Here is a 55,844-nt window from a genome sequence, read left to right on the forward strand (position 1 = left end):
GCGCGTTTGAATATACGCCTTGCCTCTCACTTTAATCGCCGACGTGTGCTCTGTAAACTGGGCGATCAACACTTCGCCTTTATCGAGCTTTTCCGAGTGATGGAACCGTGTATCCGCCCCGCGCGTCAATCCAATGACGTTCACTCCGTCTTCAAGCGCTTTAATGACAACAAAGTCGCTGTTCGTATACATCCTTTCCCCCTCCTTATGCTTTAATGAGCGAAAGCACTTCCGAACGGGCGGCAACATCCGTTTCAAACACGCCGCGCACTGCCGTTGTCACCGTTTTCGCCCCCGGCTTTTTCACGCCGCGCATCGTCATGCACATATGTTCCGCCTCGACGACGACCATCACCCCGTGCGGTTCGAGCGCTTCGACGATCGAATCGGCGACTGTCGCCGTAATGCGCTCCTGTAGCTGCGGGCGGCGCGCCACCGCTTCGACCGCCCGGGCGAGCTTGCTTAGCCCGGTTACTTTTCCTTCCCGTGGGATGTAGGCGACGTGGGCAACGCCGAAAAACGGCACTAAATGGTGCTCGCACATCGAGTAAAACGGAATATCTTTAACGAGCACAAGCTCCTCATGTTCCTCGCTGAATACGGTTTGAAAATGCTCCTTGGGGTCTTCGTGCAGTCCGGCGAACACCTCGGCGTACATTTTCGCCACTCGTTTCGGCGTGTCGACAAGCCCCTCACGGTTTGGGTCTTCCCCAATCGCTTCCAAAATCAAGCGGACTGCATATTCAATTTGCGCAAAATTGATCTCCGGCATGCAAACAACATCCTCCTGCATTAGAAAAACTGCATGTAATCCGATTCTAACATAGAGAGCAAAAAAAAACAAAAAAGAAGGGCGGTGCAACACCAGCCCTTTCCTCCTAGCTCCTGCCTCAGCTATGTAGGCTTATTTTACGGCATCTTTTAACGCTTTACCCGGTTTGAATGCAGGAACTTTGCTCGCCGGAATTTCCATTTCTTCGCCCGTTTGCGGGTTGCGTCCTTTCCGGGCAGCGCGCTCGCGCACTTCAAAGTTCCCAAAGCCGATTAATTGCACTTTATCGCCTTTTCGCAACGCTTCTGTAATCGAGTCAAATACCGCATCAACGGCTTTTGTTGCATCTTTTTTGGAAAGACCGCTTGTTTCGGCTACCGCGTTGATCAATTCCGTCTTGTTCATGTCATTCACCTCCTCCCAAGGAGCTGTTCTTGTTTACTACCATTTGTGCACACTTTTCTGCTTTTCTATACATAGACGTTGACGGCTTCGGCGGCGAAAAGGCCGGCGCATGAAAGGCGTCGCACCGGTGCAGCCAATGATTCTGCCTTCGTTCAGAAAGACTGACAGAACATGCGCCCGTGCCGCCGATGGAAGCGTCCCCTTGACCGTTCAGCGCCGCCCGCCGCTTTTAGGCGGAACTGCCTTGATTCCGCCAAGATGCAGTGACATGCCTAATCTTAACCAATTTATCGCGATAATTCAACATTTTTTTCGCCAAAGCGGCCAATTTTAGGCATATTTCACCAAAACAACGATTTCAGATAAAAGATTACCATAACGCCATGCGCATAATCAAGTGCCAATCCTTATTTCTCAAGGGTTTCAACGATTTTTCCCCCGTGAAAGATCCATGATTCAAAAAAAACAAAAAAAAGCCCCCGACCGGGGGAGCAAATCTCGACGCCTCCGCTTTTCTTATTGTCTAGCTCCGGCTCGCCGCCGCTTTTCTATAAAATAATCGCGATGAGGCCGCCGGAGCCTTCGTTGATGATGCGTTCAAGCGTTTCTTTCAGCTTGTAGCGGGCGTTTTCCGGCATGAGCGCGAGTTTCGCCTGAATGCCTTCGCGGACGATCGAGCTGAGCGAACGGCCGAAAATGTCGGAGTTCCAAATCGACAGCGGATCGTCTTCAAAATCTTGCATCAAATAGCGGACAAGCTCTTCGCTCTGTTTTTCCGTTCCAATAATGGGAGAAAATTCGGATTCGACGTCGACTTTGATCATATGGATTGATGGAGCCACCGCCTTGAGGCGGACGCCAAAGCGCGACCCTTGGCGGATGATTTCCGGTTCGTCAAGACTCATGTCAGACAAAGCGGGCGCAGCGATGCCGTAGCCGGTTTGTTTGACCATTTTCAGCGCGTCGGCGATTTGGTCATATTCCGCTTTCGCATGGGCGAAGTCTTGCATGAGCTGAAGCAGATGGTCTTTGCCGCGAATCTCGACGCCGACGATTTCTTTTAAAATTTGATCGTACAACTCATCCGGTGCATACAAGTCAATTTCGGCGATCCCTTGCCCCATTTCGATGCCGGCAAGCGCCGCTTTTTCGATGAAATCGTACTCGGCAAACTGCTGCACAACCTGGTCGACGTCGCGCAGCCGTTTGATGTCTTTGACGGTGTCGCGCACCGCTTCTTGATAGCTTTCGCGCAGCCAATGATCTTCGCGCAGCACCATCACCCAGCTCGGCAAGTTGACGTTCACTTCAAGCACCGGGAATTCATATAATGCTTCACGAAGCACGTTATACACGTCGGCTTCGCGCATGCTTTCCACACTCATGGCGAGCACCGGAATGTCGTACTTTTCGGCGAGTTCGCGGCGAAGCGCCTCGGTTTCCGGATGGTGCGGCCGAACGGTGTTGACGATCATAATGAACGGCTTGCCGACTTCTTTGAGCTCGCTAATGACCCGTTCTTCCGCTTCTACATAGGCTTGGCGCGGAATTTCCCCGATCGTGCCGTCCGTTGTGATGACGACCCCGATCGTCGAATGTTCTTGGATGACTTTTCTTGTCCCGATTTCCGCCGCCTCTTGGAACGGGATCGGCTCTTCATACCAAGGCGTGTGGATCATCCGCGGCCCGTTTTCGTCTTCGTACCCTTTCGCGCCGGAAACAGCATAGCCGACGCAGTCGACAAGACGGATGTTGACTTCAAGCCCCTCGTCGACTTTCACCGTCACCGCCTGGTTGGGCACGAACTTTGGCTCCGTCGTCATGATCGTTTTGCCCGCGGCGCTTTGCGGCAGTTCGTCCTGGGCGCGCGCCTTGTCGGCTTCGTTTTGAATGTTCGGAATGACGACAAGCTCCATAAACCGCTTAATAAACGTCGATTTCCCGGTGCGGACAGCACCGACGACCCCTAAGTAAATGTCGCCGCCGGTCCGCTCGGCGATATCTTTAAAAATATCGACCTTTTCCAAATGACTCCCCTCCAGTCTTTCGGTCGTTATAAGAAACATTGGAATGAGCTAGCATAGTCGGACACTATATGCATATGATGTTGTCCGATTCGGTTATGACTAAAAGCCATAAATAAAAATCCCTTCTCTAGAATGTATTTTTCCAGAGAAGGGATGATGACTCATTTCGTGAAAAAAATCGGCTCGTTCGTCTTGGCGTCGATCGTGTACGGAAGGGAGTACGCCGGCACGAACAGCGAATGGTCGGTCAAAATCGGGCGAATATCGTCACCCGGCTTGTAGTGGTGCGGATATTTTTTCAACGCCGCATACAAATCAGAACGGTAGTCAATGTAAATTTCTCCATTCCCGTCGATGACAAACGGCAAGTTGTTGCCGGAAAACGGGCTGACGACATAAGGCGGCTCTTTATAGCCGAGCTTTTTGTAATCGAGCGTAAATACGCCCGGTGCGACGACATCTTGAAATGGCGGATAACCGTGCCGATCCGTATACATCGAAAGCCGCAGCTTCAAATCGCGGATGCGCTCAGCGAGACGCAGGTCAAGAAGCTTGACCGTCGGGTTCGTTTCCGCATCGATGATCATATACTGGAAAACACCCCCGCTTTCATAGGCGTTTCCCGGCGGTTCCTGCATGTAGCGGGGAACGAGCTTTTGAAAGTCAACCGGATATTTTAAATACATCGGTGTTTTCATGTCGCGCGTCTTGATCGGCAGCAATCCGCCGGTCGCCTTCCGGTATTCGTCAACCGCCGATTGGACGGCCGCCACTTGGTCTTTGTATGGAATTTGGTTTTGCTTAAGCCGCTCTTGCGGATACAAGCAGCCGGAAAGCGGCACGAGAAACAAACAGGCTAAAAGAAAGCGAGCAATCCATTTCATAGTTCCTCCATCCTTTGCCTATTGCTGCGTCGGTCCGCTGAACACGACAAAAATAATGATGATGCCAGCGAGAATCAACAGGACGTAAGCGATAACCGCCAGCAAAAAGCGAAGCCAGCGAATCTTGAGCTTGTAGCGGCTCAAATAAATGAAACCGACGGAAATAAACATGAACACCATTGAGGCGATGGCGATCCACATTTTCGCTAAAGCCGGTGACATACGTGTTCCTCCTTTTTTCGACAACTATTATATCATCGCCATAAAAAAAGCTGAAGTAAAGCGGGGCTTTCTTTACTTCAGCATCACCTTATACCCTTCCGGAAGCTCAAGCCGATGATGGTTCGTCATATTGTATGCAAAACAGGGACGACTTGTACCGCCATCCGCCTATTTTCAGCGTTACGGCTCGGCAAAAATGTTTATGACATCGTCCATTTCCTGCTTTTTTCCGCGCGCCATGAGCGAATCGACTGCTTCTTTCGGCTCTTTCCCTTCGAACAAGACTTCATAGAGCGCCTCGGTAATCGGCATTTTGACGCCGAGTTCTCCCGCCAGCTCGTACGCCGCTTTTGTCGTCCGCACCCCTTCGACAACCATCCCCATGCTTTCGAGCACCTCGTCAAGTTTTTTTCCTTGGCCAAGCATATAACCGGCCCGCCAGTTGCGGGAATGGGTGCTTGTGCACGTGACAATCAAGTCGCCGACTCCGGCCAGCCCGGAAAAGGTGAGCGGGTTGGCGCCAAGCGCACAGCCGAGCCGGGCAATCTCGGCCAACCCTCTTGCGATGAGGGCTGCTTTCGCATTATCCCCGTAGCCGAGCCCGTCGCTGATGCCGGCGGCCAAGGCGATGATGTTTTTCAGCGCCCCGCCGACTTCGACACCGACTAAATCCGGGTTCGTATACACGCGGAAATAGTGATGGTTCATAAATAGATCTTGAATGCGCTGCGCCGCTTCCATATTCGGCGATGACACCGCCACCGTCGTCGGATGGCGGAGCACCACTTCTTCCGCATGGCTCGGCCCCGAAAGAACGACAACGTCTTCCAGCCATTCGCCCATTTCCTCAGCGACAATTTCCGATACGCGCTTGTGCGTCCCCGGCTCGATGCCTTTGCTGACGGCGACCACGGTGACCGGCGCCGCCAGGCACGCGCGCGCTTTTTGCAGCACGCCGCGGATCGCCTTTGTCGGCACAGCGAGCACCGTTACGGACACGCCGTCGAGCGCAGCGCAAAGATCATGATAACCGATGATCGCTTCCGTCAGGCGGACGCCCGGCAAATATTTTTCATTCGTCCGCCGTTGGTTGATTTCCTCGATCTGTTCAGCCCGCTGCCCCCAAAGCCGAACGCGGTGCCCGTTGTCAGCCAGAACGAGCGCCAGCGCCGTCCCCCAGCTTCCTGCGCCCAATACAGCAATGTTCTCCATCGTTTCCCACTTCCTTTATCCGATTGTCGCAGCCTTCCGCTTTTCTTATTTCCGCGGGCGGGCGATGATTTTGATCGGTGTACCCTCGAAGCCAAACGCATCGCGGATGCGGTTTTCCAAAAATCGTTCGTACGAAAAGTGCATCAATTCCGGATCGTTGACAAAGGCGACGAACGTCGGCGGCTTGACGGCGACTTGCGTCATATAATAAATTTTCAAGCGCTTGCCGTTATGCGTCGGCGTCGGGTTCATCGCCACCGCATCCATAATGACTTCATTGAGCACGTTCGTCTGAACGCGCATCGCATGGTTGTCGCTGACAAGCTGCACGAGCGGCAGCAACTTATGGAGCCGCTGTTTCGTCTTCGCCGACACAAATAAAATCGGGGCATAGTCCAAAAATGGGAAGTGGTCGCGAATCTTCCGCTCAAATTCAGCCATCGTTTTGTCATCCTTTTCGATGGCGTCCCATTTGTTGACGACGAGAATCACCCCGCGCCCGGCTTCATGCGCATAGCCAGCGATTTTTTTATCTTGCTCGAGAATGCCTTCTTCGGCGTTTAGCACGACAAGAACGACATCCGACCGTTCAATGGCCCGCAACGCGCGCAGCACGCTGTATTTTTCCGTGCTTTCGTAAATTTTTCCGCGTTTGCGCATTCCTGCCGTATCAATAATAACATATTCCTGCCCTTCACGCACAAACGACGTGTCCACCGCATCCCTTGTCGTCCCGGCAATGTCGCTGACAATGACCCGCTCTTCCCCTAAGATGGCGTTGACAAGCGACGATTTGCCGACATTCGGACGGCCGATGAGGCAAAACTTAATCACGTCCTCTTCATACTCTTCGGCGGCCCCTTTTGGAAAATGGCGGACGACGGCGTCAAGCAAATCGCCAAGCCCCGTCCCGTGCGCCCCGGAAATCGGATACGGCTCCCCGAATCCAAGCGCGTAAAAGTCGTAAATCAAATCACGCATTTCCGGATTGTCGATTTTGTTCACGGCTAGCACGACCGGCTTGTTCGACCGGCGGAGCAGCTTGGCCACCTCTTCATCAGCCGCAGTCACACCGTCGCGGCCGTTCGTCATAAAGATGATGACATCCGCCTCATCGATGGCGATTTCCGCCTGTTGGCGAATTTGCACAAGCAGCGGCTCATCGCCGATGTCGATGCCGCCGGTGTCGATTAAGTAAAATGTATGGTTCAGCCATTCGGCTCTGCTGTAAATGCGGTCGCGCGTCACCCCAGGCACGTCTTCCACAATGGAAATGCGCTCTCCGACAATGCGGTTGAAAATCGTTGATTTCCCCACATTCGGACGGCCGACAATCGCTACAACTGGATTTGCCATGCTACCACCCTTTTGATCCTCATTTTTATTTCGTTTGCTCTTGAAGAGGCGCCTTTTTCCAGACCAGACATCCATCCCTGCCAAGCACGCTTGGGCGATCCGCGCCTTTGCCGCCCACCCGGCTTGAAAAGCGGGGAAGGCGCTGGGCGATGAACCAAAACGTGCTGCAACTGCTTTATTTTATCAAAAAGTGAAACACCCAACAACCGCCTAATGCTTGACGATCACAAGCAGCCCGTCGCTGAGCTCATGGGCGATGCCGTCCAAAATCGCCTCCAAATTGGCGGCGATTCGCTCCATCTCCTCCTTCGTGCGGCAAACAAAGATCGGCGCACCCCCAGCGACGGCTTCACCGTTGATCGTAATGACCGCCAAAATCATTTTTTCATGCGTCATCACCGCTGCCCCCTCTCCGTTTCCAACGCCGCTCGCCCGGCATGCGGATCGCGCTCTCCAACACCGGAACATTCTCAATGACCGCTTTCGCCTTCTCGATATCCTCCACTTGCGGCAAAATGAAAATGCCGACGCGCCCGTCGTTTAAATCACGTTTGGCGAGCGGCACGAGCGCCGGCGTCCCGGAGTCGCGGTAAATGCCGAGCGCCGTCGACACATCGTGCAAAATTGCCTGCCGCTGCCCAAGGTTGGCGATCGTTGTTCGGGCGTTGAAGTTTTTCGGCGTCAAAATAAACCCCATCCCGTAGCGCAAAATTTCTTCCCTCCGCGCCGGCAAGCCGATATTCATAATGTAAATGTTGTCCACATACAGCCCTGCCCCCTCAAAATGGGGTTTGACATATTTCACATCGGCGATATCTTTCAACCGGCTCCCGCTCATAAATCGCCGCGCCACCATCATGCCGATGGCGCTGGCCGCGAGCGCCGCCCAAACGTTCCACACTAAATAAAAAAGAGTCGATAAAAACGAAACGAAAATGACCAAATAGTTCCGCCCTTCAAACACAATCGCAATGCCTTCAATGTATGTTTTTCCGCGCGGCACTAATTCATACTGGTCAAGCTCGTTCAACGTGTTGCGCTCCATGTTGCGCACATCGCGAAACTGTGAGGCGGCCAACGCCAAAAACGTGATGGCGGCAAACTCCTTTTCCATGATCGCCGGCACGGCGACCGTCCCTAGACCGGCAGCGATCACCCCCAATGCGATATGGATCGTCCGCCCGTGCAAGTATGTCGGATACTGCCGGTAATCGGTGCGCAACAAATAAAGGCGGGTCAGCACTCCGACAGCGACACCGTATAAAATGGGAAACGTATATTCGTTCACGACTGTCTCGCCCTCCTTACAGGCCGTTTTTCCTCGAGCTGAAGCGACAGGAAGCGGATCATTTCCCAAATAAGCAAACACGACGCGCTGATCGCCGCCGCGTCGAAAAACGAGAACGAACCGAGCACATAGTCGGGCGCCATGCGGTGAATGGCCATGGCGTATACCGCTTCCCCTTGGCAGCCGCCAAACGCCAGACAAAGAAGGCGGGCGGCAAAGCGGCGATGAAACAAACTGCTGACGATAACGAGCCACCAAGCGAGCATCCACTGGCCGTCAAGCCAAATCCAAACCGGATCAAACAAGGCAAGCAGGCGGAAGGCGGCATAGGCAAACGCCAAGCCGGACGCCGACAGCGCCAGAAACGGAAGGCGGCATGGCCGCCGCTCGATGGCCGCATAACATGAACATAAAAAAAGAACGAAAAACGCCAACGTGGCGCGGACAACACCGATTTCCACCGTCAACGACGCGGAACTGATCATCACAAGAGCGAACGCCGCCAGCCTCGTCCGTTCGCCCGTCTTTTTCATCAAAAAGGTGGCGACAATCCATATGAACCAAAAAAAGAGATAAAAATAAGTCCCTTCCATCTTTTCCACCCCTTATTATGTCCATTATGTCATCTTTTATGGCCGTTCATTCATGCATAGAAAAAAGAACGCCCGGTCATAGTAAAAATGATATTCATCAAGAAAGGAGCGGGGTGTATGGGAAAAGACCGTCAGGAGAAAAAGCTGAAACAATCGCGGCGCGTCGAGTCCGACCGCGACCAGTCATTCGCCTACAAAGGCGCAGCCCGGCTTGATACGCCGGAAGAAGCGCGCGAACGGAACGGGCAGTAACAACGCGCCGCCTGTGGAAAACCTCGCTATACGCGATCATAATAAGAAAAGGGTGTTCCGGCCTTTCTCGGACACCCTTTTTTTACACTTAGGTTATTTCAATTTTTTCAACTGCTCGCCGATCACTTCGCCGAGCTGGAAGCCGCGCGATTCCGCCGTTTTCGTATACTGGCTGTAATCTTCCGCCGGAGCGGCCGTTTCTTCCTCAAGCAGCGCGCGGATGCTTAAGGAAATGCGGTGCTCGGCCTCGTTGACATCGAGCACTTTCGCTTTCACTTCATCGCCTTCTTTCAGCACTTCATGCGGCGAACCGATGCGGCGGTTGGCAATTTGCGATACGTGGACCAATCCTTCGACGCCCGGGAAAATCTCCACAAACGCGCCAAATGAAGCAAGCCGCTTCACAGTCCCGGTGACGACATCGCCCGGCTTCACTTTTTCGCTGATGCCTTCCCACGGACCCGGAAGCGCCTCTTTGATGGACAATGACAGACGCCCGTTCTCCGGGTCGACGGCCAGCACTTTCACTTTCACCGCATCGCCTTCTTTCACCACCTCGGACGGATGGGCGACACGCGTATGGGAAAGCTGGGAAATATGTACGAGCCCATCAAACCCGCCGACATCGACAAAGACGCCGAAATCGGCAATGCGGCGGACGACGCCCTCGAGCACTTGGCCCGGCTCAATGCGGGAAAGCAGCTCTTTCTGCTGCCGCTCTTGCTCTTCCTCAACAACAGCGCGGTGTGACAAAATGACGCGGTTTTTCTCGCGGTCAAGCTCCACCACTTTGACGGCGAGCGTTTTTCCTTTGTAATCGGAAAAATCTTCAACATAGTGCGGTTCAACAAGCGACGCCGGAATGAAGCCGCGCACGCCGACATCGGCGACAAGCCCGCCTTTGACGATGTCTTTGATGACCGTTTCGAACGCCTCGCCGTTTGCGAACTTGCGCTCAAGCTCTTCCCACGCCCGCTCGGCATCGACTGCCTTTTTCGATAAAATGAGCAGCCCTTCTTCCCCGTCTTTGCCTTCTTCCACTTTTTTGACTTTCGCCGTCACTTCATCCCCAACAGCAACGGCATCGCTCGGCTTCTCGATATGCAAATTCGACAGCTCGCTGATTGGGATGATGCCATTTTGCTTGCTGTTTTCGACTTCGACAAGCACTTGCTTGTCCTCAAGCTTCACCACTTTGCCGCGGACGATATCGCCCACTCCATACACATTCACTTGCACATTCATTTCTTCTGTCATCGTAAAAACCCCTCCTTCATCGACTGGCGATCCTGCCAAAAGCGCGACTCGCGCCGAGGCCGCGGCCGGCTGTCGGCAAAATAAGGACGCTTTTCTAATTAGTATACCATATTTTCTCAATCAAAATGTACTATAATGCTTACTGATGTTGTTCAAGCAGTTGGCGGATATGATCCATAATGTAGTCGGCCGCCTCCTCCGGGCTCGCCTTCCGCGCGCGCAGCGGCGCCATATCAATCGGCGCCCCGTACACGACTTTGAGCGGCACAAACGGCCGGTACGGGCCAATGATCGCACATGGAACGACAGCCGCATCGGTGCGCAAAGCGAAAAAGCCGACGCCGGGCAGCGCCTTTTTCAGCCGGCCATCTTTGCTGCGCGTCCCCTCGGGAAAAATGCCGAGCACTTCGCCTTGTTTCAGCACCTCAAGCCCTATGCGCAACGCCTGGCGGTCGTTCATGCCGCGCTTTACGGGAAACGCGTGCAAGTTTTTGACGAGCGTTTTCACCACCGGAACGCGAAACAATTCTTCTTTCGCCATAAACCGAATCGGCCGCGGCGCCGTAATGCCGACGACCGGCGGATCTAGGTTGCTGATATGGTTGGCGCAAAGAAGCACCGCGCCTTCTTTTGGAAAGCGGTCAACCCCGATCGTTTGAATGCGGTACAAAGGGGTGAGCACTCCTTTGACGATTCCTTTGGCGAAGGAATAAAAATCCACCGTCATCCAATCCTTTCATTGACAACTTCCATAATGCGCGCCGCCACTTCTTCGACCGACAACGACGTCGTGTCGATTTCCACGGCATCCGGCGCCTTGCGCAGCGGCGCCGTTTCCCGCTCCGAGTCAAGGCGGTCGCGGCGGGCGATCTCTTCTTTCAACGTTTCAAAGTCGGACGGAAAGCCGCGGGCGATGTTTTCCTCATGCCGGCGCCGCGCCCGCTCCTCAACCGAAGCTTTTAAGAAAATTTTTACCTCGGCATTCGGCAGCACGTTCGTTCCGATGTCGCGCCCATCCATGACGACGCCGCCGCCTTTGGCCATGGCGCGCTGGCGGGCGACCATCTCCTCGCGCACCAGCGGATGCTGGGCGACGAACGACACCGCATTCGTCACCGCCTCGCCGCGAATGATGTCCGTGACGTCTTCGCCGTTGACAAACACGAGCTGCCCTTGCGGCGAAGGCTGCAGTTCAATATGCGTATGGCGAAGGAGCGACAAGAGTGCTTGCTCATCATGGACATCGACGCCGCATTGGAGCGCCCGGTACGTCAGCGCGCGGTACATCGCGCCCGTATCAATATACACGTAGGAGAGGCGTCGGGCGATCAGTTTGGCAACCGTGCTTTTTCCGGCTGCCGCAGGTCCGTCAATGGCGATGTTAATCCGTTGTTTCATAGTTCCTCCTGCTTTGTCTAAATCATTTGATCAGGGCACAAAGAAAAATGCAGGAAACTCCTGCATATTCTCATGTTCATTGTACCATATCCGCCGTCAGCGGTCGACGGCCGTTTCGATCGTTTCTGTTTTTGTCGGCTTGGCGACTCCCTCATACTCATATACTTTGCCGATATAAAGCGCCGCCGGCGTGTACAGAACAAGCCATTGGGCGATGAGCAGACAAATCGCCTGAATCGCGACAAGCTTCCATAACAGCTCTTCGATCCGCTTCATGGCGAACAACCCCGCCTTCCGTTTTTTCTAGCAGTATTCCACGCCGTCTCCTTATTTATTCCCTTCTCTTCAAGCTGCCGTTCGAAGTTGTGGCGGATGAGCCGGACGCGATCTTGCGAGGCGAGGCCGGCAAACTCGACCGCCATTCTCGCCCCGCTGTGCTCGTCGACAGCCATGCGGACGACCGTCGCCTTCGTGCGCACATAATGACAGTCGCCGGAGCGCATCGTCAGCACGAGCCAAAGCTCGACTGACATGCCGGGGCGCAGAAGCGGCGCGTGCGTCATCGGAATGTAAAGAACGGCCCCGCCTGCGCTAATATCGGCTGTCATCGTCACAAACGGGGCAAACTCGCCTCCACCAAGCGGGTGGACGGCAGCGTCAACATTCGCTCTCACCCGCACATAGCGGCGGCGCTGAATGCGGATGACATATTCGTCGCCTCGGTAATCCAAGACCACCATTGGCAACGGATCATGCACTTTCCCTTTTACCTCGGTGTCAAACATGTATAACGTTCCTTCTTGGCTGACAAAACTTGCCTTAAACTGCATCCCGTTTAACAAATACACTGTTTTTCCCGTCTGCTCGTCAACGGGGTAGCCAATATGGATCGCCCCGCCGTCGACGGCAAGCACTTTGCTTCGGTATTGGCGTGCCGAGCCATCAAGCGGCTCAAGCCGAATCGGATCCCCAATTTTGATCATCATGTTTCCGCTTCCCCTTTTCAGCTGGATGCCGTTTTTGTACGATCATTATACCACAGAGTGGGCGCTTGAGGCGGACGGAAACAAAAAGGAAGCCATGTTTCAGGCCTCCCTCTGTTTTCATTCGTAATTCGGTTCGACGCTTTCAAGCTTTTCCACTTTTTCCTCTATGCCGGTTGACGCGTTCATAAACAGCTGATACGTATCATCACCGAGCGTCCCTAAAAACTCGTAGCAAAGCACTGGCTTTTGCAAGTCGTTCATAATGACCGCCTGGCGCTGTTCCATTACCTTTAGATGCGGATTCAACTTTTTCTTCACTTCTTCGGCAGTGATCGCCGGTTTCGGCAGCGGGCGCGGGATGGACGACGACAAATAGTCGCGCGCCGTAAAGCCGACGACATGGCCGTTGTCAAGCGCCACTTTCATTTGGATCGCTTCCGGGTAGATGCGGACGCCGTTTTCGCTTTTCACAAACGTGAGCACGGCGACGTTATCGTACTGTGTGCTGTCATACAGCTCAAACCCGGTGAATTTGTGCCGCTTCAAAAACGCCATTCCGCGGTTGGTCGCCTCATGCAGGCTGATCGTCGGTTTGCCAACCGGCCGGCTGTTTAACACCCAAATCGGATAGCCGCCGTTTTTCGTTATATCCATGTAAATATCGCCTTTTGTTTTCGGATCGTGAATCGTCAAACTGTAAAAGCGTTCGTCGGCCCCTTTGCCGCTTTCCGTCACCTTGATCTTCTCCGTTCCTTTCAAGCCGAGAAAATCGCGTGCGATCCGCTTTGCTTCATCTTTGGAAACCGGGCGGCCCTTCGCGCGGACGAACCCTTTTTCCTCGTTGGCCAGGCCGATGAATGACGGACCAAACTCGGACGAACTTGAGAACGTATCAACATTTTTTTCGACCGCTTTGAAGCCGTCAATGATGATGTTGTCTTCTTTTTGATCGTTCGTTGCCAGCGCCAGTTCGACGTCCATCCAGCGCAAATTGTTTTCCAAGACTAAATGCTGCACATTGCGCAGCTCTTGGCGGATCGCCCCGGCACTTTTATACAGCCCTTGCAGCGTCTTATACTCTTCTTTTGTCAACGGCTCCTCTTGCAAATCACGCACTGCGGTCCGGTAGGTGAATTCACCGATTTGCGACAAAAATTCTTGCGTTTTGTTAAACGGCAAAAGCGACAGCGGCAGCTGTCCGACATCGGAATGGGCTTCCGAGGCAATTTTCCATATTTCAGCGAGCGCCGGCGACAATGACGCATGCGAGTTCATCGCCAGCGTGGCGCCCAGTTTATCGTGAAGCAAGTCAATTTGATAGGCCAGATCGTGAAAGGCGCGCTGATAGTTGTTCTCCGCATGAATCAAGATCGCATTTTTCTCTTGATGCTCGCGATAGCCCCAGTAACCAGTGCCGACGACAGCGACGACAAGCGCTGCAATCAGTAAGTTTCGCACCATCTCGTCTCCCTCCTTTTATTTGCAAAAAATATGGTTTCCAATCCGCTTGATTTGCGGCCGGCTCCAAATCCAAGCGCTTGTCGCCGTCGCCGGATTAAAGTAGTAAATGGCCCCGCCGGTCGGGTCCCAGCCGTTGATGGCATCGAGCACCGCTTTTTTCGCCGTTTCGTTCGGCGTCAGCCAAATTTGTCCGTCGGCCACTGCGGTGAACGCCCCAGGCTGAAAGATCACCCCGGCAACCGTGTCCGGAAACGACGGGTGTTCGATCCGATTCAAAATGACGGCCGCGACGGCTACTTGCCCGATGTACGGCTCACCACGCGCCTCGCCGTAGACAGCATTCGCCATGAGTCGAATGTCATTTTGCGAAAACCCTTTCGGCACATTGGATGCTGTCGTTTTCACCGTTCGCCCGCCGCCTCCGCCGCGTTTTTTCACCTGCTGGCTGAGCGGAATGCCGCCGTAATGGGTGAACTCATTTCCTTGACGGATTTGCTCTTTCACAAACGACTCGTAATATTTCGATGCGTTCACGAGCTTTCGTTTCGTCTCGGCGCCGGCCAGACCATCGACCGGCAGCCCGTATTCGTATTGAAAGTTGCGCAGCGCCCAATACGTGCGCCAGCCGAACACGCCGTCAATCTTTCCGTTGTAAAAGCCGAGATACTGCAGCCGCGCCTGCAATTCAATGACATCGTCGCCAACCGCGCCACGCTGAATCACCTGCGGGGAAAAAGCAGCCGCATGGCCGGCCGGATGCATCCATGTCATCAGGCCGATCAACATGAGCATGACCAATTTCCTTGCCATATGCAAACCTCCCGTCAACCATCGTCATTTTTACCCCTATTTTTCTTCAACTTCTCCTTTTTATGCAAAAAAACAAAAAAAGCCAAGCATGTTACGCTTGGCTTTTCACGGATGGCATCTTCTCAACGCGGACGGATTCTTTCACTTGTTTCACTTTGCGCAACGCCACCCACCATAAGATGAGCATGAACGGCCCCATGTAATACCCCCACTGCTTTTGGGCGAGCAGAATCCAGTCGTAAACGCCGTGAAGGAAAAACGGCAGCAAAAACGACGCCCATAAATAATAGCGGCGCTTTCGGCCGGCAAATTTGGCTTTGCCAAAATAAAACCCCATAATGACGGCAAACAGGGCATGGCTTGAGACCGGCAAGAGCGCCCGGGCGATTGCCGTGTCCACTCCGTTGGCGAGCAAATACAAAATGTTTTCGAGCGTCGCAAATCCGAGCGAAACGCTGGCGCTGTACACAATGCCGTCATACGGCTCATCAAATTCGTCATGGTCGTAGACAAAAAAATAGACGACAAACCATTTGACGAACTCCTCAAGCAACGCCGCCGAGAAAAACGCCTCGGCAGCCGGCGAGGAGACGATCCCTTCGGCAGCGAGCACATACTCAATAAACATAATCGGAAAAACGAGCAAGGCGCCGAAAAAAAACATGCGCAGCACAAAGGAGAGCGGCTCGGCCTCATACTCGTCCTTTAAATAAAAATAGCTAAGCAGCGCCACCCCGGGGGCGACGCCGGCAGAAATCAACGAAAACATGCCGATCCCCGTTTCTTTGTCGGTTTATCTCTATCGTACCACGAAACAGAGCGATGAAAAAGACGAAATTGCCAAGCGGCCCGCCGACCTAATAGGCGAACAAGCCGTCAACGGCGGCGCCGGCGGCGAGAGCGACGGCGAGCTTGATGCGCGCTTTTTTCGCGTCATAGTCGCTACCGAGAATGACCCCTTTTTTATGCAAATCATAGGCGCTTCCCACGTAATCGTACGTTGTATACACCGCCCCCTCCTCAGCGCTCGTCGTCACCACGACCTTAATCCCGTCGTTGACGGCCTTGACGATTTCATCCACCATGTTCGGCGCCACTTGCCCGCGGCCGACTCCTTCAAGCACGATTCCGGCGACGCCGCTTTCCCGGGCCGCTTTAATAAACTTGCCGTCCGCCTCCACGTAACATTTCACAATGTCGACAGGCGGAAGCGGATGCACGAGCCGGAAATGCTCGCGCCGGATCGGCTTTTGGTACACGTACACTTCATCGTTGTCGATAATGCCCAAATAGCCGAACCCGAATGCGTTGAACCCTTGAATGTTGGAAGCATGCTCCTTTTTCACATATTTCGCAGCAAAAATGCGCTCGTTGAATACGACAACCGTCCCCGCCCCGCGCAGCGTTTCAGCGCACGCGGCATAAATGGCATGGCGGATGTTGATATACACATCGCTCCCTAAATCAAACGGAGCTCGCTGCGAGCCGGTGACGACGATCGTCCGCGGATCGTCAATGGTCAAATCAAGAAAATACGCTGTTTCCTCGAGCGCGTCCGTCCCGTGGGTGACGACGATGCCATCCACAGACGAATCGGCGAAATGCGCCTCAATCCGCCTTTTCAATTCAAGCCAATGCGAAAACGTCAAATGCATGCTCGGGAGCTGAAACACGCTCTCAACCACCACTTCAATTTCCTTTGGCAAATGGCAGAGCGAAGCGAGCTCTTCGCCGCTCAATGCCCCGGCCTTTAGGCGGCCGGAGCGCTCATTTCGTTTGCTGGCAATCGTGCCGCCAGTCGTCAGCAGCACAACTTTCCGTTCAGCCACATTCGTCCCCCTCACTTTCCCGTTTTCCATCACAGCGCCCGTTTCCGCCGTGCGGATGCAAGTATAGCGGCTTTCGGGCCGCCGCTTCCCGCTCGCGCCGGGCGATGCAGGCGGCGATAGCGTCCCCATGGAAACGGCCGTTTTCAATAAAAATTTCGTTCGCATTATTGCCGGCCGCAATCACCCCGGCGATAAACACCCCTGGGACGTTCGTTTCCATCGTTTCCGGGTCGTAGTGCGGCCGGCCGCTGCCCGGATCGACGCCGACGCCGATGTTCATTAAAAAGCGATGGTCCGGATGGTAGCCGGTCATAGCGAACACGAAATCATTTTTGATCGTTTTCGTCTCCCCGTTCACTTCGTAAATGACCGCATCTTCCGTGATCTCTTTCACATGGGCATGAAATTCCATGCGAATGACGCCTTTTTTCACAAGGGCGTCAAATTCCGGCAAAATCCACGGCTTAATGCTTTTGGAATATTCCCCGCCCCGGTAGAGAACCGTCACGCGCGCCCCGGCTTTGACGAGCTCCATCGCCGCATCGACGCTCGAGTTTTTGCCGCCGATGACAACACAGTCCGTGTTGAAGTACGGATGCGCTTCTTTAAAGTAATGCATCACTTTCGGCAGCTCTTCCCCCGGCACGTTCATATAGTTCGGATGGTCGTAATAGCCGGTGGCGATGACGACGTACTGCGCGCGGTACGTCCTTTTTGTCGTTTCAATCAGAAATGCTCCGTCTTCCTGCGGCTTGACGGTTTTCACTTCTTCAAAAGCATTGACGCGCACTTGCTTGCGAACCACGACTTCCCGGTAATAAGCGAGCGCTTGATTTCGCGTCGGCTTCCGGTTTTCTGTAATAAACGGCACCCCGCCGATCTCGAGCCGGTCGCTCGTACTGAAAAACGTCTGATGCGTCGGAAAACGGTAAATCGAATGGACGATGTTCCCTTTTTCGATTACAAGCGGCGAAAACCCGGCGTCTTGCAAGGCAATCGCCGCCGCCAGCCCGCACGGTCCGCCGCCGACGATGATGATTGTTTCTTTCCTCATGTTTTTGTCACCTCGCACGAAGCAAAAAATCCCCTATCTTATGATAGGGGATTTCGCGAAAGCTTGCAAACATCACTTGCTTGCTCGCCTCACACCCAGCCGCGGAATCGGCACGCTTCCGCCATTTTGCGAACGCCGACCATGTAAGCGGCAAGGCGCATGTCGACGCGGCGCGTCTGCGCCATTTCATACACGTTATTGAACGCTTTGACCATCACTTTTTCAAGCCGCTGTTCCACTTCTTCTTCCGTCCAATAGTACCCTTGGTTGTTTTGCACCCATTCGAAATACGACACCGTCACGCCGCCGGCGCTCGCCAGCACGTCCGGGACGAGCAAAATGCCACGTTGCGTCAAAATTTCCGTCGCCTCGAGCGTCGTCGGCCCGTTCGCCGCCTCGACGACGATGCTCGCCTTAATGCGCGGGGCGTTTTCAGCCGTAATTTGGTTTTCGATGGCCGCCGGCACTAAAATATCGCAATCGAGCTCAAGAAGCTCTTTGTTCGAAATCGTATTTTTAAACAGCTTCGTCACCGTGCCAAAGCTGTCGCGCCGTTCGAGCAGATAGTCGATGTCAAGGCCGTTCGGATCGTACAGCGCGCCGTACACATCAGAAATGCCGACGACTTTCGCTCCGGCGTCGTGCAAAAATTTGGCCAAATAGCTGCCGGCGTTGCCGAACCCTTGGACGACGACACGCGCGCCTTCGAGCGACAGGCCGCGTTTTTTCGCCGCTTCACGAATGCAAATCGTCACTCCTTTGGCCGTCGCCGTTTCCCGGCCATGCGAACCGCCGAGGACAAGCGGTTTCCCGGTGATGAAGCCCGGCGAATCGAACTCGCGGATGCGGCTGTACTCATCCATCATCCACGCCATAATTTGCGAGTTTGTAAACACATCCGGCGCCGGAATGTCTTTTGTCGGCCCTACGATTTGGCTGATAGCGCGCACGTAGCCGCGGCTTAAACGCTCCAGTTCGCGGAACGACATCGTGCGCGGGTCGCAGACGATCCCGCCTTTGCCGCCGCCATACGGCAAGTCGACGATGCCGCACTTTAAGCTCATCCAAATCGACAGCGCTTTCACTTCGCGCTCGGTGACGTCTGGATGGAAGCGCACCCCGCCTTTCGTCGGGCCGACGGCATCGTTATGCTGCGCCCGGTAGCCGGTAAAAATTTTCACCGATCCGTCATCCATGCGCACCGGAATGCGAACGGTCAGCACGCGGATCGGCTCTTTCAAGAGCTCATACACCTCTTCCGGATAGCCGAGCTTTTCCAACGCTCTATGTATAACAATTTGTGTCGACGCCAGCACGTCGTCTTGTTGCCCCTTCTCCTCCGTATGCTTATCGGCTGCCATACGTAAACCTCCTACAAGCTCGCTATAATAGTTTGTCGCCTTCCATGTCATAGTATACACCTTCTGTCGGCGTCTGCAAAGGAAAAATGATGAAACGCGCAAACCGCTTTATGGAAGCCTTTCGCGCGAAAAAATAGACTCCTTGTCCATATAAAGGAGTCTTGGCTACGCCCTAGTTGGCCCGAAAATAGTGAACGAGCTGCGCAATGGCGCGCCGTTCGATCAACTGCTTTCCATATTCTTGCACACGGTGTATCGTTATCGTGGCTGGGTTGCCAAACTCGGCCAGCAAGGCGACAAAGTTGTCGAGCGGAATCGGCGGTTCCTCGGCAACGTGCAAGTAAAAGCGGCCTTGATACGAATAAAGCGTGCCGTCGAGGCAGCCGACCGCATGCAGGCGATGAGCGAGCTGGATGACATCTTCGAACGCTTGGAATTCGTAAAATATGTCATCGCTCTCATCGAGCGTTACCTGCATCTCAATGTAATCGTCGGCGAATTCTTCTTCCATGTCGTCGTAGTCGCCTTCATTCGTGACGATAACGACCATGCCCTGTGCCGGTAAAGAGTAGACTTCGACCGCGATCGATCCGTTCACCTCAAAGCCGAGCTCTTCGCTCGCTTCCTCGATCATATCGCGGAACAGCTGATGGACTTTAAACGTGTCCTTCCACAAATCGTCTTTCGTCAACCCGCGGTCCAGCAAATCGTCAAACGTCAAGAAAATTTTAATTTTGTTGTGGGTCAAGCGCTCAAGACGCATCGACACCCCTCCTTACCTACAGAGCCATCTCTTACCGTTATTGTATGACGCAATCGGCAATTGGTTCGTTTATTGTGTTTATTGTTATTAATGAGTTTACATCGTTTTCCCGGTTTTAGACAAGCATTTTTTCTCAGGTGTCGGTTTTCCGGGCACAATCGTGATGAGATGAGTCTCTGCCGGCGCTCCGAGGCGAAGCGGCACCCCGGTCGTCCCGTAGCCGTTACTCGTTAACACCGCCGTGCTGCCCTGCCATTTGAGCCCTCCTTTTTCATACAACCCAATGGAAAAGAAGCGAATTTGTCCTCCATGCGTATGGCCGCTCAGCACGAGTGAAATGTGCTGCTCCTCTCTTAGGCGAGCGACGATCGCTGGGTTATGGCAGGCTAATATACGAAATGATTGAGGCGGAACGTGTTCGAGCGCCCGATCGATATCCGCCTCCTTTCGGCTTACATCGCCGACGCCGATGAGCGCGACCGGCACACCGCCGTGCTCCCATACTTTCGCTTTGTTTTTGAGCACGTGGACGCGCTCTTCCTCAAACACTGATTGAAGATCGTAGTCGACTTCGTCATCATTGTTTCCCCAAACAAAATAAACAGGAGCGACCTCGCGCAACCGACGCACATTTTCACGGACGCGCGCTTCGGGCACCCCTCTTTCGGCCAAATCCCCGCCAATCACGACAAGATCCGCTTTTCCCCTTACTTCCTCAAGCATGCGTGACGAAACGATCCGCCGATGAATATCAGAAATAAAAAAAATCGTAAGCGGCGGCCAATGATCGGGAAAATGAGGAAACGACAGGATCACGTGACGAACCCAGTTGCTGTGCGCTTCTTTCCATATATAACCAAGCAAAACAAGAAAACTCGTGATCATTCCCCCGATGATCATACTTCCTCCTGCTAAAGCCGATCATCTTTGGTCAACCGGCGGTCTCTCATCGTCATCATACCATAAAAAAAGGAAAAAACAAAAAAAAGCGCCGCCAGCGGCCAATGAAACCGAAACGCCCAATAAAAATGGCCGAGCGCCGCCAAACTAGCCACCCATTCCCCGACACGAAACCGCCGGCCGGACAACAGACGCACCATCCCGCCGACTGCCGCGCGGATGAGCGCCCCGTTGGCAGCCGTCCCGAACCAAAAGCAAACGAGCGCAAGCCATGTCCGCAGCGGGGCAAACAGCAAATCGGTCAAAAACCGCTCCAGCGAGAACGGCTCGAGCGGCGGCAGCCAGCGAAAAAACAAATACGTGCACAAAACAGCGGCCATGGCGGTCATCGATAGACGGCCCATGGTTTCCTCCTTAGCCCGATCCTCATTATTCGTCATGGCAAACAGGCATGAACGACATGGCTCCATCATACATATAGACTGAACTTTGCCAAAAAAGGGGGGGTTTTATGTTTACGACGCGCAAACAATATGAGCCGTACATCAGCCCGTTTGACCCGTGCCCGCCGATCCGCGTCAAAACGTACGTCACCGCGCCCAACTTGTATGTCGGCTTCCAACCGCCGAATTTGCCGCAGTTTCCGCTGCGCGAGGCGTTGATGAAAGGAACGCTCTGGCAAGTGTTTTACGATCCTTACTACAGTCCTTACGAAGGGAAAAGAGGTGATGGTTCATGAAACAAATGCCCAAGGAGTATTACGAGCAGCTTGAGGAGCTGCAAGCCGTCGATTTTGCCCTCGTCGAGCTGACGCTTTATTTGGACACCCACCCGAACGATTATCAAGCCATTCAACAGTTTAACCAGCTCGCGCAAAAACGGAAGCAGCTGAAAAAACAGTTTGAAGCCGCCTATGGCCCGATTGAGCAGTTCGGCCATAGCTATTCGAACTACCCGTGGAACTGGGACGACGCGCCTTGGCCTTGGCAAGTGTAGCTGATTCATCACGAACGCAAGGAGGAACGGATCATGTGGATTTATGAAAAAAAACTGCAATACCCGGTTCGCGTCAGCACGTGCAACCCGCGATTGGCGAAGTATTTAATCGAACAGTACGGCGGGGCGGACGGAGAGCTGGCGGCGGCGCTCCGTTACCTAAACCAGCGTTATACGCTGCCCCCGAAAGTGATCGGGCTGCTTAACGACATCGGCACCGAAGAACTTGCTCATTTGGAAATGATCGCGACAATGGTGTACAAACTGACGAAAGACGCGACGCCGGAGCAGCTGAAAGAAGCCGGCCTTGAGCCTCATTACGTCGATCATGAGCGCGCCCTCTTTTACCATAACGCCGCCGGCAACCCGTTTACGGCGACGTATATTCAAGCAAAAGGCGACCCCATCACCGACTTGTACGAAGACATCGCCGCTGAAGAGAAAGCGCGCGCCACCTACCAATGGATCATCAACATGAGCGACGATCCGGATTTAAACGATGGGCTCCGCTTTTTGCGCGAGCGGGAAATCATTCATGCGCAGCGATTCCGCGAAGCAGTGGAAATTTTGAAAGAAGAGCGCAACCAGAAAAAAATATTCTAAACAAAGCACAGATGGATGGGCTCCCATTCAGCCGTTTTCATAATATAGGTTGATGTCGTACTCCCGCTTCAGCCATTCAAACAGCCGGTGACGCCCATTCCATTGTTCTTCATTTTTCCATAAATCGATGCTTTTCTGGATAATTTCGCAACGGAGGGCATGAAAGTCGTTTTCCGCCTTTTCACATTTTCCTTTATAATAATAAACAGCCAGCCAATACACCGTACATAACAGGAGCAAGATGAAAAGGTGGGCCGGGGCGGCAAAAAACCAGGCGAATCGTTCACTCCACGCCGTGATCGCTGCAGCGTTGGCAATGATATAAAGAAGGAACGCGGCCAAGCCGGCCAACGCGGCCGCCTGCAAAAGCGTCGACCGCTTTTCAAGCCGCTCCCATTTTTTCTTTTTTTCAATGACGGCAAGCAACATTTCTTTTGTCACTTCATCGAGGGAAAATTCATCCGGAAACCGGGTCATGGCGCTCTCCCCTTGTCCGTATTCTATTGTCCATCATATGCGGGCAACAGACAGATTAGAACAAAGGGGAACGCGCGCGGCCATTTTTTCGGCCGGCGGGCGCAACCGCTTATTCCGTCTGAGCGGGGAACGGAATGCGCAGCGTTTGCCCCGGCTCGAGCCGGCTCGTTGACAAGCCGTTTTCTTTTTTGATGATCTCCATGGCGGCAGGCGTGCCGTAATATTTCATCGCAATGCTATAGAGCGTTTCATTCGCCGCCACCACATGGGTGATGGTCTGCGCGTCGGATTCGCTTTTTGCCCCGTCACCCGCGGCGCGCTTCGGCTCTGATGTTTGTTCCGCCTTCGCGCCATCTTCTTGAATAATGCGCACCGTCTCCCGGCTGCCGCTTTCTTCATGGCGGACGACTGTGATCGTTCCAGGCTTTGACTGGGCATAGTAAACAGCCGTCACCGCAGCCGGCAGCGTTAAAAACAAAAACGCGAGCAAACGGATGGGAATGTATTTTCGTTTTTGCTCCTCTTTTTGCCGCCGCCGTTTTAGGCGCGATGGCGGCGCCCCCGCGCTTGACGCCGGGCGTTTTTTCCGCGCCAGGCGCCCCGATGCCTCTTCCATCGCTTCACTCCCTTTCTTCCTCTGCCCCCCGTTTGAACCGAACATGTAAGGCAAGCACAAAATCGATCAAAAAGTGAGCGGTGATGGCGGCCCATAAGCTGTCAGTCTGCTCGTAAAGGACGCCGAGAAAGAGACTGAGCAGCACGACGACCATAAACAAAAACCATTTTTCCAAATACCGGACGTGCAGCACGGCAAAAATGGCGCTTGCCGCCCATAGCCCCCAATGCGTCTGCACAATGCCGCGAAACAGCCATTCTTCCGTCACCGCAATGAGCGCACATAAAAAAAAGAGATGCGGAATCGAGCGGCCGCGGAATATTTTTTCATTGACGCCGCCGTCATCATGCCAATCGTCCGGCAAATAGCGCATCGCCAAAAACTCAGCAGCGAGCACGAACGCCGCCCCGCCGGCTCCGTACACGAGCACATCGCGCAGCTCAAACTGCCAAAGCCGACGCCACTCCTCCCGAGCAAATAAAAACAGCGAGCTGCCGCCGGCCAAAAGCAGCAGCAACCCTTGCGTGATATAAAGATGGATGAGCACTTCGCGGTCTGTCATCTGTTTGATTTGTTCACTTTGCCGCCTCATCGCGCCGCCTCCCGCCAAAAAACATATGCCATAGCTCCTCGCGCCAAGGCCGGACGGGCGCCGGCTCGGGACGGCGGCCGTCCGCCATGAAACGGTCCGTCTCCAGGCCGCAGTTGTCGCAGCAAGCATCCGGTTTGTCCGATAGCTCCTCCCCGAACGCGCGGACAATCGCCGCGCGCCGGCATGAAGAGGCGTGCACCCATTCCTCCATTTCGCGCAATTTTTTTCGCTTCCAACGCCGCCGCGCCTCGATGGCAGCGGCCATCCGTTCATACAGCCGCTCCTTCGCCGCGGCCGTCAGCTGTTCGGGCGCCGCTGTTTGTCCCCATTCTAAAAAGTACGCCAACAGCCGTTTTTGTATGTCCGTAAATCCGCCGGCATCAACCATAGCGCGCCATCCACCGCCGACGGCGTCTTCCGGCAGCCGCCGGCACCACTCGCGGAGCGCAGTCGAGTCGGGAAGCTCCGCTTCGGCGACCGCCTGGGCGATCGCCCGGTCGCCGTCCGCGTAAAACAATACCGCAAGGCTTGGCGCCCCATCACGCCCGGCGCGCCCGATTTCCTGCACATACGCCTCAAGCTGGGCCGGCATATGAAAGTGAAGCACAAAACGGACGTTTCCTTTGTCCACCCCCATGCCGAACGCGCTTGTGCAACAAACGATGTCGAGCTCGTCATATAAAAACTGCTGCTGCACAAGCAGCCGTTGTTCCCCATCCATGCCGGCGTGGTAATAGGCGACCCGACCCGCCCCGTTTTGCGCTAGCCGGCGCGCCATTTCTTCAGCCCACTGCCGGCTTGAAAAGTACACGATCCCCGGTCCTCGGAGCCGTTTCGCGCATTCGGCCAAGCGCGCAGCTTTGTCCTCAACCGATAAGCAATGTTCCACCGCCAAGGCGATGTTCGGGCGGTCGACGGAATAAATATGGCGGCGCGTCCGCTCCATCCCGAGCGTGCGGATGATGTCCTCCTGCACTTCCGGCGTAGCCGTCGCCGTCAGCGCCAGACACGGCGGCGAACCGAGCGCATGGCGGACCGCTCCGAGCTTCAAAAAGTCCGGGCGAAAATCATAACCCCACTGTGAAATGCAATGCGCCTCATCGACGACAAACAACGAAACACGAGCGCGCCGGAGCGCCGCCAAAAACGTTTCAGATTGCAGCATTTCCGGTGAGGCATAAATAAAGAGAAAATCTGGAAGCGAGGCGAGGGCTTGCCATTTTTCTTCCGCATCGAGCAAACTATGGAACGCGACAACGCGCTTTTCACCGCGCCGGCGCAGCTGCTCGACTTGATCTTCCATTAAGGAGACGAGCGGCGAGACAATGAGCACGCTCCCCGGGAGGAAATACGCCGGCAGCTGATAGCAAAGCGATTTGCCGCTTCCAGTCGGCAGCATCGCCAGCACATCGCGCCCGCTGAGCACGTCTTCGATCACATCGCGCTGTCCGGGCCGAAACGACGCGTGCCCGAACCGCTCATGCAATGTTTTCGTTAATTCATCCAACGTCCCACTTCCTTTGCCAACACGAGCCGAATTTCAAAATAACTCGCTATTCCGCCAAGCGCCTCGCGAATACGCTTCAGCTTGCGCGTCCCGAGCGCCCGCGCCGCGGCCTGGATCGCCGCCGCCCTTTCAGCGGCGACAAACGGGTCGATCGAAAAATCAGGCACATTGGCGGCCAACTCGACGACATGATCCTCGATTGTACTTTTTTTCAAGCGCCGAAGGGCGGCGATTTCGTCGATCGTCTTTCCTTTTTGCAGCCATTCGTACGTTTTTTGCGCCGATTGTGTCAGCTGCACCGGCGCCAGCCCGGCCATCAGCTCGGCCATCACCGGGGCGCGCCCGGCTTCGGCTTCAGCCATCATATAATGAAGCGCGTTGCGAAACTGAAACTGCACATACAGCACATCCTTTTGCAGCCAAGCGGCAATTTGCTCCGCCGTCCAGCCGATGCGGCGGGCGCTTGTCAGCCGGAGCGCAAACACCGTCGCCGCTTCTTCAGAAACAGCCGCAAGCAGCCGGATGAGCTCGTCATAAAGCGCCCGCGCCAACGTTTGGCGCGATCCCTTGCCCAGCAAATACTGCTTCACCCATAACAGCGTCCGCTCGTCGCGGCAAATGGGGATAAAACGCTGTCCATGGGAGAGGTTGGACAGCGTCTGCCCAATGAGCGACAGCCGCTGCCAAAAAAGCGGCTCGACCTCATGGTAGCGCCAGCCGTTCACATAGCGGGGGAACGATGCCGCCTGTTCATCGAGCCAATGCCGCCCTTTTTCCGTCAATATATATGTCCGATCATGGACGGGCGCGGCCCGCTGCTTCCGAACGAGCACGAGGGCCGCCTCCTCCAATCGGTCCATCGTCACGTCTTTCCATGTACCGAAAAACGGCGCAAGTTGAAACCATTTGCAGTCTTGCAGCGTCTGGGCTGATTTTTTTCCAGACAACAAATGGTACACCGCTGCCAGCGTCCGTTCACCGTTTAGGCGGCGCAAGCAGTGGGCAAGCAAAAACGAGGCGTAACCGTGCCGCATCTTTGATTCCTCCCCGCCTCTATTGTAACAAAAATCGCACAAGCCGTTTGCAATGAAAAAACGATTTTGGAACAAAAATAAACAAGGGACATATGTGTAAAAATACAGGAGAGCGATTTTTTAGTTGAAAAGCGGGGCGAACGGTCTTATTATAAAAAAGTGAAAAGTTCATTTCCGAGCAGGTAACACGGAGATGACCCGTCCGTTTCCAAAAAATTGGGGAGGTTCGATTTTTATGCCAAAGTATACGATTGTCGATAAAGAAACATGTATTGCCTGCGGAGCATGCGGCGCGGCAGCTCCGGATATTTACGATTATGACGAGGACGGCATTGCCTACGTCACGCTTGACGACAACCAAGGGATTGTCGAAGTTCCGGACATTTTAATCGACGATATGATGGATGCGTTTGAAGGCTGCCCGACCGAGTCGATCAAAGTCGCTGACGAGCCGTTTGACGGCGATCCAAATAAATTCGACTGAAATCTCCCCTCTTGCCGAATCAGCAAGAGGGTTTTTTGACGAAAGCGTGAAAAAATGCCATTTGACAAGTGGCGCGCCGCAAGGGAACATGCTACAATAAGATTGTCTTGCCCGCCCTGGGCGCCGGCGGGCGAGTTTTCATGCGTACATAACAACCAAAAAAGGAGGAACGGGTTGTGGCATTCGAAAATAAAATTGTCGAAGCGTTTATCGAAATTCCAACCGGCAGCCAAAACAAATACGAGTTCGACAAAGAGCGGGGCGTTTTCAAACTCGACCGCGTCTTGTACTCCCCGATGTTTTACCCGGCTGAGTACGGCTACTTGCAAAATACGCTGGCGCTCGATGGCGACCCGCTCGACATTTTGGTCATCACAACGAATCCGACATTCCCGGGCTGCGTCATCGATACGCGTGTCATCGGCTTTTTGAACATGGTCGACAGCGGTGAGGAGGACGCGAAGCTCATCGGCGTGCCAGTCGAAGACCCGCGCTTTGATGAAGTCCGCTCGATTGAAGACCTGCCGCAGCACAAGCTGAAAGAAATCGCCCACTTCTTTGAACGGTACAAAGACTTGCAAGGCAAGCGGACGGAAATCGGCACATGGGAAGGGCCGGAAGCTGCGGCAAAACTGATCGATGAGTGCATCGCCCGCTACAACGAACAAAACAAAAAATAATCGCCTAAAACGTTGTACTTCCAATGCGAACCTCAGCTATTTCCGAACAATCCCGCCTATATCTTTGGATATGGGCGGTTTTCTTTTGGAAACACGAACATTCCCCAAAACAGAAAGCGTTGTCATTGGTATGACTTCTTCGCTTTCCATTGACAGAAAGCGCTTTGCTATGTTAAATTATCAGAAATTTAACATCTTCGAAACAGAAAGGGGCACCTGCTGTGGTTCGCGTACTCGTTTCCGACGCCATTAGCGAAGAAGGCTTGGCGCCGCTCCGCACATCGGCGCACATCGACATCGTTCAAAAAAACGTGAGCGAAGCGGAGGACGAATTGCACACGTTTGACGCCTTGCTTGTGCGCAGCGCAACGAAAGTGACGGAAGAATTGTTGGCGAAAATGCCGAAGCTGAAAATTGTCGGCCGCGCCGGGGTCGGCGTCGACAACATTGACGTCGACGCCGCGACGAAACGCGGCATTGTCGTCATTAACGCGCCGAACGGCAATACGATTTCCGCCGCAGAGCATACGTTTGCCATGATGGCTGCGCTCGTCCGCCGCATCCCGCAAGCGCACATTTCTGTCAAATCGCGGGAATGGAACCGCTCGGCGTTTGTCGGCAACGAGCTGTTCGGCAAGAAATTGGGCATCATCGGCTTCGGCCGCATCGGATCAGAAGTAGCAAAGCGGGCACGGGCGTTCGGCATGACCGTGCACGTCTTCGACCCGTTTTTGACGAAAGAGCGGGCGGAGAAGCTCGGCGTCTCCATCCATTCACTTGATGAGGTGCTGGCAGTCGCCGACATCATCACCGTTCATACACCGCTGACGAAAGAAACAAGAGGCTTGCTTGGCACGGAAAATTTGGCGAAGACGAAAAAAGGGGTATACTTAATCAACTGTGCTCGCGGCGGCATTATTGATGAGCAGACGCTCATTCCGTTTTTGGAAAGCGGCCATGTCGCCGGTGTCGCTCTCGACGTCTTTGAACAGGAGCCCCCGGGCGACCACCCGCTGCTGGCGTTTGATAATGTCATCGTTACGCCGCATTTAGGGGCGTCGACGGTTGAAGCGCAACTGAACGTCGCCACCCAAGTCGCTGAAGAGCTGCTCCACTTTTTTGAAGGGCAGCCGGTCACATCATCGATCAACCTGCCGGCGCTGTCGAAAGACGTCTATGAGAAAATTCAAGCATTCTATCATTTAGGCCGAAAGCTCGGTTTAATTGCTTCGCAGTTTATGAACATTCCGGTTCAAGAGCTGTCGGTCACCTACGCCGGCACGGTCGCCGATTTGGAAACGACGTACATCACTCGCAGCTTGCTTGCCGGCTTCCTGCGGCCGCGCGTCGCTTCCACCGTCAATGAGGTAAACGCCGCCATGGTCGCCAAAGAGCGCGGCATCACATACGGCGAAAAATTCTCTGATGAGACGCACGGCTATGCAAACTGCATTTCGCTCACTGTCCATGGCGAGAACAAAACGTTTACGATCAAAGGAACGCATGTGCCGAACTACGGCGACCGCATCGTCCATTTTGACGGCGTCACGATCGATTTCGCGCCGGAAGGCCATCTCCTTTACATTCAGCACCACGACCGCCCGGGGATGATCGGGAAAGTCGGGAACGTGCTCGGGGCGCATAACGTCAACATCGCCACAATGCAAGTCGGCCGCCAAGAAGCGGGCGGAAAAGCCATGATGATCCTATCGCTCGACAAACCAGTCGATGACGCGGTATTAAAAGCGCTGGCGCAAATTGACGATATTGAAACCGTCAAACGGCTCGAAGCGTAACGAAAACAAAAAAAGCAGGGTTCCCAAACGGGAAGCCTGCTTTTTTTCATCGTTGGCGGCGCAGCGCCTTGCAACAGGCGCCCATGGCTGCCTTCTGTGCATGGCGGCCTGTTTCCGCCGTCCATTCTGCTTCTCATATTTCGCAACCTTTGCATAATATACAAAAAAACACCCCGGATATTCGCATCAAAATAATTTTTATACAAAAATTGCAAAAAAACTAATTTTTATTCGGTCAAATCGGGCTTATTTCGAATTTTTATTCAAGGTGCGAAATGTGAGCTGCTTAACCGAGCGGCACCGCTTTCCGCTCGCCTTTCGAGAACGTCATGAGTTCGGTATAGCCGACGCTGCGGGCGAGTTCAACCGCCTTGTCAAAGTCGGCGCCGACATCGCCCGGCACGTGCGCGTCCGAGGACAACACGATCGGAATGCCTTTGTCATAGCACATTTGCAGCAGCCGCGGATCGGGATACAGCTCGCCGACCGGCTTGCGCAGCCCGGCCGTGCTGATCTCGACGCACGTCTTCGAATTGGCGAGCGCTGTCGTTGCCCGGTCGTATTGCTCAAGCAAAAACTCTTCATCTTCCGGAACGTATTTAAAAATTTTCACCAAATCCAAATGGCCGATAATATCAAATAAGTTCGACTCGGCGAGCGTTACGACTTGGTCAAAGTATTTGCGATATGTATCATACAAATCGCGCCGTTCCCATTCACGGCGGAACTCGACTAAGTCGATGCCGAAATCGTCGACCCAATGGATCGAACCGATGACATAGTCAAACTCGTACGAGCGGATAAACTCAGCCATTTCCTCATGTTTGCCGGGAGTGTAATCCATTTCAATCGACATTTTCACGTCGATTCCGGCATCCCACGCTTCGTGGAACAAGCGGACATAGTCGGCCATATCGTAGCACCGGCGCGCCTCCACCCACGGGTTGGACAAAATGTTTTTCGTTTGGTAAAAATGATACGCATGCTCGGAAATGCCAAAATGCTGAATGCCTTTTTTCGCGGCTTCATCGGTGAACTGGCGCAAATAATCGAGCGTCAGCGTCCCCCGCTCCAAATGGTTGTGATAATCAGTCAGCACAGTGTTTCTCCCCTCCTGCTGTTTTTTTCATTATAACGCATCACCGCAAGAAAGGAAAACCGTTTGGCGAATCATCACCCAATCATCCGTTCGCGCCGACGAGAAACAACAGCCCGACACATACCGCGACGCCGGCGACCGCCAAGAGCCGTGTCATGAGATCATCCATCTGCCACCCCTCCTTGCCTTCTTTGCGCCATATATGTCTTATGCCAATATCATCTCCGATAGAACAACAAAGTGAAGATCGTAACAAAACGACGCAAACGGCGGCGGCTACCAGCCGGCCGCCATCAACAGAGTGTTCGGCTCGGCCGGCACGCGGATTCGCATTCCAACCAGATACGGGCCCAAGTTCGACAACCCGTCAGCCGCAAACGTCACCTCACGGAAGCCAAACTCTTTCGCTGTCAGCAGCACAGCCTCCGCCATGCGCGCCGCGTCCTCTTCATGTGGCTGAGCGGTCAGCTGAATCCGGACCGTCGCATGCCGCGCATCCATATTAGCCAGCTCCACGTTTACTCCTGGCGGAATGGCCGGCTCGAGCCCGCGGATCGTCGATGTTTTCATCTGCTTCAGCGCCTTCGAAAACGTGCGAGCGCTGCCCGGAGCCGGAACGAGCACTGTATAGCCGAATGAAGCGCTGTTTTTATCATACATTCGTTGCCGCTCCTTGATTTTTGTCGCTTTTACCATTCCGAGCGCCGGCAACTCAAGCCCTTCCTTCTCTCCGGTGAAAAAGCGGAGGCGCCGCTCCCCCATTTGTCGCGCTGTTTCGACGAGGGCGTCGACAAACAGCTTCTGCTCTTTGCGGCTGGCCGAAAACACGCGGTGCTGAGCCGGGACGTGCACCATCCATTCCCCCTTCCCCCCGGCGGCCGGCTGAATGACCACTCCATCAAACCAAGCGGACGCCGCCCGCAGCGGAGAGCGCCCAAGCACGCGCAGCGCTGCCGTGAACCGCTCTTCGGGGGCCAATCGGCCGCTGAGCGGAACCGCCACTGGCACCACCCGGCCGTTTGCCGCATCAGGCAAGCCGACCACCATGACGCCGGCATCTTCCTGCGCCGGCGCCGCATCAGCGGCCATTATCGTCTCAACTTGGGGGGGAGAGCTCTCGGCTCCTAGCGTTTTGACGGTAGAGGATCGCTGCTGCTGTTCCGCGCGCTCCGGAGCGGCCGCATTCATTCCGACAGCAACAACCGCAAGAAAGAGGGCCATCGATGCCGCCGAAAGCCAACGCCGTCTCCAGCGCATCTTGCGCTGGGTGCGCTGAAGCCGTTCGTAAACATCTTCTTTTGTGCGCCGGTCTTTCACCATGGGCAGCTGCTCAAGGCTATGTTCGATGCATCGCTCATTCCAGGGAAATTTTTTTCATGCCGCCACTCCTCCCATTCGGCCTCTTCCTCCATATGTTGTTTCAGCGCCTTCAACGCGCGATGCTGCGTTGTTTTCACTTTGCTTTCCGTCCAGCCGAGCGCAGCCGCCGTTTCAGCAATCGACAGCGACTGGATGAATCGGAGGACGAGCACAAGCTGTTGGTCGACCGTGCAGCGCGCCAAGCAGCGGTACATGAGTTGAATTTCCTCGTTTTGAATCGCGATTTCCTCCGGCATCGGCTCGTCAGCGCCGAGCTGCTCCTCGCTCCACTCCGATGCCTTCACCCACTGGCGTCGTTTTTGCTTGCGAAAAAAATCGACCGCCACATGGCGCGCAATGGACAGCAGCCACGTCTTTTCACTACATTGCCCTTTAAACCGTTTGTACGAACGCAGCACTTTCACATACACTTCTTGCACTAAATCTTCGGCATGCTCTCGATTTCGCACCATGTAATATAAAAAATTAAACAAATCATCGTGATATTGTTCGTACAACTGTTCAAAAACGGGGTCCATCTTGTCTCTCCCCCTATTCGTTTCCATGGACCAAAGCCGAACCATTCCATTATCTTCATGATAACGGGTCTCATGCAAAAAGGGAACCATTTTTTTGGACGAAAAAGGAAGAAGGCCGAGCGAACCGGCTATCGCTCGGCAAAGAGCGAAAAAAAGAGGTGGCCGGCTCGCTTCCGCAATGCGCCCTCTGCCGCCCGGTCATAGCTGATCAAAAACGACGTCGCCGGACCACCAGAGGCAAAGAGCGGCAACGGGCAGGCGCAGGCCCGCCCTTGGCGGCCGTTGGCGGCCGACAGTTGCATCCATTCGTAGTAAATGCCTTTGGAACCGATCGGGACGAGCTCATAAACAGACGGAGAGGCGAGAAGCTCAACAAACAGCGAAAGCGGCGCGACCCATTGAGGATGCGCCAGCACGGCCGGGCCGACGAGCGGGCGGCCGATGACGGCAAACTTCGCTCCCTCCGGCGTGACGCCGATCCGCTTCCGTTCGGCCGCCACCGTTCCGACCGCCATCCAAGCCAGGCGACGGCTCATTGCTTCTCCTCCTTGTCGCGGAACACAATGGCGCTCCGCTCATATTCGACATCCTTCACCCCTAAGCGGGCGTTCACAACCCGGGCGGCAGCGAACAAATAGTCGGACAGGCGGTTCATATATTTCAGAACAACGTCGTTGATCGGCTCCGCTTTTTGCAACGAAACGATGCAGCGCTCCGCCCTTCTTATCACCGTGCGCGCCAGATGAAGCGCGGCAGCCGCCTTCGACCCTCCCGGCAAAATAAACTTTTCAAGCGGCGGCGCCTCTTGGACATAGGCGTCAATGCGCTGCTCCAAAAAGGCGACCATCTCCTCGGTCGCTTTATACGGCAGCTTGCCGTTGACGATGGCCAAGTCGCCGCCGCAGTCAAACAGTTCATGCTGAATTTTTTGCAATTCGGCGCAAAGATCGTCAAACCGTTCATCGTCAGCGAGCAGAGCCAGCGCCCAGCCGATGAACGAGTTCGCCTCATCGATCGTCCCATACGCCTCGACGCGCAAATGATCTTTATCGACGCGCCCGCCGATTAAGCTTGTTTTTCCTTTGTCTCCAGTCCGTGTATACAATTTCATAATTCTTCTCCCCTTTATTTTAATCGTTCCGCCAACCCGCACCAAAGCCGGTCGACGCGATGGCATACGGCGGCAAGCCGTTGATAGCACAGGCCGACGGCGTCGCGCCAGCGCCGTTCTTGCCGGTCAGTCGGAACGACGCCTTGCGTTACGTCTGTCCCGATCCAGACGACCGTGCGGCCGGCCGCTCCTTCCTCCCACTGCTTCCAAGCGCAGAAAAACCGCTCCCATTCCTCTGGGTCCGGAAGGCGGCGGATGGCGGCTTCGAGCCCATCCAAGACAACTGTTTTCGCCGTCTTGGCACCATCCGGCCACCCGTATGGCTCCTGATAGCCGTCATGCCATACGATATGAACACCGTCGCTTATTCCGTACCGTTCCCGCACCCATTTTCGCTTTCCTTGGAACGCACCGCCGACAACGAAATGCATCGTTCTCCCCCTTTCCAACGCTCGATCGTTGATTCGAGCGTATACCCGCCGGAAAACGGCACCTTCCATTCCCAAAACGGGCGAACGTCCGGCGCATATTGTTCAAGCACGAAACGGATCGGACCGCTGTGGGTGACGATCGCCACATGGCGGGCGCCCATCCGCTCAGCCAACGCAACCGTCTCAGCGAGCGCCCGTTTGATGCGCGCTTGAAACGAAACATAGCTTTCTCCGGCGGGCGGCGCCGTCGAAAATGGCGACTCGAGCCATCGGTTGTACGCGAGATCCGTTTTGAGTTCGGCGAACGTTTTCCCTTCCCAGACGCCAAAAAAAAGCTCGCGCCATCCGCTCGTACACCAGTCCGGCTCGCGGCTGCCAAACAGCAGCGCCGCCGTCTCCCAGCAACGGCGAAGATCGCTTGTCACGATGCAGTCGACCGGATATGGCCACTCGACCCGCAAACGGCGCAGCCTGCTATGTTCCGCGGCCGAAAGCGGCGCGTCCGTCCAGCCGATATATGCATTGCGCCGATTCAGTTCCGTCATCCCATGACGGATAAGCGTAACAGCCAAAGGACGCCCCATAGCACGGTCTCTCCCCCTTCGATGAGCGCGCCGAGCACATCGCCGCTCACGCCGCCAAACTGCTTTTCCGCCCACGGCTTTGCCGCGAGGGAACAAAGCGCCATCGCCGCAGCCAACACCACAACCGCCGCCGGCGGAACGCCCGCCGCCGGAAGAAGCAAAAGCACAAGGCATGCCAATCCCAGCGCCCATGCTGCATCGCGCCATGAACTATATTCGCGAAGCGAGGCCGCCATTCCTGTCGATTTGGCCAGCTTACCGGCGGAAAGAAGCCAGACAGCCCCGGCTCTCGACAGCAGTGGAATGGCAATAAACAGGGCAGGGGAAATGCCCGCTTTGATCGCTTCATGCAAAAACAGCCAGCGGAACGATAACAAACAAATGAGCGACAACACAGCGAACGCGCCGACGCGCGAATCGGCCATGATCTCTTGCCGCCGCTTGGCGTCCCGGTACGAAAAAAAGGCATCACTCACGTCCATAAAACCGTCGGCGTGCAGCCCGCCGGCAAGCCAAATGCCAAGCCAAAGAAGAAGGAGAGCCAAAAAAGAAGGCGGACCGAACGAAAGCGCCGCACAGGCGCCGTACACCAAGGCAGCCAGCGTCCCGAGCAGCGCTCCAGCCAGCGGCATTGTGCGCACAAGCCAGCGGACATGCGGGGCATTCCATTCAATCGAACGCTGAATGGGAATGATCGTAAACAGCTGCAGCGCCAGCAGCCAGCCATTCCATGCCCGCTTCATTGCGGCCACCGTCCTTTCTTCACGCGAAGAATACCGCATTCCACCACGGCGGCGGCTTCTGCTTCCGCGACCAACTGTTGATGAAGCCAACCGAGCATTTTCATGTAGCGAAATGTGCCGAGGTCATTCGGCACGCCGCCAGAAAACAACTCATTGGACACAATGACAACAGCGCGGCATGCCGCCGCCCACGCCCGCACTTGGTCGAGCAGGCAACGGGCAGCGGCGAACGCTCCTTCCTCTGTTTTCCATTCATCTCCGGCAAATAACACATTCGCCCACCACATAGTCAAGCAGTCGAGAAGGACAACATCAGGCGGACGAAGTGCAGCCAACAACTGATCAGGCCCTTCCGGCGCTTCCCACACCACCCAAGGCGCCGTCATCCCCATGCGCCGCTCTTGATGGCGGCGAATGCGCTCTTCCATTTCCACATCGGCAGCCCGGGCGGTGGCAACATAATGAAGCGTCTCGCCAGCGGCCAGCCGGATGGCGCACACCTCTGCCGCTTCACTTTTGCCGCTGCGCACCGCGCCGCTCACAAACACGATCATCCATCCCACCTCTCAAGCGCCTCAAGCAGCCGGTCATTCTCCACCTGCGTTTTGACGGCGAGCCGGATGTAGCGGCCGTCAAGCCCCGGGAAATTCATCGTATGGCGCGGCACAACCCCTTCCTTCAACAAATGAAAAAACAGCTCCTCTGTCCGTCCTGAACACGGACGCAACAAATAAAAGTTCACGACCGATGGCGAGACGTCATACCGCCCGGCAGGCAGCGACCGAAACACCCGCTCCCGCTCGGCGGCGATCTGTTCTTTCGTCCACTTGACAAACGATTCCATCGCCATGAAACGAAGCGCCAATTGTTGGGCGATGCCGTTTGTGCTCCATGGCGGCTGATGCGTTTTCAGCGAAGCGATCACCGCCTCGTCAGCAGCGACATAACCAAGGCGCGCGCCGGCCAGGTGATGGATTTTCGTCAACGATCGAAGCACAATGAGGCGCGGATAGCGTCCCAACCAGCGCATCGCCGTAAACCCGCCGCGCCAAAACGGATAAAATGCTTCATCGATGATTACATAGGTGCCAGCCGTGTGCGCCGCGTCCACCAGTGATCTCAATTCACCTTCCTCCATCACTGTCCCCGTCGGATTGTTCGGATGGCATAAAAAGATAATGTCTTGCTTGCCTGCCCAGGCAGTCGCTTCATCCAAGTCATAAGAAAAGCCCCGCGCTTCATCGGCCGCGAATCCCTCCACATCGCATCCATAAGCGAGACAGGCGCGCCGATACTCGGAAAACGTCGGCTCCAAGATGCCGACGCGCCGACCGGCAAATAGCGCGGCCAACAAATAAATCGCCTCCGCCGCCCCGTTCGTCATCAGCACTTGTCCGGGTCGAATCTGCTCCTGCTTGGCAACGAGCTCCCTGAGCGCCTTCGCTTCCGAATCCGGATACTCCCCGGCCCAGCGAATCCACTCCTCACCGCTCGGCCAAGCTGACGGCGGCAGCCGGTACGGATTCGTATTGACGCTGAAATCAATGTATTCGTCTGGAGGGGCCAATCCGCATTGCTCATACAACGCGCGCGGATTCGCCCCATGCGCCGGCCAACGCAACGATTATCCCCCCAATCCATAGCAATAATGTAAACACTAGCACCGTTCCAATCATGATGCGGACCGCTTGGCGAATGTGGGCGGCGCGAAGCGGGGCGGCCGGGTCACCGAGCGTCGGCCTCCTCGAGACCACACCGCCGTATGTATTCGTTCCGCCGAGCTGCACCCCAAGCAGCCCGGCCATCGCCGCCTCAAGCCAGCCGCTGTTCGGGCTTGGGTGGCGGCGGGCATCGCGAAATAAGATCGACAGCGCCAAACGAAAGCGGCGGCCGCCAAAGACCAACACCATCACAAGCGCCGTCAGCCGCGCTGGAATGTAGTTGAGCGCATCGTCCAGCCGCGCGGCCGCCCAGCCAAATTCGCGATACTTCTCATTTTTGTATCCAATCATGGAATCACACGTGTTCACCGCCCGGTACAATAACGCGAGCGGCGCACCGCCCAAGGCCGCATAAAAGAGCGGAGCGGTGATGCCGTCGCTCGTGTTTTCCGCCACCGTCTCCACGCAGGCGCGGGTGATGCCGGCTTCATCGAGCCGCTCGGTGTCGCGGCCGACGATCATGGACAGCGCGCGGCGCGCCGCAGGAAGATCGCCTGCTTCCAGCGGCCGGCGCACGTCCTCAGCCGCCTCAGCGAGGCTTTTCGTCGCAATGGCGGTGAAAATGAGGGCCGCCTCGATCGCCACCCCTACGTATACGGACAGCGCGTAGCCCACATAAACGATGAACGCCGATATCCCGTAAACAGCGGCCAACACGACCGCCACGGCCGCCGCCCCTTTCGTCCGCCGCTTTGTTCCTTGATTCCAGCGGCGATCAAGCCACGCAATCATCATTCCCATCCCGCGCACCGGATGCGGCAGCCAGCGCGGATCGCCCACGAGGGCATCGAGAAACAGCGCCAACGTCAATGCGGCCAAATGGGTCATCGCCGTTTCCTCCGCTTCTCCCAGCGGCCAAGCGCCTCAACTGTTGCCTCATACACAAGCCGGCCGAGCGCCCGGCCAAGCTCCGTCGCCGTTCCGGCATAGGCAAAGACCTGCCCGGTTTGCGTCGCCGCCACAGCGAGCGAATCGGTCGACGTACCGGTGGCAAGCGTCCCGGTTTCCGGGTCGCAAACCGAACGGTCGGCGAGCGCTTTTGCCTTCGCTTCTGTCGCTGTCATCACCGCCTGGACAAACGCTGCTTCCGTCAGCACTCCGTCAATGACCACCACCATGTTGATCGTCCCCGGTCTTGCCGCTAGCGGCTGATGCTGGCACGCCCGAGCGGCATCGACGGCATTGCCGACGCCAGCGGTCGCCATGACCGCAACCGAAAACGCTTCCCCTTCTTTCTGAAGCCAAACAGCATCCCGGACATCAACCGCTGTCATCATGCCGACCGTTCGTTCCGGCGGAAACCCGTGCTGCTCCAAATAGCGGCGCATGTCTCCTTCCGCATCACTGCAATCGTAATCCAACCCGACTTGGCGGTTGACAAAATGGGTCGCCCATTGAAATCCGGCGCCGATCAATGCCGAGGACAGGACGCGAAGCGGCGCGGCCGCAGTAAGCACAGCGGCGTCATCAAGAAAGGAAAGCCGCAGCCCGCCGACCGGCGATTCCCCTTGCTTCTTGTTCGGCATGAACGAAAACATCGGCGTTGCCGACGCCGGATGGGCCAGACGCACAATCGGCGCGGCAAACACTTCCTCAAGCAACGCCGGCGTCATGACATCCGCAGGGGCGCCGAGCGCAGCTATTTTCCCTTTGTTCAGCACGAGCACCCGATCGCAATACAAGCTCGCCGCATTCATATCGTGGAAAACGGCGACGACCGTCAAGCCGCGGGCGTGCGCCGCTTCGGCGAGCCGGTCCAAAAGCCGGACTTGGCCGCTCACATCCATATGGTTCGTCGGCTCATCGAGCAAGAGCAGCTTGGGCTCTTGGGCGAGTGCGCGGGCCAAATAGGCGCGCTGCCGCTCGCCGCCGCTCAATCGTTCGAGCGGTTCATCGATTTTCCCCGTCAGGCCGACGGCCGCAAGCGCGTCTCGGAGGGCGGCTTCATCGTCCTCCGTCCACGTCGGAAAGAAGCCGCGCTGATGAGGATAGCGGCCGAGCGCCACCGTTTCCCTCACCGTATAGCCGGGCGCCGCCTCCGCTGTCTGCGGCAAGACGGCGGCCATCCGCGCCCATTGCTTCGCAGACAGCGCCGAGAGCTTTCGGCCATCGATGACGATCTCCCCGCTTGCCAGCGGCAGCTCTTTGCTGATGAGTTTGATCAAAGTCGTTTTCCCGCTTCCATTCGGCCCTAAGATGCCGAATATTTCGCCTTTTTCCACGGCAAACGTCACACCATCAAGCACTTGTTGCTGCCCGTATCGATGCGATACGGCCCGCACCTCGAGCATCGTCATCCCATCTTTCGTTTCGTTTTTCGGAAAAACAAGACGGCAAATAGCGGAGCGCCGATCAGCGACGTAATGACGCCGATCGGCAGTTCGCGCGGTTCAATGATCGTCCGCGCCGCCACATCGGCAAGCACAAGAAACGCACCGCCGTACAAGAGCGACAGCGGCAACAGCACCCGGTAGTTCGGCCCGCACACAAGCCGAACCATATGCGGAACGACAAGCCCGACAAAGCCGATCGTCCCTGACACCGACACCGCCGCGCCGGTGAGCAGCGCCGCTGCCGTCAAAATGATGACTTTTCGGCGCGTAACATCAACGCCGACATGAAGCGCCGCCTCCTCGCCAAAGGCAAACGCGTTCAACTCGCGGCTGTTGGCGATGAGCACTGCGGCCCCAACGAGAAAAAACGGCAGCAACAGCCCGCTGTATTTCCAGCCGCGCATCGCCACGCTCCCCATCAGCCATGAGATGATTTGCCGCAATTCTTCCCCGGTCAACGCGATCATGAGCGAAATGAACGCGCTGAAAAACGCGCCGAAGATAATGCCGGCTAAAATGATCGTCTCAACCGACATGCGCCGCTCCACAGTGCGAGTGAACGCCAAAACGGCGGCAAGCGTCGCCATGCCAAACAAGATGCTCACGACCGGCAGCGTGAACGTGCCAAAGAACGGCCATTGCCAGCCGAGAAAGATGACGAGCACCGCCCCGACCGACGCGCCGGACGAGACACCGAGCGTGTACGGATCGGCGAGCGCATTTTTTAACAGCCCTTGAAACGCGGACCCGGCCAGCGCCAATGACGCCCCGACCAAAAACGCAAGCACGACGCGCGGCAAGCGGATCGCCATCACGATCGGCACCCAATCAGCCGGAATGTGGCGAGGCAGCGCCGCTCCGAACCATTCAGCCGCCAAAATGCGGACAATAGAAGAAAAGGGAATCGACAGCGATCCTGTCGATACCCCTACGAGAAGCGATAACACGGCCGCGGTGACGGCCAATATATACATCCACATTTTACTTGAACACATCCGGGTAAATGGCTTTGGCAAGTTCCTCGACCCCTTCGACAAGGCGCGGACCCGGTCGGCTTACTAAGTCGGTGTTGACGTCATACACCCGCTTGTTTTTCACCGCCGGCACGTCTTTCCAAGCGGCGCGCGCCAACACTTGCTTCGCTCCGCCGTATGTCGTGATGATGACATCCGGCTTATAGGCCACGGCTTTTTCTTCCGTCACCATCGGCCAGCCTTCCAAGCTGCCGGCGACGTTTTTCGCCGAAATCACTTGAAGCATCTCATCCATAAACGTCCCTTTGCCGGCCGTATAAATTTGCGGCGGCGGCGACACTTCAATCCAGACATTGGCCTGTTTGTCCGCCGGGATTTGTTTCGCTTTTTCTTTGATTTTCGCAAGCTTCTCTTTCATCTCATCAATCACTTGCTTCGCTTTGTCTGTCGTCCCGGTCGCTTTGCCGATCAAGTCGATGGACGCATATACATCGTCGAACGACTTCGCGTCATTGACGACAAGCACGGTAATGCCGGCGTCTTTCAATTGCTTGAGGCCATCGCGCGAGTTATGGGCGCTTGACGCGTGGGCCAAGACGAGATCCGGTTTGAGCGAAATGATTTTCTCGACGTTGAATTCCATGCCGCCGATTTTCGTTTTCGTTTTGACGTCTTCCGGATAATTGTCAAAATCGCTGACGCCGACGATCTTATCGCCCAACCCCAACGCATAGGCGATTTCCGTATTGCTCGGGATGAGCGAGACGATTTTTTTCGGTTCCGCTTTGATCGTGACATCCTCGCCAAGCCCGTCTTTCACCGTCACCGGAAACGCCGCTTGTTCCGTTTTCGGTTCTTCTTTTTTCGCAGGCTGGACGTTGCTATTGGCTCCACTGCTGCAGCCGACCAGCACGGCGGCCAAAAGGAAGAACACCGCCACCACCGCCGGCCATGTCCAACGTTTCATCCGTCATTCCCCCTTCGATGATGTATGTACAACAAAAAAGCCCATTCCGTCCGAACGGGGAATGAGCACGAAACAGACCGCCAATGGGCACAACAATGCCCTGTACGACTGTTTCCACGTCTCACCCCCCGAAGATTCGGAAACTGCGGCAAGCAAGGCAGGTCTACTGGCTCATGCTTCATCCTACTCTGAAGCCTTCCCGTACGGAAAACAGCGCAAGCCATCTGTCCGTACAGTGGCGATTTCATTTCGTCCGCATTGACAGTTGCGGGGACAGCTCCGGATTCCCACCGGATTCCCTATTAAGCCTTTTCGGCGCCTTGCTGCGAGTTGATGAATTTGTCGGATATGGACATTTTTATATTAAAGCAAGGCCTGGCATTTGACAACTGTGAATTTTACAGTGGGCTGGCGGCAGGCGGTCATCGATCACTTTTGCGGTCAGGCAGCTCGGCTCCAGTGTCCGTGTTTTGTACGGAACTCCGCATGCGCCGTTGCATCGAGCTCCGCGATGTCAAATGCCGCCATGTTGCCTATTCATCGATTCCCACAAACCTCATCTTTTGAGTTTCTTCCGGCTGCGGAGAAACGTTCCTTTTCCATATGTCGCTAAAAAAATTAGGAAAGACGCCCCACCTCTGGCACGGCGTCTTTCCCCGATACAACCTTCATCTCGTCACTGTTGAATATATTTGTCAAACACAAAGCCGAAATCCTTCACCGTATAGTTCTTTTTCGCTTCCGTCAGCCAGCGAAAAGCGTATTCATTCACGACTTGAAAATCCGCCGACACATTGGCGCCGTCACCGCGCATGTTGGCCAACACCTTGGCCGCCAGTTCCAAACTCCGCTCCGCATAGTGGAACTTCGTTTCGTTTTCATGGCAAATCTCCGCGATCGCCAGCAGCGATTTATACAAATCTTTCAGTTCCTCAATATGCTTTTTATGCACATCAATGGAGTAGGAATGCGGTCCAATTTTAAATTTAATTTCCGCATCCAAATCGACCGTCCCGGACGTTTCGAGCGATACGTCGGAAATCGGATGCTTGTAGTAATCGTAGCGGCGCAGCGTCCGTTTTTTGCTCGCGGCGCTCGTGCCGTCCAAATGAATGAGCGCGCGGTTGGTGAAGCAATACTCATCCGATTTTGATTTGATAAGAAAATAGATTTTCTCCCCATCCTCGTGCATCACATAATCATCGGCATCGACTTTGTCATAGTCTTTCGGCTGAATGACCGAACCGATGTCGCTTAACCCAAGCACATCGGCGGCGACTTTTCCAAACATGCTCATGTTCCTCCGGCTCCTTCCACGTTTTATCGGCGCCCGCCTATTGGCGGATGAACGGCGTTTTGCCTTAACAAGGCGCCGTAATCTCATACCTCTCATCTATGTAATACGTCGAGATCGGAAAAACGTTTCATCGCCTCTAAAAATCAAAGACCCAACGCCTTTTATGACGGCGTCAGGCCTTACAAGCGACTACAGTTCCCCGCTTAGACGGGAGTCTTTGTTCGTGAGCCGCAAAAAGATCAGGTAAACGAGTCCAATCGCGATCCAAATCAATCCGAGCTTTTTGCTGAGCGGGTCAAGATTGACCCACACATAACCGATGATGATAAAGCCGATAAGCGGGAACAAGAAATGATTGATGTAATCGTTGCTCTTTTGTTTGTGCAAAAAATAATTTATCACTAACGAGAATAGAGAAGAGCCGGAACGAAAATGTAATCAAGCAAAATGCCCCACCCTGCCATAAAACCGACATATTCATTCCCCGCTGGGCGTAGGAATACACGGAACCAGCGATTGGAAACGCTTCGGCCATTCTAGCGTAGCTCAGGGCAGTGAAAATCATCCCCACCATTCCGATTAAGTATGCTAAGGCGACCATCCCTTTTGACCCTTGCGCTACATACCCGTAAATGCCAAAAGGGGCGATCGGCACCATAAACACCATCCCGTAAATCAACAAATCAACAAATGTGAGCGACCGTTTTAATTCCTGTTTATAACCGAGCGACTCAACCGATGTGTTCGTTTCAAGTTGCGCCATCGCCGTTCCCTCCTCAATCCTCAAACAGGCGGATGCCATACGCTTCAAGCACAAATCGCGGTACAAAGAAACGCGCCGTGACGAGCGGGTCAACGACTTGGCTGATTTGTGTCTGACCGGCAGCGCTGAGCACCATCGTCAAATGGTTCAGCGTCAACGGAGTATGCGGCAACAGCAAATCAACCATTTCCGCAACCGACTGTTTGACCGCTTCATCCAATGTTTTGGCCGAGACGATCGTCGCAATGCCATCATCGTTTTGCAACAGTGGATGGTTGAGCGAATATCCTTTCATCACCCGGACGGTAACCGTCACTTCCCCTGGAATTTCAATTCCAGACACACCGATTTCGCCGTCCCCCATCGCCGCATGCAAGTCACCCAATGCAAACAATGCACCTTTTACAAATACAGGAAAATAAACGGTTGCTCCTGTTGTAATGAGCTTTGTATCCATATTGCCTCCATGCGGCCCGGGCGTCCCGCACGACACATCCTCACCGCTCGGCGCTACCCCGATGACGCCAATCATTGGATTTAATGGAATAGAAAGATGCTCGTCAAATATAGCCCGGTTTTCTTCTACTGGAATCATTTTTGCTTCAAACTGCGGAATCCGGTCTCCAAGCACCCCGAGCCCTGGTCCGACAGTCATGACCCCCTGTCCTTTGAGGCGAATCTGTTCAATTTTTACCGCTAAAATGTCACCGGGTTCCGCCCCTTCAATATAGATCGGTCCGGTCGCCGGATTGATATGATTCCAATCGATCGAGTCAAACGGCGTTTCACTTGAAGTAATTTGATTTTGGAAACAGTCGTACGTTTCGATGACAAACGTTTCCCCTGACTGGACTGTTCGAACCGGTTGGTGGTTTTTGCTAAATGCATAAATGGCAGTCGTGCATGGAACAAATGACATGTCCGCTTTCCTCCCTTTCATTTTTGTCTCATTACTGTAGATGAGCAATTTTCATAACAATAATTACCATGTAAAAAGAAACAAACAGGGTACCCCTTATGCCACATGGAGCTGTTTTTTCACGGTATCAATGGGAATATTTTGTTTCGCTGCACAGTAAATGAACTCCACGAAGCTATGTCCTTTTCTCTTGCGCAAGAGATCGAGCCCATCAGAAAAATCGCTGTTCGACTCGAATAGGCTGTACACGTAAGCAAGCTGCACCAAGATCCAGCAGCGTTTCACCGCCCGAACCTGACGAACACGGTACCCATCGAGCTTCAGCTAGTCTTTCGCTTGTCGAAAAAAGCATTCGATCGACCAGCGTTGGGCATAGTGGCGCAAGATGTCTTCATCGCTTAGCTCCCGGTCGGTGCTCAAGACGCAGTGAAGATGTTCCGATGTCATCGGCTGATTGGCTTTCCAAGCGAGCAGCACCACCGCATGGTCGAGACCGTTGAGCGCTCCTTCGTAACGATAGACGCGATAATGCTCTCTCCCACCGTGACGAGGTGAGTGTCATTCGGTTCGATGGAGCGGGCCAACTGCTTCGCTTGGACGGCAACGCCGTTCGGATAGAGAATCCGGTTCGTCTTGATGATGTGCTAATCTATTCATGAGACATGAACCTCCTTGTGAATGGTTTGGTAGCACATCTATTCTAACCAAGGAATCGGGTTCATGTCTCCTTTTTTGTTTCGATGTAAATTTATGTTAGTGATTTTGCTCATCTACAGTCATTATAACAGGGAGCAAACAAACGGTTTTGCATTTTTTTGATTCATTTTTGTTACTTCTTTATTTTTTTTGAATTAATCGATAAATCTGAGTAAACAAGAAACCGCCAATCCCATTCCATGCTATGGCCTCCAGCACATTTATCACAAATTTGTTCTTTCATTTGATCACAAAATAAATAGAGGCGGCGGTACAAGGCAAATGTTTCCCACATCTGCAAACGTATTTTCCATCATCTTGGTTCCCATTCTACCTGCTGCCGACAAAAAACGGGGCTAACCCAAACACGAGTGTGTTTCGGGTCAGCCCCTGACTGATCATATTCCACTTTATCTCAACGGCGATCTTACCATACGAATATACGTATGGCGTCTGCCGCGAATGGCGATCGAATGCGCCATAATATTCTCCGGAACAGCAATGCCATGATAGCCAGCGTCGCCGATATGGTGCATGTCCGCTCCTGCCATTTTGCTTGCAAGCGCGATTTGACGAATCGTACTCTCGTCAGCTCCTTCTTGGCTTGTGCCGATCGTCAGCATCACGAGCGCCCCATGTTCATGCGCCACCTGAACAATTTTCTCTGTCTTGTCTAATGTCACCCCTGGCACCGTTCCAGGAGCCGGCATCAAAACGACATCCGCACCAGCGTGAATGAAACGCACCACCACTTCTCCCGATACGATCCCGCTTCCCGCTTCATCAGCAACGCCTGCTGCATGCATTTTCCCAGCCATCACGAGAGCGTCCTCGCCTAAAATGGACCGCGCCGTTTCGATGGCTTTCACAATCCCATCATTCGTCACGCCTGTTTTCGGGTTTCCGGTTAGGCAAACAAAATCAAATCCTAGCTGTTTTGCTTGTTGCAGCGACTCGGCCGTTGCCATTCTCCCTTTTGGCAGCGCCGCAAGCTCCTCAAGCTGCTTTGCATTTGGGTCAACCGGCTCCAAATTGACGCCAACCGGACGCCCTGTCAACTGCTTTAACCGTTCCACCATTTGATTCGGTTCGTTCGTGTCCAACCCGTTCACAACCGTCCGGAACACATCGAACCAATTCAACAGCAACAAATCCGCCCCAAACGCCGCGGCCAGTTCGGCGTTGGTGACCGCCGGATACAGCGGCGCAAATTCCCCGATGACTTCCGCGACGATCACCCTGCCTTCTGACGCTTGAATCGATTGTTTTAACACATGGTGCAATCCGACTGGAATGAGCAGCCGGTTGAGGAACCCGAAAATGCCGACGCCAACCGCCCCGGCGCCGACGATCCAATGGCCGACCGCCGCGTTGATGCCGTCTTGAATCGGCGGCCATACATAGCCAAAAATCAAGGCAAGCACGAGCATGACAAGCGATGTCACGATCGGCACAAACCGCCGTCCGCCGAAGAAGCCTAGCCAGTCGGGCAACTTGATATCATGGTAACGGTTGTATAAAAGCCCGGCGATCACTCCGGAGATGATGCCACCTAATACGGACATATTGATGTCCTTATCAATCGCGGCGGCCCCTTTTGTCAAGACAAAGCAGCCGATCGCCCCAGCAAGCGCCGCCGCGCCGTTGCCGTCTTTCGAAAAACCGATGGCCACGCCGATGGCGAAAATGAGCGCTAAATTGGAAAACACTGCATCGCCTGCGGCGGCGATAAACGGAATATTCAATAAATCAGGCTGGCCAAGCCAAAGCAGCAATCCTGCCGCCGGCAATACGGCAATCGGCAGCATTAACGCTTTTCCTAGCCGCTGCAAAAAACCCTAACATCATGATCCTCCCCTTTTCATCTCAATCATAAATTTGTACCGGTCGCCGCGGTACACCGATTTGACGACTTCAAGCGGCCGGCCGTCGACAAGGTGCGTGCGCCGCTCAAGCAGCAGCACCGGCGCTCCTTCTTTCATCTTCAGATGCTCCGCCTCCACCTGGCGGGCGACCGAGGCTTCCAATGTTTGAACTGCAGAGCCGATGACTAGACCTTTTTCTTTTTCGATAAATTCATAGACAGAACCGCTTACAACATCACGCGTCAGTCCGGGGACGAGATTGACCGGAATGTACAGCGTCTCCAACGCCATCGGCAAGCCATCGGCCAACCGAAGGCGGCGGACTTTGTAAAGATCATCGCCTTCCGAGACGCCAAGTCCTTCAGCGAGCTTCTCGGAAGCCGGAACCGTCTCAAAGCTGAGGACGATCGTGCCCGGCTCCATGCCACGCGCCCGCATATCTTCGGAAAAGCTCGTCAGCCCTTTCAGCGGCTGCTCGATTTTTTGGGCGGCGACAAACGTCCCCTTCCCGCGCCGGCGGATGAGATAGCCATCGTTCACTAAATTGTTGACCGCCTGCCGAACGGTCATTCGGCTGATGTCATACATTTCCGCCAACTCGCGCTCAGACGGGATTATCTCGCCCGGCTGCCATTCTCCTTTTTCAATCTTTTCTTTTATATATTGCTCGAGCTGATAGTAAATCGGAATCGGCGATTGTTTATTGATCATGGCGCATCCACCCGCCGCTTTTCCTTCGGAATGAGCGAGAGCGCCTGCCGGTCGGCAATGATCGTCACGTCCGGATGAAGGTGAAGCGCGGAAGCCGGCAAGTCCGGGGTGACAACGCCTTCTAAAAGCCGAGCCATGGCCTCTGCTTTTTCTCGTCCCGACGCCAACAGCACGAGGCGGCGGCTGCGCAAAATGGTCGCAATCCCCATCGTAATGGCACGGCGCGGCACGTCATCCAACGACCCAAAAAAGCGGGCGTTTGCCTTGCGCGTAGATTCGGCAAGCTCGACGACATGGGTCGGCGATGAAAACGGCGTCCCTGGTTCGTTAAAGCCGATATGGCCGTTGCGTCCGATGCCCAAAAGCTGCAAATCGATGCCGCCCACTTCATCGATGAGCCGTTCGTAGCGGCGGCATTCTTCGTCAAGATCAGCAGCCAAGCCGTTCGGCACATGCGTCTCGTGAAGCGGAATGTCAAGCTTTGAAAACAAATGCTCATTCATATAATGGCGATAGCTGTTCGGATGATCCGGACCAAGGCCGATGTATTCATCCAAATTGACCGTGCGCACAAGCCGATACGATGTCCCATGCTGCCGATGATCGGCGGCCAATTCGCGGTACACGCCGAGCATCGTCGAGCCGGTCGCCAAGCCGAGAACGGCGGTCGGCTTTTCCTTGACTTGTTTGATGATGATGTCCGCCGCCTGACGGCTCATCTCTGCGTAGTCAGCAACTTCCAAAAGCGTTATGGCCATCGCTCTTCCTCCTTTCATCCGGTTTGCGATAGGCAAGGGCGCCGCGGCAAAACGTCATCATGACTTCATATCGTTCATTCAACACGACGACATCGGCGTCTTTGCCGGGCCGCAAGCTGCCTTTCCGATCAAGCAAGCCAAGCTGTTTCGCCGGATTCCAGCTCGCCATGCGGATCACCTCTTCCAACGTGCAACCCGTATAGTCGAGCACACGGCGGATGGCCTCGCCAAGCTTGAGCACGCTTCCCGCTAGCGTTCCGTCGGCAAGCCGCGCCTCCCCGCCGCAGACTTCCACCTCTTGGCCGCCGAGATCATACTCCCCATCGCCGAGACATTTCGCCCGCATGGCGTCGGTGATTAAGATAAGCCCCTCGCTTCCTTTATTCCGGTAAGCGAAGCGGACCATCGGCGGCGCAACGTGCAACCCGTCGGCGATCAGCTCGCACATCACTTCTTCAAACATAAGCACCGCACCGGCGACACCCGGTTCACGGTGATGGATGCCGCGCATCCCATTGAACAGGTGGGTCGCATGCGTCACCCCTGCATGGACCGCCGCTTTTACTTCGTCGTAAACGGCATCGGAATGGCCGATCGAAGCGATCACACCCGTCTGTTTCAAGTAGGAGGCAAGTTCCAGCCCCCCGTTCCGCTCTGGGGCAAGCGTGACAAGGCGGATATGGCCGCCCGCCTCCTTTTGCCAGTGTTGGAACAGTGAGATGTCCGGATCGGCGAGATGGCGCGGGTGCTGCGCCCCGGCGCGCTTCGGCGACAAAAACGGTCCTTCCAGATGAACACCGAGCACCTCCGACACCCCTGGGCGATTCTCCTCGGTCATATAACGGGCGACATTTCGAAGCGCCGCTTCGATTTGTTCGCTTGGCGCCGTCATCGTCGTCGCCAGGAAACTGGTCGTCCCTTCCGCCGGCAAGGCGTTGGCCATCTTGTCAAGCGCCTCCGGGGTCGCATCCATAACATCCGCTCCAGCCGCCCCGTGGATATGAACGTCAATGAAACCAGGCACGACAGCAAACCGTGGAGAAAGCTCGATCACTTCCGCCCCCGCTTCTGCCGGGCACGACGACATCGGGCCAATGGACGCCACTTTTTCCCCTTCGATCAGCACATACCCTTGTTGAATGTTGTCTGCTTCTGCATACACCGCAGCATTTTTCAATATCCATCGTTTCATCGCGATTTCCCACCTTCTGTTTTTATAATAATATTATATATTCTAGTTGTCTATACCACTATAAAAAAACTTCAACGTGAAAGAAGCAGGGAAGCTGTGGCTTCCCCGTTCTTCCAAACGGCGCTACGCTCCTTTCGGCCCGCGGGCCGGCAAATAAAACGAAAACGTCGTTCCTTCGTTCAGTTTACTGTGGACAGTGATGAGCCCTTTATGCGCTTCGACGATGTTTTTGGCGATGGCAAGGCCCAATCCCGTTCCGGAACGGCCGCGCGTGCGCGCTTTATCCGCTTTGTAAAACCGCTCGAACACAAACGGCAAGTCTTCTTCCGGGATGCCGGAGCCCGAATCTTGGACATGGATCGTCACGCCGTCACCGCTTCGTTCAGCGATCAAGCGGACCGCGCCGCCTGATTCTGTATGACGGATGGCGTTATCGATCAAGTTGGTCAGCACTTGCTCAATCCGATCGGGATCAAACGCGATGTCCATGTCGCCATCGCGGAATTCGGCCTCCAGCTCGATCCCTTTTTCTCTCGCCAGCCCGTGAAACTTGCGGATCACCCGCTCAATATACGGAGCGAGCTTCACCTGTTCATAGTGCAGCTCGATATGCCCGGCTTCCATGCGCGCTAAATCAAGCAAATCATTCACTAGGCGGCCCATGCGCAGCGACTCGTCATAAATGACTTTCGCCATCTCTTTTTTCTCGTCTTCGCTTGCCGCGATATCGTCGATGATCGCCTCGCTGTAGCCTTGAAGCATGGCAATCGGCGTGCGCAATTCGTGCGAAACGTTGGCGATAAAGTCTTTACGCAACTTGTCAAGCCGCCGCTCTTCGGTCATATCGCGCAAAACAGCCACCGCGCCGCGCACCATCGTTTTGCCGTACAGCGGCGTCATTAAAATGACCCACGTCCGCCCCTGCAGCGTCACTTCGGTCGATTGCTCCTTCTCCTCGCGAACGACGCGGGCGAACAGCTCTTTCACTTGCGGCGGCAACGGCGCCATCGCTTCCGCGTCGTTTCCTTGCTCAAAATACCACGCCTGCAAAAACCGCTCAGCCGGCGGGTTCGTAATCAAAATTTCCCCGTCGCGGTTAAACGTCAAGACGCCATCGGCCATGCTGCTTAAAATGCTGGCGAGCTGTTCTTTTTCCTGGTTTAAGGCGTTGATGTTAAACTGCAGACGCCGTCCCATTTGGTTGAACGCCATCGCCAGCCCACCGATCTCATCGTTCGTTAAAATCGGCACTTTCATATCGAAATGGCCCCGCGCCATTTCGAACGCGGCTTGCCGCATTTTCCGGAGCGGAGCGGTGATACGCGTCGACAAGAAAAAGGCAAAAAACGTCGTCATGACAATGGCGATAAACGCGGCAAGAAAAATGAGCTCTTTCGTATGCTCCGTTGCATCGGCGATCGCCTCAAGCGACTGGTAAATGAAAACAGCGCCGCGGCTGCCGCCCGGCATCGATAGCGGCACGCCGACGATAATCATGTCGTAAGGCAGCTCTTCATTGTGCTGCCACTCCGGCGCATACAGACGTTTTTTCACCGTCGTCCGATCGGTGAAGACGCGGCGCAAATCGGCATCTTGGCGGATGAACGACAGCGGCACGTCATGCAAGTCAGCGCCATCGGGTGAATACCAATAGTGCGACTCATCGGCGACGATGACGGCTTTCGTTCGATTGTCCACAAGCGTCCAAGCGATCGAGCGGGCAAGCTGCTCATCGCGGTAATCGTGCATCACCTCGGCCACTTTTGCCGCCAGGCGGGTCAAGTCGTTTTCCGCTTCCTGCACATAATAATCTTCCAAAAATTTAATAAGCAAAATGCTTAAAATAAACAGCACGCACGAAACGAGCAACAAAATCGTAAACCATAGCTTGCCGACGACGCTGCGAAACAGCCACATCAGTCGTTCACTGCCTCAAACTTGTAGCCGACGCCCCAGACGGTGACGATCATTTTTCCCGCCTGCGGCGACGCTTTATTCAACTTTTCGCGCAACCGTTTAATGTGGGTGTCGACCGTGCGCAAGTCGCCGAAAAATTCGTAATGCCATACTTCCTTCAACAGCTGTTCGCGGTCGAACACTTTGTCGGGCGAGCGGGCCAAAAAGAGAAGCAGCTCATATTCTTTCGGCGTTAAGCTGACTTTCTTGCCGTCGACCGTCACCCGGTGGGCGTCGTTGTCAATCGTCAAATGCGGAAACACAAGCACGTCTTTCGCCGTCGTCTCCACCGGCGCGTAAGCGGCATTCGCCGCGCGGCGCAACAGCGCTTTTACGCGCAGCACGACTTCGCGCGGGCTGAACGGCTTGACAATATAGTCGTCCGTGCCGACTTCAAATCCTTGAACGCGGTTCGACTCCTCGCCTTTGGCCGTCAGCATAATGATCGGCGTCGTTTTTTGCTCGCGAATTTCTTTGCAGACGTCAATGCCGTCTTTGCCCGGCAGCATCAAATCCAGCAATATAACATCGTAGTCGTTGGTCAACGCCTTCTCCAACGCTTCATTGCCGTCGCCGGCCTCGTCGATCACATAGTTTTCCCGCTCCAAATACATTCTCAACAGCCGGCGGATGCGCTCCTCATCATCCACCACCAAAATACGAACCGGCTTTTCTTGCTTTTCCATGCCAAAGCACCCTCCTTCATCAGCTATATAGATGCAACGAAATCGTTTAACATATCCTTGACGGAAAAGTGGCTCATCCATTTTTGACTGTCGAAGGCAAGCCGTAGGCTTGCCTCCGTCACGCTAAGGCGTGACGGAAGACCGAACAACGACTCGCTTAAAGACCCATTCATGGGTCTTTAAGCGGTGTTGTTCGGTCACTCGACAGTTGGATGAAATGACCGGTCAAAACGAAAAATGTTAAAGCTTTAAATTGCATCTATCCTGAAAATACCCGAACTCCAAAATGTGTAAAGTTGTAAAATTCAACATAGAGGTCTTTTCATCCTTCCGATGGTGACGAAATTTTTTTGTCATGGGAGTCTATATAGAAACAGTCCCCCATTTTCTAGTTTACTGAAAAAACGGATGCCCGCCAATAGGGCATCCGGTTGTTTTCCATTATGTTCCAGCGTACGAGTGCAGCCCCGCGATGACGAGGTTGACCGCTACTAAGTTGAACATGATGATGGCAAAGCCGATGACAGCAAGCCATGCCGACTTTTCCCCATGCCAGCCTTTTGACAGCCGGAGGTGCAAAAAAGCGGCGTAAAACAGCCACGTAATGAGCGCCCACACTTCCTTCGGGTCCCAGCCCCAAAAGCGGGTCCAGGCGATTTGCGCCCAAATCATCGCGAAAATGAGCGCCCCGAGCGTAAACACCGGAAAGCCGATCGCCACCGCCCGGTAGCCGATTTCATCGGTCAAATCCAAGTTGACGTTTTTCACAAGCGGCTTGAGCGCGGCGGCGATGCGCTTGCGCAGCACAAGACGAAAAGCGGCATACAGCACCGCACCGGCCATGAGCGACCAAATGACCGTGTTCAGCTTTTTCGCGTTGATGATCGCCGGCATTTCAACAAGCGGCTCCATGCGGCCGGCGCTTTCTTTCACCAGCTCTCCTTTATGCGGCCCGACAAGCGCCGGCATATGGTACTCGACTTCAGCCGCCTGGCCGTTTTTATCAACCCACGTGAACTTCGCTTCGTACCCGGAAAGCCCAAACGCTGTTGAGACGATGACAAAGCCGAGCGTCGCCACAAGGCAAAACATGACGACTTCCAGCCAAAACGTGCGCTTGGACGGCTTCGACTGATCGACGACGCGAATCAAATAAATCAAACCCGCGACAAAACTGATCGCCAAAATCGCTTCCCCGGCGGCCGCCGTCGTCACATGGATGTGCAGCCAATCGCTTTGCAAGGCGGGAATGAGCGGCGAAATTTCCCGCGGAAACATGCTCGCATAGGCGATGATCAGCAACGCGACCGGAAGCGCAAACAGGCCGAGCACGCTCAACCGGTAAATGAAATAAACAATGATAAAAGCAGCGACAAGCATCATGCCGAAAAACGTTGTAAACTCGAACAAATTGCTCACCGGAGCATGCCCGGCAGCGATCCAACGCGTGATGAAATACCCGACCTGGGTGAGAAAACCGATGATCGTCACGGCAATGCCAAGCTGCGACCAACGATCCTTTCCTTGCCGCTCCTTCCGTTTGTCGCGAATGGCGCCGCCAAAAAAAAACGTGCCGATCAAATATAACACAAACGAAATATAGAGCAATGTGCTGCTAAGCTGTGCCATGTCCATGAGCTTGCCCCCCTTGTCCGGCCTGTTTCCCTTCTTCGAGCTGATCGGCCGGCATATTCACACCAGTACCGTCAAGCAAACGGCGCAGCTCGTTTTTCAAGCCGAACCAATTTTTATTCGTGTGCGCGGCGATCCATAGCTCGCCGTTGACCCGTTGCACCCAAATGCGGCGGTGGTTCCAATACATCCCTTGGATGAGCCCGATCATGAAAATCGCGCCGCCTACCCCTAAAATCCAAAGCGTGAAATCGCGGCGGACGGTCAAGCCGGAGACATTGCGCGTCTCAAACCCCGCGAACGCCATTTTGTACTTGTTGTTGCCAAACGGTTCGATCGTTTGTTGGATGGCGACGAAGCTGACTTCCCCTTTCGGACGGTCCGGCGCGTACATTTTGAACACGAACGCCGGATTGTTCGGCACGCGCGACTTCGTTGACGGATTGCCGTCTTCATCAAACTCAAAATCAGGAAAATAGCTTAATAGCTCAACGCGATACCCATGTCCGAGATTGTACAACTCTTTCGGATCATACAAATCGACCGTCACCGTGCCGAACGTTTTCCCCGACTGTTTGTCCGCCAACTGAAATGACATCGCTTTCGGCTCATTCAAGCGGAAATCGACTTGATAGAGCGCATAATGATCGAACTCCAGCGGCTTGTTGACGCGAATCGGATACTCCTTCACTTTTTCAAGCTTCGGCTTGGCGCCGGGGATCACAGGACCGACGCGCTTATACAACACAACGTTTGTTTGATAGTTTTTGGCGATCATCCCGTTGCCGACGCGGTCGATGGCAGCGTTGAACACTTCGTTGTCTTTGCCTTTCTCATATGTTTCAAAAATAAATTTTTCACTCTTTAAAAAGTAGCGGCCGTTTGTCCCCGGAATTTCTTTCGTCTCCCCTTCCGGAATCCACATCACCCGATCGATGTACATGCCGGGAACGGAACGAAGCATTGCCCCGATCAAGAAAATGATGAGGCCGATATGATTGACGTACGGCCCCCAACGGGAAAACCGCCCTTTTTCAGCGAGCAAATGCCCGTCTTCCTCACAGACATGGTAGCGCCGCGCAGCCAGCCGTTCTTTCAACACGGCCATCGTTTTGTCGAGATCGCTCACATGCGAGACGCCAAACAACCGCTGCCGCTCCAAGAAATGCGGATGGCGCTTCACCCCTTGCCGCTTCAAGGCGCGATATAGCGGCACGACCCGGTCCAAGCTGCAAATGACAAGCGAAACGCCGATTAAAGCGATGAGCAGGATGTACCACCATGAGCCGTACAAGTTGTTAAAGCCGAGCTCATAATACAGCTTCCCTGCCCAACCGTACTGCTGCTTATAATACTCCGCCGGATCGACGTTCGGCGGAATATACATTTGCTGAGGGAAAATCGTGCCGATCGCCGAAGCAATGAGCGTAATGACGATGAGTGCCACTCCGACTTTGACCGACGAGAAAAACGCCCAAATTTGATCGATGAATGTTCGCTTGTACGTTTGCGACCGGCGCGCGCTTCCTTCGTAGCGCATGTCCAAAAGCGTTTTCCCCGCCCGCTCCTCGAGCGGTTTGCCGCATGATTCGCAAAACGCCGTGCCATGCGGGTTGACGTGCCCACATTCACATTTGACTTGTTTCATGATGCAAAACTCCTTACGGTTTGATGCTTTCCAAATGGCGCTGAATGTCTGCTTTTGTCATCGTGCCGGTGATGATTTTCTTCACTTCGCCGTTTTTGTCAATCAAAAACGTGGTTGGCAGCGGGCCGACATTATAGGCGTTCAACACTTGATCTTGACGGTCGATCACAATCGGAAAGGTCAGACCAAACCGCTCCGCAAATTTCTCGACGCTCAGCTTCGGTTCGCCGACATTGACCGCCAAA

62 protein-coding genes, 3 pseudogenes and 1 riboswitch (2 of these 66 running past the window's edge) are annotated in these 55,844 nt (G+C 54.7%); of the genes and pseudogenes, 7 read left to right on the plus strand and 58 right to left on the minus strand.

The genetic code is table 11. The features are described from left to right. From mtrB to QSJ10_RS09275, 11 genes are all read right to left on the minus strand, one after another. Positions 1-192, minus strand: the 5' portion of a protein-coding gene (gene mtrB / locus QSJ10_RS09225; RefSeq protein WP_033013997.1) for a trp RNA-binding attenuation protein MtrB. 33 nt of this gene lie to the left of the window's left edge; the window shows 192 of its 225 coding nt (coding positions 1-192); the start codon lies at positions 190-192; its stop codon lies beyond the left edge, outside the window. Between the two features lie 13 nt (positions 193-205). Next, the gene (folE, locus tag QSJ10_RS09230; protein WP_033013996.1) at positions 206-772 is read right to left on the minus strand and encodes a GTP cyclohydrolase I FolE; all 567 of its coding nucleotides are present in this window, start codon (positions 770-772) and stop codon (positions 206-208) included. A gap of 132 nt (positions 773-904) precedes the next feature. Then, positions 905-1,177: an HU family DNA-binding protein gene (locus tag QSJ10_RS09235; protein ID WP_008879623.1), complete on the minus strand. Its 273-nt coding sequence runs from the start codon at positions 1,175-1,177 to the stop codon at positions 905-907. A gap of 548 nt (positions 1,178-1,725) precedes the next feature. Next, on the minus strand, positions 1,726-3,204 hold the full coding sequence (spoIVA, locus tag QSJ10_RS09240) for a stage IV sporulation protein A (RefSeq protein WP_033013994.1): 1,479 nt from the start codon (positions 3,202-3,204) through the stop codon (positions 1,726-1,728). 161 nt (positions 3,205-3,365) lie between these two features. Further along, positions 3,366-4,088 (minus strand): YphF family lipoprotein, encoded by a 723-nt coding sequence (locus QSJ10_RS09245; RefSeq protein WP_033013993.1) that lies wholly within the window; start codon positions 4,086-4,088, stop codon positions 3,366-3,368. 18 nt (positions 4,089-4,106) lie between these two features. Next, positions 4,107-4,310 carry a DUF2768 domain-containing protein gene (locus QSJ10_RS09250; protein WP_049624816.1) on the minus strand — a complete coding sequence of 68 codons (204 nt, stop codon included), beginning with the start codon at positions 4,308-4,310 and terminating at the stop codon, positions 4,107-4,109. A gap of 180 nt (positions 4,311-4,490) precedes the next feature. Further along, the gene (locus QSJ10_RS09255; protein ID WP_053532295.1) at positions 4,491-5,522 is read right to left on the minus strand and encodes an NAD(P)H-dependent glycerol-3-phosphate dehydrogenase; all 1,032 of its coding nucleotides are present in this window, start codon (positions 5,520-5,522) and stop codon (positions 4,491-4,493) included. Between the two features lie 45 nt (positions 5,523-5,567). Further along, positions 5,568-6,878, minus strand: a complete 1,311-nt coding sequence (gene der, locus QSJ10_RS09260; protein ID WP_053532294.1) for a ribosome biogenesis GTPase Der — start codon at positions 6,876-6,878, stop codon at positions 5,568-5,570. 210 nt (positions 6,879-7,088) lie between these two features. Then, positions 7,089-7,274, minus strand: coding sequence for a capping complex subunit for YIEGIA (locus tag QSJ10_RS09265; RefSeq protein WP_033010543.1), 186 nt, complete (start codon positions 7,272-7,274; stop codon positions 7,089-7,091). Beyond that, positions 7,264-8,166, minus strand: a complete 903-nt coding sequence (locus QSJ10_RS09270; RefSeq protein WP_033013989.1) for a YIEGIA family protein — start codon at positions 8,164-8,166, stop codon at positions 7,264-7,266. Before QSJ10_RS09270 ends, QSJ10_RS09265 begins: the two co-directional genes overlap by 11 nt. Next, entirely contained in the window at positions 8,163-8,759 is a 597-nt protein-coding gene (locus QSJ10_RS09275; protein ID WP_033013988.1) for a YphA family membrane protein, read from the minus strand. The genes QSJ10_RS09270 and QSJ10_RS09275 overlap by 4 nt, the downstream gene beginning before the upstream one ends. 117 nt (positions 8,760-8,876) lie before the next feature. Between QSJ10_RS09275 and QSJ10_RS09280 the strand changes: the two genes are divergently transcribed. Continuing rightward, complete coding sequence (locus tag QSJ10_RS09280) at positions 8,877-9,011, plus strand: YpzI family protein (protein ID WP_064502497.1); 135 nt, start codon at positions 8,877-8,879, stop codon at positions 9,009-9,011. A 93-nt stretch (positions 9,012-9,104) separates the two neighbouring features. On the opposite strand, the gene rpsA is transcribed toward QSJ10_RS09280, so the two are convergent. From rpsA to QSJ10_RS09350, 14 genes and pseudogenes are all read right to left on the minus strand, one after another. After that, entirely contained in the window at positions 9,105-10,268 is a 1,164-nt protein-coding gene (rpsA, locus tag QSJ10_RS09285; protein WP_033013987.1) for a 30S ribosomal protein S1, read from the minus strand. Positions 10,269-10,407: 139 nt separating this feature from the next. Beyond that, positions 10,408-10,995, minus strand: coding sequence for a lysophospholipid acyltransferase family protein (locus QSJ10_RS09290; protein ID WP_033010535.1), 588 nt, complete (start codon positions 10,993-10,995; stop codon positions 10,408-10,410). Then, positions 10,992-11,666: a (d)CMP kinase gene (cmk, locus tag QSJ10_RS09295; protein ID WP_033010534.1), complete on the minus strand. Its 675-nt coding sequence runs from the start codon at positions 11,664-11,666 to the stop codon at positions 10,992-10,994. The genes QSJ10_RS09290 and cmk overlap by 4 nt, the downstream gene beginning before the upstream one ends. 96 nt (positions 11,667-11,762) lie before the next feature. After that, positions 11,763-11,942: a YpfB family protein gene (locus QSJ10_RS09300; RefSeq protein ID WP_033010533.1), complete on the minus strand. Its 180-nt coding sequence runs from the start codon at positions 11,940-11,942 to the stop codon at positions 11,763-11,765. Continuing rightward, positions 11,939-12,649 (minus strand): flagellar brake protein, encoded by a 711-nt coding sequence (locus QSJ10_RS09305; RefSeq protein WP_033014053.1) that lies wholly within the window; start codon positions 12,647-12,649, stop codon positions 11,939-11,941. The genes QSJ10_RS09300 and QSJ10_RS09305 overlap by 4 nt, the downstream gene beginning before the upstream one ends. Before the next feature lie 120 nt (positions 12,650-12,769). Beyond that, positions 12,770-14,113: a germination protein YpeB gene (gene ypeB, locus QSJ10_RS09310; RefSeq protein ID WP_053532292.1), complete on the minus strand. Its 1,344-nt coding sequence runs from the start codon at positions 14,111-14,113 to the stop codon at positions 12,770-12,772. Between the two features lie 15 nt (positions 14,114-14,128). Continuing rightward, positions 14,129-14,905 carry a spore cortex-lytic enzyme gene (sleB, locus tag QSJ10_RS09315; RefSeq protein ID WP_412728516.1) on the minus strand — a complete coding sequence of 259 codons (777 nt, stop codon included), beginning with the start codon at positions 14,903-14,905 and terminating at the stop codon, positions 14,129-14,131. Between the two features lie 109 nt (positions 14,906-15,014). Next, complete coding sequence (prsW, locus tag QSJ10_RS09320) at positions 15,015-15,692, minus strand: glutamic-type intramembrane protease PrsW (RefSeq protein WP_053532290.1); 678 nt, start codon at positions 15,690-15,692, stop codon at positions 15,015-15,017. 88 nt (positions 15,693-15,780) lie between these two features. After that, on the minus strand, positions 15,781-16,752 hold the full coding sequence (locus QSJ10_RS09325; protein ID WP_033013983.1) for an asparaginase: 972 nt from the start codon (positions 16,750-16,752) through the stop codon (positions 15,781-15,783). Between the two features lie 70 nt (positions 16,753-16,822). After that, a pseudogene (locus tag QSJ10_RS09330) lies at positions 16,823-17,806 on the minus strand (YpdA family putative bacillithiol disulfide reductase); the annotation flags it as partial. 89 nt (positions 17,807-17,895) lie between these two features. Next, complete coding sequence (locus tag QSJ10_RS09335; RefSeq protein ID WP_033013982.1) at positions 17,896-19,167, minus strand: Glu/Leu/Phe/Val family dehydrogenase; 1,272 nt, start codon at positions 19,165-19,167, stop codon at positions 17,896-17,898. A gap of 172 nt (positions 19,168-19,339) precedes the next feature. Continuing rightward, entirely contained in the window at positions 19,340-19,930 is a 591-nt protein-coding gene (locus QSJ10_RS09340; RefSeq protein ID WP_033013981.1) for a genetic competence negative regulator, read from the minus strand. A 96-nt stretch (positions 19,931-20,026) separates the two neighbouring features. Next, a complete protein-coding gene (locus QSJ10_RS09345) occupies positions 20,027-20,830 on the minus strand; it encodes a metallophosphoesterase (protein ID WP_053532289.1) in 804 nt (267 codons plus the stop codon). A gap of 11 nt (positions 20,831-20,841) precedes the next feature. Then, positions 20,842-21,234, minus strand: coding sequence for a hypothetical protein (locus QSJ10_RS09350; RefSeq protein WP_033013979.1), 393 nt, complete (start codon positions 21,232-21,234; stop codon positions 20,842-20,844). A 107-nt stretch (positions 21,235-21,341) separates the two neighbouring features. Between QSJ10_RS09350 and QSJ10_RS09355 the strand changes: the two genes are divergently transcribed. From QSJ10_RS09355 to QSJ10_RS09365, 3 genes are read left to right on the plus strand one after another with little or no spacing between them, the layout of a single operon-like run. Next, positions 21,342-21,569 (plus strand): spore coat associated protein CotJA, encoded by a 228-nt coding sequence (locus QSJ10_RS09355; protein ID WP_033013978.1) that lies wholly within the window; start codon positions 21,342-21,344, stop codon positions 21,567-21,569. Then, complete coding sequence (locus QSJ10_RS09360) at positions 21,566-21,826, plus strand: spore coat protein CotJB (protein WP_033013977.1); 261 nt, start codon at positions 21,566-21,568, stop codon at positions 21,824-21,826. The genes QSJ10_RS09355 and QSJ10_RS09360 overlap by 4 nt, the downstream gene beginning before the upstream one ends. Before the next feature lie 33 nt (positions 21,827-21,859). Then, the gene (locus QSJ10_RS09365) at positions 21,860-22,429 is read left to right on the plus strand and encodes a manganese catalase family protein (protein WP_033010523.1); all 570 of its coding nucleotides are present in this window, start codon (positions 21,860-21,862) and stop codon (positions 22,427-22,429) included. A 27-nt stretch (positions 22,430-22,456) separates the two neighbouring features. On the opposite strand, the gene QSJ10_RS09370 is transcribed toward QSJ10_RS09365, so the two are convergent. The 5 genes from QSJ10_RS09370 to QSJ10_RS09390 form a co-directional block, all read right to left on the minus strand. After that, positions 22,457-22,906: a YpbF family protein gene (locus tag QSJ10_RS09370; protein WP_033013976.1), complete on the minus strand. Its 450-nt coding sequence runs from the start codon at positions 22,904-22,906 to the stop codon at positions 22,457-22,459. Positions 22,907-23,015: 109 nt separating this feature from the next. Continuing rightward, entirely contained in the window at positions 23,016-23,522 is a 507-nt protein-coding gene (locus QSJ10_RS09375) for a LysM peptidoglycan-binding domain-containing protein (RefSeq protein ID WP_033013975.1), read from the minus strand. 4 nt (positions 23,523-23,526) lie between these two features. After that, positions 23,527-24,114 carry a CPBP family intramembrane glutamic endopeptidase gene (locus tag QSJ10_RS09380; RefSeq protein WP_033013974.1) on the minus strand — a complete coding sequence of 196 codons (588 nt, stop codon included), beginning with the start codon at positions 24,112-24,114 and terminating at the stop codon, positions 23,527-23,529. Then, positions 24,098-25,621, minus strand: a complete 1,524-nt coding sequence (locus QSJ10_RS09385; RefSeq protein WP_033013973.1) for a RecQ family ATP-dependent DNA helicase — start codon at positions 25,619-25,621, stop codon at positions 24,098-24,100. The genes QSJ10_RS09380 and QSJ10_RS09385 overlap by 17 nt, the downstream gene beginning before the upstream one ends. Then, positions 25,609-26,655, minus strand: coding sequence for a YpbB family protein (locus QSJ10_RS09390; protein ID WP_033013972.1), 1,047 nt, complete (start codon positions 26,653-26,655; stop codon positions 25,609-25,611). Before QSJ10_RS09390 ends, QSJ10_RS09385 begins: the two co-directional genes overlap by 13 nt. 235 nt (positions 26,656-26,890) lie before the next feature. On the opposite strand from QSJ10_RS09390, the gene QSJ10_RS09395 reads away from it, so the two are divergent. From QSJ10_RS09395 to serA, 3 genes are all read left to right on the plus strand, one after another. After that, positions 26,891-27,139 (plus strand): ferredoxin, encoded by a 249-nt coding sequence (locus QSJ10_RS09395; RefSeq protein WP_008879661.1) that lies wholly within the window; start codon positions 26,891-26,893, stop codon positions 27,137-27,139. Between the two features lie 176 nt (positions 27,140-27,315). Next, complete coding sequence (locus QSJ10_RS09400) at positions 27,316-27,819, plus strand: inorganic diphosphatase (protein ID WP_020754674.1); 504 nt, start codon at positions 27,316-27,318, stop codon at positions 27,817-27,819. A 221-nt stretch (positions 27,820-28,040) separates the two neighbouring features. Beyond that, entirely contained in the window at positions 28,041-29,615 is a 1,575-nt protein-coding gene (gene serA / locus QSJ10_RS09405) for a phosphoglycerate dehydrogenase (RefSeq protein ID WP_033013971.1), read from the plus strand. Between the two features lie 286 nt (positions 29,616-29,901). On the opposite strand, the gene QSJ10_RS09410 is transcribed toward serA, so the two are convergent. From QSJ10_RS09410 to resA, 28 genes and pseudogenes are all read right to left on the minus strand, one after another. Beyond that, the gene (locus QSJ10_RS09410) at positions 29,902-30,714 is read right to left on the minus strand and encodes a histidinol-phosphatase (protein ID WP_033013970.1); all 813 of its coding nucleotides are present in this window, start codon (positions 30,712-30,714) and stop codon (positions 29,902-29,904) included. Between the two features lie 276 nt (positions 30,715-30,990). Continuing rightward, positions 30,991-32,034 carry an RsiX family anti-sigma factor gene (locus tag QSJ10_RS09415; protein WP_050488615.1) on the minus strand — a complete coding sequence of 348 codons (1,044 nt, stop codon included), beginning with the start codon at positions 32,032-32,034 and terminating at the stop codon, positions 30,991-30,993. Beyond that, entirely contained in the window at positions 32,028-32,612 is a 585-nt protein-coding gene (sigX, locus tag QSJ10_RS09420) for an RNA polymerase sigma factor SigX (protein ID WP_049624478.1), read from the minus strand. Before sigX ends, QSJ10_RS09415 begins: the two co-directional genes overlap by 7 nt. Positions 32,613-32,740: 128 nt before the next feature. Beyond that, entirely contained in the window at positions 32,741-33,148 is a 408-nt protein-coding gene (locus tag QSJ10_RS09425) for a hypothetical protein (protein WP_230581315.1), read from the minus strand. Continuing rightward, a complete protein-coding gene (locus QSJ10_RS09430; protein ID WP_049624477.1) occupies positions 33,145-33,723 on the minus strand; it encodes a cob(I)yrinic acid a,c-diamide adenosyltransferase in 579 nt (192 codons plus the stop codon). The genes QSJ10_RS09425 and QSJ10_RS09430 overlap by 4 nt, the downstream gene beginning before the upstream one ends. A gap of 14 nt (positions 33,724-33,737) precedes the next feature. Then, positions 33,738-34,154, minus strand: coding sequence for a bifunctional adenosylcobinamide kinase/adenosylcobinamide-phosphate guanylyltransferase (locus QSJ10_RS09435; RefSeq protein ID WP_033013967.1), 417 nt, complete (start codon positions 34,152-34,154; stop codon positions 33,738-33,740). Next, positions 34,088-34,738, minus strand: a complete 651-nt coding sequence (locus QSJ10_RS09440; RefSeq protein WP_033013966.1) for a histidine phosphatase family protein — start codon at positions 34,736-34,738, stop codon at positions 34,088-34,090. The genes QSJ10_RS09435 and QSJ10_RS09440 overlap by 67 nt, the downstream gene beginning before the upstream one ends. Continuing rightward, complete coding sequence (locus QSJ10_RS09445) at positions 34,696-35,481, minus strand: adenosylcobinamide-GDP ribazoletransferase (RefSeq protein WP_033013965.1); 786 nt, start codon at positions 35,479-35,481, stop codon at positions 34,696-34,698. Before QSJ10_RS09445 ends, QSJ10_RS09440 begins: the two co-directional genes overlap by 43 nt. Continuing rightward, positions 35,478-36,035, minus strand: coding sequence for a bifunctional adenosylcobinamide kinase/adenosylcobinamide-phosphate guanylyltransferase (locus tag QSJ10_RS09450; RefSeq protein WP_033013964.1), 558 nt, complete (start codon positions 36,033-36,035; stop codon positions 35,478-35,480). Before QSJ10_RS09450 ends, QSJ10_RS09445 begins: the two co-directional genes overlap by 4 nt. Next, positions 36,032-37,102 carry a threonine-phosphate decarboxylase CobD gene (gene cobD, locus QSJ10_RS09455; RefSeq protein ID WP_033013963.1) on the minus strand — a complete coding sequence of 357 codons (1,071 nt, stop codon included), beginning with the start codon at positions 37,100-37,102 and terminating at the stop codon, positions 36,032-36,034. Before cobD ends, QSJ10_RS09450 begins: the two co-directional genes overlap by 4 nt. Beyond that, complete coding sequence (gene cbiB / locus QSJ10_RS09460) at positions 37,059-38,030, minus strand: adenosylcobinamide-phosphate synthase CbiB (protein ID WP_020754603.1); 972 nt, start codon at positions 38,028-38,030, stop codon at positions 37,059-37,061. Before cbiB ends, cobD begins: the two co-directional genes overlap by 44 nt. Beyond that, positions 38,027-39,499 carry an adenosylcobinamide amidohydrolase gene (locus QSJ10_RS09465; protein ID WP_033013962.1) on the minus strand — a complete coding sequence of 491 codons (1,473 nt, stop codon included), beginning with the start codon at positions 39,497-39,499 and terminating at the stop codon, positions 38,027-38,029. Before QSJ10_RS09465 ends, cbiB begins: the two co-directional genes overlap by 4 nt. Continuing rightward, positions 39,496-40,530 (minus strand): FecCD family ABC transporter permease, encoded by a 1,035-nt coding sequence (locus tag QSJ10_RS09470; RefSeq protein ID WP_121625450.1) that lies wholly within the window; start codon positions 40,528-40,530, stop codon positions 39,496-39,498. The genes QSJ10_RS09465 and QSJ10_RS09470 overlap by 4 nt, the downstream gene beginning before the upstream one ends. After that, positions 40,517-41,476 (minus strand): ABC transporter substrate-binding protein, encoded by a 960-nt coding sequence (locus QSJ10_RS09475; protein WP_033013959.1) that lies wholly within the window; start codon positions 41,474-41,476, stop codon positions 40,517-40,519. Before QSJ10_RS09475 ends, QSJ10_RS09470 begins: the two co-directional genes overlap by 14 nt. Before the next feature lie 139 nt (positions 41,477-41,615). Further along, a riboswitch (cobalamin riboswitch) is annotated at positions 41,616-41,814 on the minus strand. Positions 41,815-42,152: 338 nt separating this feature from the next. After that, positions 42,153-42,767 (minus strand): PH domain-containing protein, encoded by a 615-nt coding sequence (locus QSJ10_RS09480; protein WP_033014049.1) that lies wholly within the window; start codon positions 42,765-42,767, stop codon positions 42,153-42,155. 195 nt (positions 42,768-42,962) lie between these two features. Next, positions 42,963-43,160, minus strand: a complete 198-nt coding sequence (locus tag QSJ10_RS15645) for a hypothetical protein (protein ID WP_375153660.1) — start codon at positions 43,158-43,160, stop codon at positions 42,963-42,965. Positions 43,161-43,183: 23 nt separating this feature from the next. After that, positions 43,184-43,536, minus strand: a pseudogene (locus tag QSJ10_RS09485) (APC family permease); the annotation flags it as partial. 13 nt (positions 43,537-43,549) lie between these two features. Continuing rightward, positions 43,550-44,455, minus strand: coding sequence for an acetamidase/formamidase family protein (locus tag QSJ10_RS09490; RefSeq protein ID WP_053532296.1), 906 nt, complete (start codon positions 44,453-44,455; stop codon positions 43,550-43,552). A 96-nt stretch (positions 44,456-44,551) separates the two neighbouring features. Further along, positions 44,552-45,096, minus strand: a pseudogene (locus tag QSJ10_RS09495) (transposase); the annotation flags it as partial. Positions 45,097-45,561: 465 nt separating this feature from the next. Next, the gene (locus QSJ10_RS09500) at positions 45,562-46,959 is read right to left on the minus strand and encodes a DUF7916 family protein (protein ID WP_080997648.1); all 1,398 of its coding nucleotides are present in this window, start codon (positions 46,957-46,959) and stop codon (positions 45,562-45,564) included. Between the two features lie 36 nt (positions 46,960-46,995). Beyond that, entirely contained in the window at positions 46,996-47,727 is a 732-nt protein-coding gene (phnF, locus tag QSJ10_RS09505) for a phosphonate metabolism transcriptional regulator PhnF (protein WP_033013958.1), read from the minus strand. After that, entirely contained in the window at positions 47,724-48,485 is a 762-nt protein-coding gene (gene nagB / locus QSJ10_RS09510; protein WP_053532710.1) for a glucosamine-6-phosphate deaminase, read from the minus strand. Before nagB ends, phnF begins: the two co-directional genes overlap by 4 nt. Further along, entirely contained in the window at positions 48,457-49,677 is a 1,221-nt protein-coding gene (nagA, locus tag QSJ10_RS09515; protein WP_033013956.1) for an N-acetylglucosamine-6-phosphate deacetylase, read from the minus strand. The genes nagB and nagA overlap by 29 nt, the downstream gene beginning before the upstream one ends. 123 nt (positions 49,678-49,800) lie before the next feature. Next, positions 49,801-51,594: an ATP-binding protein gene (locus QSJ10_RS09520; RefSeq protein WP_033013955.1), complete on the minus strand. Its 1,794-nt coding sequence runs from the start codon at positions 51,592-51,594 to the stop codon at positions 49,801-49,803. Further along, positions 51,594-52,319 carry a response regulator transcription factor gene (locus QSJ10_RS09525; protein WP_033013954.1) on the minus strand — a complete coding sequence of 242 codons (726 nt, stop codon included), beginning with the start codon at positions 52,317-52,319 and terminating at the stop codon, positions 51,594-51,596. Before QSJ10_RS09525 ends, QSJ10_RS09520 begins: the two co-directional genes overlap by 1 nt. 441 nt (positions 52,320-52,760) lie before the next feature. Next, positions 52,761-53,948: a c-type cytochrome biogenesis protein CcsB gene (gene ccsB / locus QSJ10_RS09530; RefSeq protein WP_049624254.1), complete on the minus strand. Its 1,188-nt coding sequence runs from the start codon at positions 53,946-53,948 to the stop codon at positions 52,761-52,763. Next, a complete protein-coding gene (locus QSJ10_RS09535; protein ID WP_053532286.1) occupies positions 53,935-55,599 on the minus strand; it encodes a cytochrome c biogenesis ResB family protein in 1,665 nt (554 codons plus the stop codon). Before QSJ10_RS09535 ends, ccsB begins: the two co-directional genes overlap by 14 nt. Before the next feature lie 13 nt (positions 55,600-55,612). Beyond that, positions 55,613-55,844: the 3' portion of a thiol-disulfide oxidoreductase ResA gene (gene resA, locus QSJ10_RS09540; RefSeq protein ID WP_033017125.1), read on the minus strand. 293 nt of this gene lie beyond the right edge of the window; only the last 232 of its 525 coding nucleotides appear in the window; its start codon lies beyond the right edge, outside the window; it ends in the stop codon at positions 55,613-55,615.

Origin of the sequence: Geobacillus stearothermophilus ATCC 12980 (assembly GCF_030369615.1) — a bacterium.
GTDB classification, from domain to species: domain Bacteria; phylum Bacillota; class Bacilli; order Bacillales; family Anoxybacillaceae; genus Geobacillus; species Geobacillus stearothermophilus.

Excerpts from the sequence above, each read along its gene's own strand:
- QSJ10_RS09395 (WP_008879661.1), top strand. The coding sequence starts at position 26,891 with ATGCCAAAGTATACGATTGTCGATAAAGAAACATGTATTGCCTGCGGA.
- QSJ10_RS09440 (WP_033013966.1), bottom strand. The coding sequence starts at position 34,738 with ATGGGGCGTCCTTTGGCTGTTACGCTTATCCGTCATGGGATGACGGAA.
- QSJ10_RS09465 (WP_033013962.1), bottom strand. The coding sequence starts at position 39,499 with ATGACGATGCTCGAGGTGCGGGCCGTATCGCATCGATACGGGCAGCAA.
- QSJ10_RS09335 (WP_033013982.1), bottom strand. The coding sequence starts at position 19,167 with ATGGCAGCCGATAAGCATACGGAGGAGAAGGGGCAACAAGACGACGTG.
- QSJ10_RS09475 (WP_033013959.1), bottom strand. The coding sequence starts at position 41,476 with ATGAAACGTTGGACATGGCCGGCGGTGGTGGCGGTGTTCTTCCTTTTG.
- sleB (WP_412728516.1), bottom strand. The coding sequence starts at position 14,905 with ATGCTCATGTTGATCGGCCTGATGACATGGATGCATCCGGCCGGCCAT.
- QSJ10_RS09265 (WP_033010543.1), bottom strand. The coding sequence starts at position 7,274 with ATGACGCATGAAAAAATGATTTTGGCGGTCATTACGATCAACGGTGAA.
- QSJ10_RS09390 (WP_033013972.1), bottom strand. The coding sequence starts at position 26,655 with ATGCGGCACGGTTACGCCTCGTTTTTGCTTGCCCACTGCTTGCGCCGC.
- QSJ10_RS09435 (WP_033013967.1), bottom strand. The coding sequence starts at position 34,154 with ATGCATTTCGTTGTCGGCGGTGCGTTCCAAGGAAAGCGAAAATGGGTG.
- QSJ10_RS09300 (WP_033010533.1), bottom strand. The coding sequence starts at position 11,942 with ATGAAGCGGATCGAAGAGCTGTTATGGAAGCTTGTCGCGATTCAGGCG.
- QSJ10_RS09275 (WP_033013988.1), bottom strand. The coding sequence starts at position 8,759 with ATGGAAGGGACTTATTTTTATCTCTTTTTTTGGTTCATATGGATTGTC.
- rpsA (WP_033013987.1), bottom strand. The coding sequence starts at position 10,268 with ATGACAGAAGAAATGAATGTGCAAGTGAATGTGTATGGAGTGGGCGAT.
- QSJ10_RS09370 (WP_033013976.1), bottom strand. The coding sequence starts at position 22,906 with ATGACCCGGTTTCCGGATGAATTTTCCCTCGATGAAGTGACAAAAGAA.
- der (WP_053532294.1), bottom strand. The coding sequence starts at position 6,878 with ATGGCAAATCCAGTTGTAGCGATTGTCGGCCGTCCGAATGTGGGGAAA.
- QSJ10_RS09360 (WP_033013977.1), top strand. The coding sequence starts at position 21,566 with ATGAAACAAATGCCCAAGGAGTATTACGAGCAGCTTGAGGAGCTGCAA.
- nagB (WP_053532710.1), bottom strand. The coding sequence starts at position 48,485 with ATGGCCATAACGCTTTTGGAAGTTGCTGACTACGCAGAGATGAGCCGT.
- ccsB (WP_049624254.1), bottom strand. The coding sequence starts at position 53,948 with ATGGCACAGCTTAGCAGCACATTGCTCTATATTTCGTTTGTGTTATAT.
- QSJ10_RS09235 (WP_008879623.1), bottom strand. The coding sequence starts at position 1,177 with ATGAACAAGACGGAATTGATCAACGCGGTAGCCGAAACAAGCGGTCTT.
- QSJ10_RS09255 (WP_053532295.1), bottom strand. The coding sequence starts at position 5,522 with ATGGAGAACATTGCTGTATTGGGCGCAGGAAGCTGGGGGACGGCGCTG.
- cbiB (WP_020754603.1), bottom strand. The coding sequence starts at position 38,030 with ATGACCCATTTGGCCGCATTGACGTTGGCGCTGTTTCTCGATGCCCTC.
- QSJ10_RS09430 (WP_049624477.1), bottom strand. The coding sequence starts at position 33,723 with ATGAAATTGTATACACGGACTGGAGACAAAGGAAAAACAAGCTTAATC.
- QSJ10_RS09425 (WP_230581315.1), bottom strand. The coding sequence starts at position 33,148 with ATGAGCCGTCGCCTGGCTTGGATGGCGGTCGGAACGGTGGCGGCCGAA.
- QSJ10_RS09450 (WP_033013964.1), bottom strand. The coding sequence starts at position 36,035 with ATGATCGTGTTTGTGAGCGGCGCGGTGCGCAGCGGCAAAAGTGAAGCG.
- QSJ10_RS09535 (WP_053532286.1), bottom strand. The coding sequence starts at position 55,599 with ATGAAACAAGTCAAATGTGAATGTGGGCACGTCAACCCGCATGGCACG.
- QSJ10_RS09415 (WP_050488615.1), bottom strand. The coding sequence starts at position 32,034 with ATGGTGAAAGACCGGCGCACAAAAGAAGATGTTTACGAACGGCTTCAG.
- QSJ10_RS09490 (WP_053532296.1), bottom strand. The coding sequence starts at position 44,455 with ATGTCATTTGTTCCATGCACGACTGCCATTTATGCATTTAGCAAAAAC.
- QSJ10_RS09350 (WP_033013979.1), bottom strand. The coding sequence starts at position 21,234 with ATGGGCCGTCTATCGATGACCGCCATGGCCGCTGTTTTGTGCACGTAT.
- QSJ10_RS09245 (WP_033013993.1), bottom strand. The coding sequence starts at position 4,088 with ATGAAATGGATTGCTCGCTTTCTTTTAGCCTGTTTGTTTCTCGTGCCG.
- QSJ10_RS09290 (WP_033010535.1), bottom strand. The coding sequence starts at position 10,995 with ATGACGGTGGATTTTTATTCCTTCGCCAAAGGAATCGTCAAAGGAGTG.
- QSJ10_RS09380 (WP_033013974.1), bottom strand. The coding sequence starts at position 24,114 with ATGAGGCGGCAAAGTGAACAAATCAAACAGATGACAGACCGCGAAGTG.
- QSJ10_RS09375 (WP_033013975.1), bottom strand. The coding sequence starts at position 23,522 with ATGGAAGAGGCATCGGGGCGCCTGGCGCGGAAAAAACGCCCGGCGTCA.
- folE (WP_033013996.1), bottom strand. The coding sequence starts at position 772 with ATGCCGGAGATCAATTTTGCGCAAATTGAATATGCAGTCCGCTTGATT.
- QSJ10_RS09305 (WP_033014053.1), bottom strand. The coding sequence starts at position 12,649 with ATGATCAAAATTGGGGATCCGATTCGGCTTGAGCCGCTTGATGGCTCG.
- QSJ10_RS09480 (WP_033014049.1), bottom strand. The coding sequence starts at position 42,767 with ATGTTTGGAAAAGTCGCCGCCGATGTGCTTGGGTTAAGCGACATCGGT.
- QSJ10_RS09355 (WP_033013978.1), top strand. The coding sequence starts at position 21,342 with ATGTTTACGACGCGCAAACAATATGAGCCGTACATCAGCCCGTTTGAC.
- QSJ10_RS09280 (WP_064502497.1), top strand. The coding sequence starts at position 8,877 with ATGGGAAAAGACCGTCAGGAGAAAAAGCTGAAACAATCGCGGCGCGTC.
- phnF (WP_033013958.1), bottom strand. The coding sequence starts at position 47,727 with ATGATCAATAAACAATCGCCGATTCCGATTTACTATCAGCTCGAGCAA.
- QSJ10_RS09365 (WP_033010523.1), top strand. The coding sequence starts at position 21,860 with ATGTGGATTTATGAAAAAAAACTGCAATACCCGGTTCGCGTCAGCACG.
- QSJ10_RS09500 (WP_080997648.1), bottom strand. The coding sequence starts at position 46,959 with ATGCTGCCGATTGCCGTATTGCCGGCGGCAGGATTGCTGCTTTGGCTT.
- QSJ10_RS09525 (WP_033013954.1), bottom strand. The coding sequence starts at position 52,319 with ATGGAAAAGCAAGAAAAGCCGGTTCGTATTTTGGTGGTGGATGATGAG.
- QSJ10_RS09250 (WP_049624816.1), bottom strand. The coding sequence starts at position 4,310 with ATGTCACCGGCTTTAGCGAAAATGTGGATCGCCATCGCCTCAATGGTG.
- cmk (WP_033010534.1), bottom strand. The coding sequence starts at position 11,666 with ATGAAACAACGGATTAACATCGCCATTGACGGACCTGCGGCAGCCGGA.
- sigX (WP_049624478.1), bottom strand. The coding sequence starts at position 32,612 with ATGGACCCCGTTTTTGAACAGTTGTACGAACAATATCACGATGATTTG.
- QSJ10_RS09445 (WP_033013965.1), bottom strand. The coding sequence starts at position 35,481 with ATGAAGCGGGCATGGAATGGCTGGCTGCTGGCGCTGCAGCTGTTTACG.
- QSJ10_RS09345 (WP_053532289.1), bottom strand. The coding sequence starts at position 20,830 with ATGATCATCGGGGGAATGATCACGAGTTTTCTTGTTTTGCTTGGTTAT.
- QSJ10_RS09340 (WP_033013981.1), bottom strand. The coding sequence starts at position 19,930 with ATGCGTCTTGAGCGCTTGACCCACAACAAAATTAAAATTTTCTTGACG.
- ypeB (WP_053532292.1), bottom strand. The coding sequence starts at position 14,113 with ATGGTGCGAAACTTACTGATTGCAGCGCTTGTCGTCGCTGTCGTCGGC.
- nagA (WP_033013956.1), bottom strand. The coding sequence starts at position 49,677 with ATGAAACGATGGATATTGAAAAATGCTGCGGTGTATGCAGAAGCAGAC.
- QSJ10_RS09470 (WP_121625450.1), bottom strand. The coding sequence starts at position 40,530 with ATGTGTTCAAGTAAAATGTGGATGTATATATTGGCCGTCACCGCGGCC.
- QSJ10_RS09520 (WP_033013955.1), bottom strand. The coding sequence starts at position 51,594 with ATGTGGCTGTTTCGCAGCGTCGTCGGCAAGCTATGGTTTACGATTTTG.
- prsW (WP_053532290.1), bottom strand. The coding sequence starts at position 15,692 with ATGTTTTCGTTGATTTCTGCCGGCGTCGCCCCCGGGGTGGCGCTGCTT.